The organism is Streptomyces chumphonensis, from assembly GCF_014779715.1.
GTDB classification, from domain to species: domain Bacteria; phylum Actinomycetota; class Actinomycetes; order Streptomycetales; family Streptomycetaceae; genus Streptomyces; species Streptomyces chumphonensis.
The window spans coordinates 342,614-398,469 of record NZ_JACXYU010000002.1 but is presented as its reverse complement, the minus strand read 5'-3'; the positions used below and the strand labels follow the sequence as shown (position 1 = coordinate 398,469).

Annotated in this window: 51 protein-coding genes, 2 pseudogenes and 2 riboswitches (2 of these 55 running past the window's edge); of the genes and pseudogenes, 28 read left to right on the top strand and 25 right to left on the bottom strand. The window is 73.7% G+C overall.

Annotation, left to right across the window (positions count from 1 at the left end):
* Positions 1 to 2,205: the 5' portion of a 5-methyltetrahydropteroyltriglutamate--homocysteine S-methyltransferase gene (metE, locus tag IF129_RS07055; RefSeq protein ID WP_191208607.1), read on the bottom strand. It extends 120 nt beyond the left edge of the window; only the first 2,205 of its 2,325 coding nucleotides appear in the window; it begins with the start codon at positions 2,203 to 2,205; its stop codon lies beyond the left edge, outside the window.
* 145 nt (positions 2,206 to 2,350) lie between these two features.
* Positions 2,351 to 2,577: riboswitch (cobalamin riboswitch) on the bottom strand.
* A gap of 113 nt (positions 2,578 to 2,690) precedes the next feature.
* A complete protein-coding gene (locus IF129_RS07050) occupies positions 2,691 to 3,125 on the bottom strand; it encodes an acyl-CoA thioesterase (protein ID WP_318153598.1) in 435 nt (144 codons plus the stop codon).
* A 75-nt stretch (positions 3,126 to 3,200) separates the two neighbouring features.
* A riboswitch (cobalamin riboswitch) is annotated at positions 3,201 to 3,426 on the bottom strand.
* Between the two features lie 209 nt (positions 3,427 to 3,635).
* Between IF129_RS07050 and IF129_RS07045 the strand changes: the two genes are divergently transcribed.
* Positions 3,636 to 3,995 (top strand): DUF5955 family protein, encoded by a 360-nt coding sequence (locus tag IF129_RS07045; protein ID WP_224754487.1) that lies wholly within the window; start codon positions 3,636 to 3,638, stop codon positions 3,993 to 3,995.
* Between the two features lie 47 nt (positions 3,996 to 4,042).
* On the opposite strand, the gene IF129_RS07040 is transcribed toward IF129_RS07045, so the two are convergent.
* Positions 4,043 to 4,849 carry an IclR family transcriptional regulator gene (locus IF129_RS07040; RefSeq protein ID WP_191208606.1) on the bottom strand — a complete coding sequence of 269 codons (807 nt, stop codon included), beginning with the start codon at positions 4,847 to 4,849 and terminating at the stop codon, positions 4,043 to 4,045.
* 316 nt (positions 4,850 to 5,165) lie between these two features.
* On the opposite strand from IF129_RS07040, the gene allB reads away from it, so the two are divergent.
* The 9 genes from allB to IF129_RS26170 all read left to right on the top strand — a co-directional run bounded on the left by allB (position 5,166) and on the right by IF129_RS26170 (position 13,999).
* Positions 5,166 to 6,521, top strand: coding sequence for an allantoinase AllB (gene allB, locus IF129_RS07035; RefSeq protein ID WP_191208605.1), 1,356 nt, complete (start codon positions 5,166 to 5,168; stop codon positions 6,519 to 6,521).
* A complete protein-coding gene (gene alc / locus IF129_RS07030) occupies positions 6,518 to 7,633 on the top strand; it encodes an allantoicase (protein ID WP_191208604.1) in 1,116 nt (371 codons plus the stop codon). Before allB ends, alc begins: the two co-directional genes overlap by 4 nt.
* 123 nt (positions 7,634 to 7,756) lie before the next feature.
* Entirely contained in the window at positions 7,757 to 8,776 is a 1,020-nt protein-coding gene (locus IF129_RS07025; RefSeq protein ID WP_381480657.1) for a sugar ABC transporter substrate-binding protein, read from the top strand.
* Positions 8,773 to 9,804 carry an ABC transporter permease gene (locus IF129_RS07020; protein ID WP_191208603.1) on the top strand — a complete coding sequence of 344 codons (1,032 nt, stop codon included), beginning with the start codon at positions 8,773 to 8,775 and terminating at the stop codon, positions 9,802 to 9,804. Before IF129_RS07025 ends, IF129_RS07020 begins: the two co-directional genes overlap by 4 nt.
* On the top strand, positions 9,801 to 10,640 hold the full coding sequence (locus IF129_RS07015; RefSeq protein WP_191208602.1) for an ATP-binding cassette domain-containing protein: 840 nt from the start codon (positions 9,801 to 9,803) through the stop codon (positions 10,638 to 10,640). Before IF129_RS07020 ends, IF129_RS07015 begins: the two co-directional genes overlap by 4 nt.
* Entirely contained in the window at positions 10,640 to 11,815 is a 1,176-nt protein-coding gene (locus IF129_RS07010; protein WP_191208601.1) for an ROK family glucokinase, read from the top strand. Before IF129_RS07015 ends, IF129_RS07010 begins: the two co-directional genes overlap by 1 nt.
* Positions 11,812 to 12,438 carry a hypothetical protein gene (locus IF129_RS07005; protein ID WP_191208600.1) on the top strand — a complete coding sequence of 209 codons (627 nt, stop codon included), beginning with the start codon at positions 11,812 to 11,814 and terminating at the stop codon, positions 12,436 to 12,438. Before IF129_RS07010 ends, IF129_RS07005 begins: the two co-directional genes overlap by 4 nt.
* A gap of 37 nt (positions 12,439 to 12,475) precedes the next feature.
* Positions 12,476 to 13,174 (top strand): MBL fold metallo-hydrolase, encoded by a 699-nt coding sequence (locus tag IF129_RS07000; RefSeq protein ID WP_191208599.1) that lies wholly within the window; start codon positions 12,476 to 12,478, stop codon positions 13,172 to 13,174.
* A gap of 33 nt (positions 13,175 to 13,207) precedes the next feature.
* Complete coding sequence (locus IF129_RS26170; protein ID WP_318153597.1) at positions 13,208 to 13,999, top strand: exodeoxyribonuclease III; 792 nt, start codon at positions 13,208 to 13,210, stop codon at positions 13,997 to 13,999.
* Positions 14,000 to 14,052: 53 nt separating this feature from the next.
* Here IF129_RS26170 and IF129_RS06995 read toward each other — a convergent pair.
* Positions 14,053 to 15,864, bottom strand: a pseudogene (locus IF129_RS06995) (SGNH/GDSL hydrolase family protein); the annotation flags it as partial.
* 28 nt (positions 15,865 to 15,892) lie between these two features.
* Between IF129_RS06995 and IF129_RS06990 the strand changes: the two are divergent.
* Positions 15,893 to 16,333, top strand: coding sequence for a DUF6278 family protein (locus IF129_RS06990; RefSeq protein WP_191208597.1), 441 nt, complete (start codon positions 15,893 to 15,895; stop codon positions 16,331 to 16,333).
* On the opposite strand, the gene IF129_RS06985 is transcribed toward IF129_RS06990, so the two are convergent.
* On the bottom strand, positions 16,309 to 17,100 hold the full coding sequence (locus IF129_RS06985; protein ID WP_191208596.1) for a hypothetical protein: 792 nt from the start codon (positions 17,098 to 17,100) through the stop codon (positions 16,309 to 16,311). The two genes, IF129_RS06990 and IF129_RS06985, sit on opposite strands and share 25 nt — an antisense overlap.
* An 11-nt stretch (positions 17,101 to 17,111) precedes the next feature.
* Positions 17,112 to 17,690 (bottom strand): DUF6328 family protein, encoded by a 579-nt coding sequence (locus tag IF129_RS06980; protein WP_224754486.1) that lies wholly within the window; start codon positions 17,688 to 17,690, stop codon positions 17,112 to 17,114.
* Positions 17,691 to 17,949: 259 nt separating this feature from the next.
* Here IF129_RS06980 and IF129_RS06975 point away from each other — a divergent pair, with 259 nt between their 5' ends.
* From IF129_RS06975 to IF129_RS06960, 4 genes are read left to right on the top strand one after another with little or no spacing between them, the layout of a single operon-like run.
* Positions 17,950 to 18,789 (top strand): nitrilase-related carbon-nitrogen hydrolase, encoded by an 840-nt coding sequence (locus IF129_RS06975; RefSeq protein ID WP_191208595.1) that lies wholly within the window; start codon positions 17,950 to 17,952, stop codon positions 18,787 to 18,789.
* On the top strand, positions 18,786 to 20,072 hold the full coding sequence (locus IF129_RS06970; RefSeq protein WP_191208594.1) for an aspartate aminotransferase family protein: 1,287 nt from the start codon (positions 18,786 to 18,788) through the stop codon (positions 20,070 to 20,072). Before IF129_RS06975 ends, IF129_RS06970 begins: the two co-directional genes overlap by 4 nt.
* A complete protein-coding gene (hydA, locus tag IF129_RS06965; RefSeq protein ID WP_191208593.1) occupies positions 20,069 to 21,469 on the top strand; it encodes a dihydropyrimidinase in 1,401 nt (466 codons plus the stop codon). The genes IF129_RS06970 and hydA overlap by 4 nt, the downstream gene beginning before the upstream one ends.
* A gap of 12 nt (positions 21,470 to 21,481) precedes the next feature.
* Positions 21,482 to 22,495, top strand: a complete 1,014-nt coding sequence (locus tag IF129_RS06960; protein ID WP_191208592.1) for a TIGR03842 family LLM class F420-dependent oxidoreductase — start codon at positions 21,482 to 21,484, stop codon at positions 22,493 to 22,495.
* Here IF129_RS06960 and IF129_RS06955 read toward each other — a convergent pair.
* A complete protein-coding gene (locus IF129_RS06955; RefSeq protein WP_191208591.1) occupies positions 22,459 to 23,196 on the bottom strand; it encodes a MerR family transcriptional regulator in 738 nt (245 codons plus the stop codon). The two genes, IF129_RS06960 and IF129_RS06955, sit on opposite strands and share 37 nt — an antisense overlap.
* 120 nt (positions 23,197 to 23,316) lie before the next feature.
* Between IF129_RS06955 and IF129_RS06950 the strand changes: the two genes are divergently transcribed.
* From IF129_RS06950 to IF129_RS06940, 3 genes are all read left to right on the top strand, one after another.
* Entirely contained in the window at positions 23,317 to 24,324 is a 1,008-nt protein-coding gene (locus IF129_RS06950; RefSeq protein WP_224754485.1) for a hypothetical protein, read from the top strand.
* Complete coding sequence (locus tag IF129_RS06945) at positions 24,321 to 24,797, top strand: ABA4-like family protein (RefSeq protein ID WP_191208590.1); 477 nt, start codon at positions 24,321 to 24,323, stop codon at positions 24,795 to 24,797. Before IF129_RS06950 ends, IF129_RS06945 begins: the two co-directional genes overlap by 4 nt.
* 106 nt (positions 24,798 to 24,903) lie before the next feature.
* Positions 24,904 to 26,178, top strand: a complete 1,275-nt coding sequence (locus IF129_RS06940; RefSeq protein WP_191208589.1) for an APC family permease — start codon at positions 24,904 to 24,906, stop codon at positions 26,176 to 26,178.
* 6 nt (positions 26,179 to 26,184) lie between these two features.
* Here the strand turns inward: IF129_RS06940 and IF129_RS06935 are convergent, their stop codons facing one another.
* On the bottom strand, positions 26,185 to 26,490 hold the full coding sequence (locus IF129_RS06935) for a PadR family transcriptional regulator (RefSeq protein WP_191208588.1): 306 nt from the start codon (positions 26,488 to 26,490) through the stop codon (positions 26,185 to 26,187).
* Between the two features lie 138 nt (positions 26,491 to 26,628).
* Between IF129_RS06935 and IF129_RS06930 the strand changes: the two genes are divergently transcribed.
* Positions 26,629 to 27,450: an inositol monophosphatase family protein gene (locus tag IF129_RS06930; RefSeq protein ID WP_191208587.1), complete on the top strand. Its 822-nt coding sequence runs from the start codon at positions 26,629 to 26,631 to the stop codon at positions 27,448 to 27,450.
* 62 nt (positions 27,451 to 27,512) lie between these two features.
* Positions 27,513 to 28,928 (top strand): phytoene desaturase family protein, encoded by a 1,416-nt coding sequence (locus IF129_RS06925; protein WP_318153596.1) that lies wholly within the window; start codon positions 27,513 to 27,515, stop codon positions 28,926 to 28,928.
* Positions 28,929 to 28,976: 48 nt separating this feature from the next.
* Here IF129_RS06925 and IF129_RS06920 read toward each other — a convergent pair whose 3' ends face one another.
* Positions 28,977 to 30,701 (bottom strand): BCCT family transporter, encoded by a 1,725-nt coding sequence (locus IF129_RS06920; protein ID WP_191208586.1) that lies wholly within the window; start codon positions 30,699 to 30,701, stop codon positions 28,977 to 28,979.
* A 130-nt stretch (positions 30,702 to 30,831) separates the two neighbouring features.
* On the opposite strand from IF129_RS06920, the gene IF129_RS06915 reads away from it, so the two are divergent.
* Complete coding sequence (locus tag IF129_RS06915; RefSeq protein WP_191208585.1) at positions 30,832 to 31,968, top strand: glycerate kinase; 1,137 nt, start codon at positions 30,832 to 30,834, stop codon at positions 31,966 to 31,968.
* 68 nt (positions 31,969 to 32,036) lie between these two features.
* Here the strand turns inward: IF129_RS06915 and pssA are convergent, their stop codons facing one another.
* The 9 genes from pssA to IF129_RS06870 form a co-directional block, all read right to left on the bottom strand.
* Positions 32,037 to 32,819, bottom strand: a complete 783-nt coding sequence (gene pssA / locus IF129_RS06910; RefSeq protein ID WP_191208747.1) for a CDP-diacylglycerol--serine O-phosphatidyltransferase — start codon at positions 32,817 to 32,819, stop codon at positions 32,037 to 32,039.
* A 58-nt stretch (positions 32,820 to 32,877) separates the two neighbouring features.
* Positions 32,878 to 33,525 carry a phosphatidylserine decarboxylase gene (locus IF129_RS06905; RefSeq protein WP_191208584.1) on the bottom strand — a complete coding sequence of 216 codons (648 nt, stop codon included), beginning with the start codon at positions 33,523 to 33,525 and terminating at the stop codon, positions 32,878 to 32,880.
* Positions 33,526 to 33,705: 180 nt separating this feature from the next.
* Complete coding sequence (locus tag IF129_RS06900) at positions 33,706 to 34,911, bottom strand: acyl-CoA dehydrogenase family protein (RefSeq protein WP_191208583.1); 1,206 nt, start codon at positions 34,909 to 34,911, stop codon at positions 33,706 to 33,708.
* Position 34,912: 1 nt separating this feature from the next.
* Entirely contained in the window at positions 34,913 to 35,434 is a 522-nt protein-coding gene (locus IF129_RS06895) for a MaoC family dehydratase (protein ID WP_191208582.1), read from the bottom strand.
* Between the two features lie 3 nt (positions 35,435 to 35,437).
* Complete coding sequence (locus tag IF129_RS06890) at positions 35,438 to 36,403, bottom strand: HpcH/HpaI aldolase/citrate lyase family protein (protein ID WP_191208581.1); 966 nt, start codon at positions 36,401 to 36,403, stop codon at positions 35,438 to 35,440.
* Positions 36,400 to 38,433 carry a protein meaA gene (locus tag IF129_RS06885; protein WP_191208580.1) on the bottom strand — a complete coding sequence of 678 codons (2,034 nt, stop codon included), beginning with the start codon at positions 38,431 to 38,433 and terminating at the stop codon, positions 36,400 to 36,402. The genes IF129_RS06890 and IF129_RS06885 overlap by 4 nt, the downstream gene beginning before the upstream one ends.
* A 17-nt stretch (positions 38,434 to 38,450) precedes the next feature.
* Positions 38,451 to 39,791, bottom strand: coding sequence for a crotonyl-CoA carboxylase/reductase (gene ccrA / locus IF129_RS06880; RefSeq protein ID WP_191208579.1), 1,341 nt, complete (start codon positions 39,789 to 39,791; stop codon positions 38,451 to 38,453).
* A gap of 314 nt (positions 39,792 to 40,105) precedes the next feature.
* A complete protein-coding gene (locus IF129_RS06875; RefSeq protein WP_191208578.1) occupies positions 40,106 to 40,900 on the bottom strand; it encodes a TetR family transcriptional regulator in 795 nt (264 codons plus the stop codon).
* Positions 40,901 to 40,986: 86 nt separating this feature from the next.
* The gene (locus tag IF129_RS06870; protein ID WP_191208577.1) at positions 40,987 to 42,771 is read right to left on the bottom strand and encodes a 3-hydroxyacyl-CoA dehydrogenase family protein; all 1,785 of its coding nucleotides are present in this window, start codon (positions 42,769 to 42,771) and stop codon (positions 40,987 to 40,989) included.
* A 394-nt stretch (positions 42,772 to 43,165) separates the two neighbouring features.
* On the opposite strand from IF129_RS06870, the gene IF129_RS06865 reads away from it, so the two are divergent.
* Complete coding sequence (locus IF129_RS06865; protein ID WP_318153595.1) at positions 43,166 to 43,789, top strand: hypothetical protein; 624 nt, start codon at positions 43,166 to 43,168, stop codon at positions 43,787 to 43,789.
* Here the strand turns inward: IF129_RS06865 and IF129_RS06860 are convergent.
* The 7 genes from IF129_RS06860 to IF129_RS06830 form a co-directional block, all read right to left on the bottom strand.
* Positions 43,786 to 44,274 (bottom strand): GNAT family N-acetyltransferase, encoded by a 489-nt coding sequence (locus IF129_RS06860; RefSeq protein WP_191208576.1) that lies wholly within the window; start codon positions 44,272 to 44,274, stop codon positions 43,786 to 43,788. The two genes, IF129_RS06865 and IF129_RS06860, sit on opposite strands and share 4 nt — an antisense overlap.
* A gap of 72 nt (positions 44,275 to 44,346) precedes the next feature.
* Complete coding sequence (locus IF129_RS06855; protein ID WP_191208575.1) at positions 44,347 to 45,795, bottom strand: glycoside hydrolase family 16 protein; 1,449 nt, start codon at positions 45,793 to 45,795, stop codon at positions 44,347 to 44,349.
* Positions 45,796 to 46,013: 218 nt separating this feature from the next.
* The gene (locus IF129_RS06850) at positions 46,014 to 46,388 is read right to left on the bottom strand and encodes a hypothetical protein (RefSeq protein WP_191208574.1); all 375 of its coding nucleotides are present in this window, start codon (positions 46,386 to 46,388) and stop codon (positions 46,014 to 46,016) included.
* 30 nt (positions 46,389 to 46,418) lie between these two features.
* Positions 46,419 to 46,763 carry a roadblock/LC7 domain-containing protein gene (locus IF129_RS06845; RefSeq protein ID WP_381480741.1) on the bottom strand — a complete coding sequence of 115 codons (345 nt, stop codon included), beginning with the start codon at positions 46,761 to 46,763 and terminating at the stop codon, positions 46,419 to 46,421.
* A gap of 154 nt (positions 46,764 to 46,917) precedes the next feature.
* Positions 46,918 to 47,706 carry a transcriptional regulator gene (locus IF129_RS06840; RefSeq protein WP_191208572.1) on the bottom strand — a complete coding sequence of 263 codons (789 nt, stop codon included), beginning with the start codon at positions 47,704 to 47,706 and terminating at the stop codon, positions 46,918 to 46,920.
* Positions 47,707 to 47,708: 2 nt separating this feature from the next.
* Positions 47,709 to 48,128, bottom strand: a complete 420-nt coding sequence (locus tag IF129_RS06835) for a hypothetical protein (RefSeq protein ID WP_191208571.1) — start codon at positions 48,126 to 48,128, stop codon at positions 47,709 to 47,711.
* Between the two features lie 176 nt (positions 48,129 to 48,304).
* The gene (locus IF129_RS06830) at positions 48,305 to 49,336 is read right to left on the bottom strand and encodes an Rv2578c family radical SAM protein (protein ID WP_191208570.1); all 1,032 of its coding nucleotides are present in this window, start codon (positions 49,334 to 49,336) and stop codon (positions 48,305 to 48,307) included.
* Between the two features lie 187 nt (positions 49,337 to 49,523).
* Between IF129_RS06830 and IF129_RS06825 the strand changes: the two genes are divergently transcribed.
* The 6 genes and pseudogenes from IF129_RS06825 to IF129_RS06800 form a co-directional block, all read left to right on the top strand.
* Positions 49,524 to 49,976: an SRPBCC family protein gene (locus IF129_RS06825; RefSeq protein WP_191208569.1), complete on the top strand. Its 453-nt coding sequence runs from the start codon at positions 49,524 to 49,526 to the stop codon at positions 49,974 to 49,976.
* 110 nt (positions 49,977 to 50,086) lie between these two features.
* On the top strand, positions 50,087 to 50,941 hold the full coding sequence (locus tag IF129_RS06820) for an SAM-dependent methyltransferase (protein WP_191208568.1): 855 nt from the start codon (positions 50,087 to 50,089) through the stop codon (positions 50,939 to 50,941).
* A 104-nt stretch (positions 50,942 to 51,045) separates the two neighbouring features.
* Positions 51,046 to 53,483 (top strand): annotated as a pseudogene (locus IF129_RS06815) (SpoIIE family protein phosphatase).
* A gap of 20 nt (positions 53,484 to 53,503) precedes the next feature.
* On the top strand, positions 53,504 to 54,238 hold the full coding sequence (locus tag IF129_RS06810) for a class I SAM-dependent methyltransferase (protein ID WP_191208567.1): 735 nt from the start codon (positions 53,504 to 53,506) through the stop codon (positions 54,236 to 54,238).
* 95 nt (positions 54,239 to 54,333) lie between these two features.
* Positions 54,334 to 55,164 carry a M55 family metallopeptidase gene (locus IF129_RS06805; protein WP_191208566.1) on the top strand — a complete coding sequence of 277 codons (831 nt, stop codon included), beginning with the start codon at positions 54,334 to 54,336 and terminating at the stop codon, positions 55,162 to 55,164.
* Positions 55,157 to 55,856, top strand: partial view of a M20/M25/M40 family metallo-hydrolase gene (locus IF129_RS06800; RefSeq protein WP_191208565.1) — the 5' portion only. Its footprint extends 653 nt past the window's final position; 700 of the gene's 1,353 nt are visible here — the first part of the coding sequence; it begins with the start codon at positions 55,157 to 55,159; its stop codon lies off the right edge, out of view. Before IF129_RS06805 ends, IF129_RS06800 begins: the two co-directional genes overlap by 8 nt.

Sequence of the window (55,856 nt, the reverse complement as noted above, 5' to 3'; positions counted from 1 at the left end):
CAGCCGCTCCGGCGGAAGGGCCGCCAGCCCTTCGTGCAGCAGCCCGGCCACCTCGTCGGTGCCGGGCACACGCGGGGAGTGGATGTCGTACACACCGGGTCCGGCCGCACGGGGATATCCGGCCGAGGCCAGCTCCCGGGCGACCTGCATGTGAGAGCGTGCGGCCTCCAGGCTGATCACATCGGCGTCGAGAGCGTCGATGGCGGCGAGGATGTCGCCGAACTCCGCGTAGCACATGTGGGTGTGGACCTGCGTGTCGGGACGCACGCCGCCGGTGGTGAGCCGGAACGCCTCGGTGGCCCAGGCCAGGTAGGCGGGGCGGTCGGCAGCACGGAGCGGCAGGGTCTCGCGCAGGGCGGGTTCGTCGACCTGGATGACCGAGGTCCCCGCGGCCTCCAGGTCGTTCACCTCGTCGCGCAGGGCGAGGGCGACCTGGCGGGCGGTCTCGCCGAGGGGCTGGTCATCGCGGACGAAGGACCAGGCGAGCATGGTGACGGGCCCCGTGAGCATGCCCTTGACCGGGCGGTCGGTCAGCGACTGGGCGAAGCGGGTCCAGCGGGTCGTCATGGGTTCGGGGCGCGAGACGTCGCCGACGAGGATCGGCGGGCGGACGTAGCGGGTGCCGTAGGACTGGACCCAGCCGTGCCGGGTGGCGAGGTAGCCGGTGAGCTGCTCGGCGAAGTACTGCACCATGTCGTTGCGCTCGGGCTCACCGTGGACCAGGACGTCGACGCCGGTCTCCTCCTGGAAGGAGACCACCTCCCGGATCTCCGCCTCGACGCGCTTCTCGTACTCGGGCACGTCGGTCCGCCCCGCCCGCAGATCGGCGCGGGCGGTGCGCAGTCCGGTCGTCTGCGGGAAGGAGCCGATGGTGGTGGTGGGCAGCAGCGGCAGGCCGAGGTGGGCCCGTTGGGCGGCGGCCCGTTCGGCGTACGGCTGCGAGCGGCGGGCGTCGGCGGGGGTGACCGCGGCGGCGCGTGCCCGCACGGCGCGGACGTGTGTCATGGGAGAGCCCGCGCGGGAGGCCAGGTCGGCCCGGTTGGCGGCGAGTTCTGCCGAGATCGCGTCCGTTCCGTGCGCGAGTCCCTTGGCGAGGGTGGCGATCTCCCCGGTCTTCTGCCGGGCGAAGGCGAGCCAGCGCAGGATCTGCGGCTCGATGTCGTGTTCGGCCGCCGCGTCGAGGGGGACGTGCAGGAGCGAGCAGGAGGCGGAGACGTCCACCCGGTCGGCCAGACCCAGCAGGGTGCCGAGGGTGGCGAGCGACCGCTCCAGGTCGTCGGTCCAGATGTTGCGCCCGTTCACCACCCCGGCGACCAGGCGCTTCCCGGGCAGGCCGCCCGCGGCGGCGAGGGTGTCCAGGTTGGTGGCGGCCCGCTCGGTGAAGTCCAGGGCGAGCCCGTCGACGGGGGTTCTGGCCAGGACCGTGAGTGCGTCACCGAGCTGGTCGAAGTACGAGGCCACGAGGAGTTTCGGGCGGTCGCCCAGCCCTCCCAGGTGGCCGTAGGCCCGCTCAGCGGCGCCCAGTTCGGCGGGTGTGCGGTCCTGGACGAGGGCGGGCTCGTCCAGCTGTACCCACTTCGCCCCCACGGCCCGGAGCCGGGCGAGGATCTCCGCGTACACCGGCAGCAGCCGGTCGAGCAGCGTCAGCGGGTCGAAGTCCGCGGCCGCTCCCGGCGCGGACTTGGCGAGCAGGAGGTAGGTGACCGGGCCGACCAGCACGGGGCGGGCCGCGTGGCCCAGGGCGAGCGCCTCCTCCAGTTCCGCCACCTGCTTCCGGGGGTCGGGGGCGAAGACCGTGTCGGGGCTCAACTCGGGGACCAGGTAGTGGTAGTTCGTGTCAAACCACTTGGTCATCTCCAGTGGTGCCACATCCTGCGTGCCCCGCGCCATGGCGAAGTAGCCGTCCAGGGGGTCGGCGGCGACGGCCGCCCGATGGCGCTCGGGGATCGCACCCACCATGACACTCGTGTCCAGCACATGGTCGTAGTAGGAGAAGTCGCCCGTCGGGACCTCGTCGATCCCGGCGTCGGCCAGGCTCCGCCAGCTGTTCCGGCGGAGATCGGACGCGGTCCGGTGCAGCTCGGCGGCGGTGGTCCGCCCCCTCCAGTAGCCCTCGATCGCCTTCTTGAGCTCACGGTTCGCCCCCTGGCGGGGGTAGCCGTACACGGTGGCCCTCACTGCCGCGGCTGCGGACTGGGTTGTCACGGGTCTCTCCTTCGCGAGAACTCGTCATGGGCTCGGGGACCGGACGAGGACACGAAGGAAACGGCGATCGCGGCGAGGCCCCCCGGGGGAGCCCGCCTCTTCCGCCGACCCGCCCTCGAGGTCACCGAGATGTCCGTGCGCGTGTCCACACACACGGGCAGTGGCAGGTCTTCGGACTCGCGGGCGCGCCGGGTCCGTGGGCACGGACGAGGCACCTACTGGCCGTCGCTTCCCGGAACCGTGCGGCTCCAGTGCGTGTGACGGCGGTCGTTCCCGCTCACCGCTGCGGGGCAGTCCCGGATTCCCACCGGGTTCCCTCTTGCGACGCGTCTGCCTGGCGGGCAGGGCGAACCAGCTGCGTCGGTCAGTCTAGGGCCTGGTCCCGGCAACGGACCGTCCGGGCCGCCCAGGCGGGCCGTCACCTCCGCACGAGATGACGGCCCGTCATCGGGAACGGCGGCCGCTTCCGCCGGCCCTCACCGGAGTCAGGAGTCCTGTGCGGGGACGAGGGCGGGGACCCGGCGGGGCCTGCCCCCGGCGTCGATCGCGACGAACGTCACACGCGCCGTGGCCACCTCGGCGGCCGGCCCGGAGGCGTTCCAGCGCTCGGCGGTCACCCGGACCGCCGCGGTCATCGACGTCCGCCCGGCCCGCTCCAGTTCGGCCCGTACGCTCAGCAGGTCACCGGCACGCACCGGAGCCAGGAACGACATCCGGTCCACCGAGACGGTCACCGCCGGTCCGTCGGCATGACGCCCGGCGGCTGCCGCGCCGGCGTCGTCGATCAGCTTCATCACCACGCCGCCGTGAATGGTGCCGTACAGGTTGGTGTCGTGCTCGCTCATGATGTGGGCGAGCGTCACCTGGGAATCGGCCGGTGACTTGGCCTCGGTGCCCAGGACGACGGATGTCTCGGTCACGTCAACTCTCCTTCGCGAGTCGAGGGAAGGCCGGGCGGCGCACGGGTTCGCGCTCCCCGGCTCACCGTGCGCACGGTGAGCGCACGGGTAGCGGCAGGTCTTCGGACTCGCGGGCCGGCCGGTCGGGCGGACCAGGCATCTACTGTCCGTCGCTTCCCGGGACCCTCTCCTGGTCCCAGTGCTCGATGACGGAGGTCGTTCCCGCTCACCGCTGCGGGGCAGTCCCGGATTCCCACCGGGTTCCCTCTTGCGACGCCTCCCACCTGGCCGGTGGGGCGAACCGGCTACCGGGCCAGGTTATCCGCCGCCGAGCGCGGCCCGGTATCCGGGCCGGGCCCCGGGGTGGCCCACCGGCGCGCTCCCGGGTCGCTGGCCGATTTTCGCTTTGCGTATGGACTGATGAGCGGAGAGTGGCGTTAACTGTGTCACCCGCTCCTCGCGACGGTCCGCCGTGAGGGCGCCGACCGAGGCTGTCCCCGGCCCGGGGGCCCAGACGTTGCGAGGCGATGGATGGAACCGACAGCGGTACGGCCCCGCGCATTCTCCTCGACGGGGGCGGCCCGAGCGCCCCGGCCGACACCGGTGGTCCCGGCGGCCGACCCCCGGAAGGCAGCCCTGCTCTCCGCCGTCGTGCGGGTCCGCCGGGCCCTGGCCATCCACCCGGGCTGGCTCGCCGACCGGGAGGTGGCGGACGAGGAGCTGGCCCGGCTGGAGGCGGTGGCCGGAGCGGGCACGGTCGAGGTGGCGGCCCTGCGGCACGGGCTGCTGCTGGTGGTCGGGGCCCTGGGTTCGGTCAGCGCGCTGACCGAACCGCTGCGGGAACTGCGCGGCGCCGTCGCCCTGTTCGGCGAGCCCCCGGAGCGCTGCTGAGCCGTGCCGGCGCTCGGGGGGGGCTCGCCGTCCACGGGGCTCGGCCGTCAGCCGCCGTTGCCGTTCACCGGGGTGGTGGTGGCGAGTGCGTCGGCGAGTTCCCGGGCCACCTGCTGGAGCAGCGGCACGATCGTGTCGGTGGCCGTGTCGGTGACCCGGCCCGCCGGGCCCGAGACGGAGATGGCGGCGGCCGTGGGGGAGTCGGGCACCGGCACCGCGATGCAGCGGACGCCCATCTCCTGCTCGTTGTCGTCCAGGGCGTAGCCGCGTCGCCGGGTCAGCTCCAGGGCCTCCAGGAAGCCGTCCGGTGTGGTGATCGTGCGGTCCGTGGCGGCCGGCATCCCGGTGCGGGCGAGTAGGGCGCGCACCTCCTCGGCCTCGTGCCCGGCCAGGAGGGCCTTGCCGACGCCGGTGGAGTGCGGCAGCACGCGCCGCCCGACCTCGGTGAACATCCGCATCGAGTGCCGGGAGGGCACCTGGGCCACGTACACCGCCTCGTCGCCGTCGAGCAGGGCCATGTTCGCCGTCTCGCCCGTCTCCTCGACGAGCCGGGCCAGGTAGGGACGGGCCCAGGTGCCCAGGAGCCGCGACGCGCTCTCGCCGAGGCGGATGAGCCGGGGGCCGAGCGCGTACCGCCGGTTGGGCTGCTGGCGGACGTACCCGCAGGCCACCAGGGTGCGCATCAGGCGGTGGATGGTCGGCAGCGGCAGTCCGCTGCTGCCGGACAGCTCGCTCAGCCCGACCTCGCCGCCGGCGTCGGCCATCCGCTCCAAGAGGTCGAAGGCGCGTTCGAGGGACTGGACGCCCCCGGTGGCCGTGGGGGCGGAAGGGGTCTTGTGCTCGGACGGCGGCACGTGGCGGTTCCTTTCGGCCGGATGTGCCGCATGCTACCGGGCCCGGTGGCGGTCGGGTCGAGTGGTGGCGGTGCCGTCCACGTGCGCTAATCGCCGGTAGGGGCGGGTTTGTGCGCCTGCCCGGCCGGGGTGGCGCCGTCCCCGCCGGGTCGGGTCCTGGGTGGAGCTACATTCCGTGATGCGACATCACTTATCCATTTAGTGGAAACCTCCAAGGCGTGTCCGCGGTGCGGGCGGGGTGCCCGGCGGCCTTGACTCCGCTGCCCCGGAGAGGGAATCTTTCAACAGATCGTTGAAATTCGCGAAGGAGGGCCGATTGACCGCCACCCCGTCCCACGCCGACCTCGTCCTGCGCTCACGACGCGTCGTCACCCCTGAGGGGACGCGCCCCGCCGCCGTGGCCGTCACCGACGGCCGCGTCACCGCCGTCCTGCCGCACGGCGCCGCGCTCCCGGCCGGGGCACGCCTCGTCGACGTCGGCGACGACGCGCTGCTCCCGGGCCTCGTGGACACCCACGTCCACGTCAACGACCCCGGGCGCACCGAGTGGGAGGGGTTCTGGACGGCGACGCGGGCGGCGGCGGCCGGCGGCATCACCACCCTCCTCGACATGCCGCTCAACAGCCTCCCGCCCACGACCACCGCCGCCCACCTCGCCGTCAAGCGCGCGGTGGCCCGGGACAAGGCGCACGTCGACACCGGCTTCTGGGGCGGCGCCGTCCCCGGCAACCTGGGCTACCTGCGCCCGCTGCACGAGGCCGGGGTGTTCGGCTTCAAGTGCTTCCTCTCGCCGTCCGGCGTCGAGGAGTTCCCCGAGCTGGACGCGGCCCGGCTCGAAGCCGCGCTCACCGAGATCGCCGCCTTCGACGGCCTCCTCATCGTGCACGCCGAGGACCCCGGCCACCTGAGCGGCGCGCCGCAGCCGCACGGCCCGCGCTACGCGGACTTCCTCGCCTCCCGACCCCGCGCGGCGGAGAACGACGCGATCGCCCTCCTGATCGACCTCGCCCGCAGGCTCGACGCCCGGGTGCACGTGCTGCACCTGTCCTCCTCCGACGCGCTGCCGATGATCGCCGCCGCCCGGCGCGAGGGCGTCCGGATCACCGTCGAGACCTGCCCCCACTTCCTCACCCTCACCGCCGAGGAGGTGCCGGACGGCGCCACCGAGTTCAAGTGCTGCCCGCCCATCCGCGAGCGGGGGAACCAGGACGCGCTGTGGGCCGGGCTGGCCGAGGGCACCATCGACTGCGTCGTCTCCGACCACTCGCCCTGCACCACCGACCTCAAGGTCCCCGACTTCGGCCGGGCGTGGGGCGGCATCTCCTCCCTCCAGCTCGGCCTGCCCGCCGTGTGGACGGCGGCCCGCGCACGCGGCCACGGGCTGGACGACGTCGTGCGCTGGATGTCCGCCGCCCCGGCGGCGCTGGCCCGCCTCGACGGGGACAAGGGCGGCATCGCCGTCGGACGCCACGCCGACTTCGCCGTCCTGGCCCCCGAGGAGACCTTCACCGTCGACCCGGCCGCACTCCACCACCGCAACCAGGTCACCGCCTACGCGGGCAGGACGCTGCACGGCGTCGTCCGGTCCACCTGGCTGCGCGGCGAGCAGATCACCGACCACGGCCGCACCACCGCCAAAGCCGGCCGACTCATCGAGAGGACCACCGCATGACCGCCCTGCCCCGCTTCACCGGCGACGCGAGCCCCTACGGCGGCGGTGACCCCTACGCGGACTACCGCACCGCGGACTTCCCCTTCACCACCTTCGCCGACCTCGCCGACCGTCGGCTGGGGGCCGGCGTCATCGCCGCCAACGACGAGTTCTTCGCCCAGCGCGAGAACCTGCTGATCCCCACGCCCGCCGTGTTCGACCCCGAGCACTTCGGCCACAAGGGCAAGATCATGGACGGCTGGGAGACCCGCCGCCGCCGCGGCTCCATCGCCGACGTCCCGCACCCGGCCGACGACGACCACGACTGGGCCCTCGTCCGCCTCGGCGCGCCCGGCGTGATCCGCGGCATCGTCGTGGACACCGCCCACTTCCGCGGCAACTACCCGCAGTCCGTCTCGATCGAGGCCACCTCCGCGCCGCTGTCCGCCGCGCCGGAGGACCTGCTGGCCGACGACGTGAAGTGGACGGTCCTCGTCCCGCGCACCCCCGTCGGCGGGCACGCGGCCAACGGCTTCGCCGTCGACGCCGAGCAGCGCTTCACCCACCTGCGGGTCAACCAGCACCCCGACGGGGGCATCGCCCGGCTCCGGGTGCACGGCGAGGTGCTCCCCGACCCGGCGTGGCTGGCCGCCCTCGGCACGTTCGACGTCGTCGCCCTGGAGAACGGCGGCGCGGTGCTGGACGCCTCCGACCGCTTCTACTCCCCGGCCACCCACACCATCAACCCGGGCCGCTCGCAGAAGATGGACGACGGCTGGGAGACCCGCCGCCGCCGCGACCAGGGCCACGACTGGATCAGCTACGCGCTGACGGGGCAGGCCCGCATCCGCGCCGTCGAGATCGACACCGCCTACCTCAAGGGCAACGCCGCCGGCTGGGCCGCCCTCGTCGGCAAGGACGGCGAGGACGGGGAGTGGGTCGAGCTGCTGCCGCGCACCCGCCTCCAGCCGGACACCGTCCACCGGTTCCTGCCGACGGACGCCCCGGCCGTCACCCACGTCCGCCTGGACATCTTCCCCGACGGCGGCATCTCCCGGCTGCGCCTCTTCGGCTCCCTGACGCGGGACGGCGCGGCGGCGCTCGACGCCCGCCACCGCCACCTGGGCGGCTGAGCCCCGGCGGGCCCCGCGCCCCGGCGCGGAGGCCCGCCCCGCCCCCTTCCGCCCGTGACCGTTGTCCGATACTTGTGCGGTTCGACCGTCATACGGGGATCGCGAGTGAAGGGCTGGGCTCAGGTGGCCAGGGAGACAGGGTTCCGCAGGCGCGCGGCGGGGGTGGTGGCCGCCGTGCTGACCCTCGCGGTGTCGCTCGCCGGGTGCAGCAGCACCGGCGGCAAGCGGGCCGAGGAGGAGCGCGCCCGGCAGGCGGCCGGGGGGAGCGCCGCCGTGGACACCCCGCGCTGGACGGTCGCGATGGTCACCCACTCCGGCGACGGCGACACGTTCTGGGACATCGTGCGCTCCGGCGCCGAGCAGGCCGCCGTCAAGGACAACATCGAGTTCCTGTACTCCCACGACGACGACGCGGGGCAGCAGGCCCAGCTCGTCCAGGCGCGCATCGACCAGCGCGTGGACGGGCTGATCGTCACCCTCGCCAAGCCCGACGCCCTGCGCGACGTCGTCCGCAAGGCCGCCGACGCCGGCATCCCCGTCGTCACGATCAACTCCGGTCAGGCCCACTCCGCCGACGTCGGCGCGCTCGCGCACATCGGCCAGGACGAGGTGACCGCCGGCGAGGCCGTCGGCACCGAACTGAACGAGCGGGGCCGCACGAAGGCCGTGTGCCTGCTGCACGAGCAGGGCAACGTCGGCCACGAGGAGCGCTGCGAGGGGGTCCGCAACACCTTCGACGGCACGCTGGAGAGCCTCTACGTCGACGGCACCTCCATGCCGTCCGTGCAGTCCTCGCTGGAGGCCAAGCTCCAGTCCGACCGCGCGGTGGACTCCGTCGTCGCACTCGGCGCCCCCTTCGCCGCCACCGCCGTGCGGGCGGCCGAGCAGGCCGGCAGCGACGCCGAGATCGCCACCTTCGACCTGAACTCCCAGGTCGTCGACGGCCTGCGGGACGGCGGCATCACCTTCGCCGTCGACCAGCAGCCCTACCTCCAGGGCTACGAGGCCGTCGACCTGCTGTGGCTGTACCGCTACAACGCCACCATGCTCGGCGGCGGCCTGCCGGTCCTCACCGGGCCGCAGATCCTCACCGGAGACGACGCCGAGGCGCTGGCCGCGTACACCGAGCGGGGCACCCGATGACGGCCGCCGCCACCGAGGCCGCCGTCCGCCGGAGGCCGGGGCACGCCCTGTTCGCCCGACCGGAGCTGGGTTCGGTCGTCGGCGCGGTCGCCGTCCTCGTCTTCTTCGCGGTGGTCGCCGACAGCTTCCTGCGCCCGGCCGGGCTCTCCACGGTCGTGTACGCGGCGTCCACGATCGGGATCATGGCCGTCCCGGTCGCGCTGCTCATGATCGGCGGCGAGTTCGACCTGTCCACCGGGGTGATGGTCACCACCTCGGCGCTGGTCTCCTCGATGGTCAGCTACCAGCTGACGGCCAACGTGTGGGTCGGCGTCGGGGTGTCCCTGCTGGCCACCCTCGGCGTCGGCCTCTTCAACGGCTGGATGCTGACCCGCACCGGCCTGCCCAGCTTCATCATCACGCTGGGCACCTTCCTCATGCTCACCGGGCTGAACCTGGGCGCCACGAAGCTGATCTCCGGGACCGTCTCCACCCCCTCGATCGCCGACATGGAGGGGTACGGGAGCGCCGGCGCCCTGTTCGCCTCGCAGCTCACCTTCGGCGACGACGTCCGCCTGCGCGTCACCGTCCTGTGGTGGCTCGGGCTGACGGCCCTGGCCACCTGGGTGCTGCTGCGCACCCGGGCCGGCAACTGGATCTTCGCGGTGGGGGGCGACGCCGAGGCCGCGCGCGCCGTCGGCGTCCCCGTCGCCCGCACGAAGATCGGCCTGTACCTCGGGGTGGCGCTGTGCGCCTGGATCCTGGGGCAGCACCTGCTGTTCACCTACGGCGTCGTCCAGTCCGGGGAGGGCGTCGGCAACGAGCTGATCTACATCGCCGCCGCCGTCATCGGGGGGTGCCTGCTCACCGGCGGCTACGGCTCGGCGGTCGGCGCCGCCGTCGGCGCGCTGATCTTCGGCATGACGAGCAAGGGCATCGTCTACGCGCAGTGGGATCCGAACTGGTTCACGTTCTTCCTCGGCGCGATGCTCCTGCTCGCCACGCTGCTCAACGCCTGGATCCGCCGCCGTTCGGAGGCCACCGCATGACGTCCGCCGAGACCGGGGCCGTCGCCGTGCCCTCCGCCGACGCACCGCTCCTCGCGCTGGAGGAGGTGGCCAAGTCCTACGGGAACGTCCGCGCCCTGCACGGCGTCTCCCTCACGGTGGAACCCGGTAGCGTGACGTGCGTCCTGGGCGACAACGGCGCCGGGAAGTCCACCCTCATCAAGATCGTCTCCGGGCTGCACCGGCACGACGGCGGTCGCTACCGCATCGACGGGCGGGAGGTGCGGCTCGGCTCGCCCCGCGAGGCGCTGGACGCCGGGATCGCCACCGTCTACCAGGACCTCGCCGTCGTGCCGCTCATGCCGGTGTGGCGCAACTTCTTCCTGGGCTCCGAGCCGCACACCGGCCGCGGCCCGTTCCGCCGCCTGGACGTGAGGGCCATGCGGGCCGCGACCCGCGACGCCCTGCGCCGCATGGGCATCGACCTGCGGGACGTCGACCAGCCGATCGGCACGCTCTCGGGCGGCGAGCGGCAGTGCGTCGCCATCGCCCGGGCCGTCCACTTCGGGGCCCGCGTCCTCGTGCTGGACGAGCCGACGGCCGCGCTCGGCGTCAAGCAGTCCGGCACCGTGCTGAAGTACGTCGCCGCGGCGCGGGACGAGGGCCTCGGTGTCATCCTGATCACGCACAACCCGCACCACGCGTACCTCGTCGGGGGCCGTTTCGTGCTCCTCCAGCGGGGAGCGATGGCCGGTTCGTACGCCGCCGACGAGATCGGCCTGGACGAGCTGACCCGGCAGATGGCCGGCGGCTCCGAGCTGGACGAGCTTCGCCACGAGCTCCGCCACGACCCCAGGGGTGAGGCACAATCGAGCTGATGAGTACGTACCGTGACCGCACCGCCCACGGCTCGACGCGGGCCACCGTCCTGCGCACCGTCGCCACGCGGGGCACGGCGGGGGTGCGGGAGCGGCGGTCGCACCTCTCCGCGCCCCGGGTGCCCACCGTCGGCATCGACATCGGCGGCACGAAGGTCATGGCGGGCGTGGTGGACGCCGAGGGCACCATCCTGGAGAAGGTCCGCACGGAGACGCCCGACAAGTCCAAGAGCCCCCAGGTCGTCGAGGACGTGATCACCGAGCTGGTGCTCGACCTCTCCGACCGGCACGACGTGCACGCCGTGGGCATCGGCGCCGCCGGCTGGGTGGACGCCGACCGCTCCCGGGTGCTCTTCGCCCCGCACCTGGCCTGGCGCGACGAGCCCCTGCGCGAGGCGCTCCAAGCCCGGCTGGCCGTGCCCGTCATGGTGGACAACGACGCCAACACCGCCGCCTGGGGCGAGTGGCGCTTCGGGGCGGGCCGGGACGAGGACCACCTCGTCATGATCACCCTCGGGACGGGGATCGGCGGCGCCATACTGGAGGACGGCCGCGTCAAGCGCGGCAAGTACGGGGTGGCGGGGGAGTTCGGGCACATGCAGGTCGTGCCCGCCGGGCACCGCTGCCCCTGCGGCAACCGCGGCTGCTGGGAGCAGTACAGCTCCGGCAACGCCCTGGTCCGCGAGGCCCGCGAGCTCGCGGCGGCCGACTCCCCGGTCGCCCACAACATCATCGACCGCGTCGGCGGGCAGATCGGCGACATCACCGGACCGCTCATCACCGACCTCGCCCGCGAGGGGGACGCGATGTGCGTGGAGCTGTTCCACGACATCGGCCGCTGGCTCGGCATCGGCCTCGCCAACCTCGCCGCCGCGCTCGACCCCTCCTGCTTCGTCATCGGCGGCGGCGTCAGCGCGGCCGACGACCTGCTGATCGATCCGGCGCGCGACGCGTTCCACCGTCACCTCACCGGGCGCGGCTACCGGCCCGAGGCACGGATCGTCCGGGCCGAGCTCGGGCCGGAGGCGGGGCTGGTCGGCGCCGCCGACCTCGCCCGGCTGGTGGCCCGCCGCTTCCGGCGGGCCACCCGCCGCCGGCTGGAGCGCTACGAGCGGTACGAGCGGGCCGCCGCCCAGCTGGGGCTCACCCCGCGCAACCGGGAGGTGAGCCGGTGAGCCCCGCGAACCGGTCCGAGGACCGCCCGGAGGAGCCGGACGCACACGACCCGGCCGCCGCCGACCCGCCCGCGGCCGGCCCGGCCGGAGCGGGCCCCGGCGCGCCGGTCCGTCCGCACCGCCGCTGGCGGGTCGCCGTCGTGGTGGCGCTGCTCATCGCCGTCCCGGCGGGCTACCTCACCCTTTCGGCCTACCAGAGCCGGGACAGTGGCAAGGACAAGCAGGCGGTGGCCTCCGCCACCGGGCTGGAGTGGCGCTGGCCGCGCAAGGTGACCCGGCGCGTCTTCGAGGTGCGCATCCCCCGGGGGTCGACCTACGTGGGCTACTACGAGAAGAACGCCTGGGAGACCAGCAGCCTCTACGTGCAGTTCCGCACCTCTCCCGAGGATCTGGAGTGGTTCCTCGGCGAGCTGGGCACGACGCCCGCCGCGCTCCGGCCGGGCGCCGACGCCGTCTCGCGGGAGCAGGCCGAGGAGGTCGGCTGGCGGCTGGACGAGCCGGGGCGCGACTACGCGGGCCTCACCGTGGACCTGCCCGGCACCCGCCCGGCGGTCGCCGTCACCGTCGACCGGACCCGCCCCGAGCGCCCGCAAGTCCACGTGGTCTCCACCGCCACGTTCTGACGGCCCGTCCGGTCCGCCGGTAGCACAATGGCGAACCATGAAGCTGACCAAACAAGGACACGCCTCGGTACGGCTGGAACGCGACGGGCGGACGCTCGTCATCGACCCGGGCGGCTTCAGCGAGCCCGAGGCCGCACGCGGCGCGGACGCCGTCCTCGTCACCCACGAGCACCCCGACCACTTCGACGAGGGCCGGCTGCGGACGGCGCTGGAGGCCAACCCGGCGGCCCGGATCTGGACGCTCGCCGCCGTCGCGGAGCGGCTCTCGGCGGCCTTCCCCGGCCGCGTGCACACCGTCGGGCACGGGGACACCTTCGAGGCCGCCGGTTTCGAGGTCGAGGTGCACGGCCGGCTGCACGCCGTCATCCACCCCGACATCCCGCGCGTCACGAACGTCGGCTACCTGGTGCACGGCGCCTCGGGGGCGGCGGAGGGCACCGCCCGGGAGGAAGCCACCGCCGGAGAGGAGACCGTCTTCCACCCCGGGGACGCGTTGACCGTGCCCGGCCGTCCCGTCGGGACCCTGCTGCTGCCGCTGCACGCGCCGTGGAGCAAGTTCTCCGAGATCGTCGACTACGTCCGGGAGGTCGCCCCGCACCGCGCGTTCGACGTGCACGACGGGCTGCTGGCCGATCCGGGCCTCGCCGTGTACGGGCGCATGCTCGGCCCGGCCGGGCCCGGTCTCGGCGGGGCCGAGCACGTCCGGCTGGCGCCGGGGGAGGCCGCGCGGGTGTGAGCGCTGTCGGTGGCGGCGGGTAGGTTGAGCACCATGGCTACGCGCATCGCCACCTGGAACATCAACGGGATCAACACCCGCATCGAGCGGCTCTCGGCCTGGCTGGAGGCCACCGCGCCCGACGTCCTGTGCCTGCAGGAGCTCAAGTGCACGGCGGAGCAGTTCCCCGCCGAGGCGCTGCGCGATCTGGGCTACGAGGCGGCCGTCCACGCGGACGGGCGGTGGAACGGCGTGGCGGTCCTCTCCCGCGTCGGCGTCGAGGAGCCGGTGATCGGGCTGCCGGGCGGCCCGGAGTTCGAGGGCAAGCAGGAGCCGCGCGCGGTGTCCGCCCTGTGCGGCGGGGTGCGGGTGTGGTCGGTCTACGTGCCCAACGGCCGCGAGGTCTCCCACCCGCACTACGCCTACAAGCTGCGCTGGCTGGAGGCGCTGCGGGAGGCCGCCGGGCAGGAGGCGGGCGGCGAGCGGCCGTTCGCGGTCCTGGGCGACTTCAACATCGCCCCGACCGACGAGGACGTATGGGACATCGCCCAGTTCGAGGGCGCCACCCACGTCACCGAGGCCGAGCGGGCCGCGCTCGCCGCCCTGCGCGCCACCGGGCTCGACGACGTCCACCCGCGCCCGCTGAAGTACGACGTGCCGTTCACGTACTGGGACTACCGGCAGCTCTGCTTCCCCAAGAACCGCGGCATGCGGATCGACCTCGTCTACGGCAACGCGCCCTTCCGGTCGGCCGTGACGGACGCCTGGGTGGACCGCGAGGCGCGCAAGGGCAAGGGCCCCTCCGACCACGCCCCCGTCGTCGTCGACCTGGACCCCGCCGCGTAGTCCGCCGCGTCCGGGGGAGCCGTCCGCGAGGGCGCCCGGCGGTCGGCCGCGCGCGGTGGCAGCAGGGACAGGTCGACCGACTCGCCGAGGGCGCGCAGGCCCGCGTCGCCGGGGTGGAGGTGGTCGCCGCTGTCGTAGGCGGGCAGCAGCCGCTCGGGCGCGTCCGGGTCGCGCAGGACGGCGTCGAAGTCCAGCACGGCGTCGAACGTGCCGCGATCCGCGCGCAGTGCGGCGTTGACCTCCTGGCGGGCCCGTTCCACGGCCGGTGTGCAGTCCGGCCAGCCGCCACAGGGCGTGAGGGTGGCGACCAGCACCCGCAGCCCCCGGGCCCGCGCCCGGTCGGCGACGGCGCGCAGCCCGGTCAGGAGGTCCGCCGCCGACGTCCCGTGGCGCAGGTCGTTGATGCCCTCGAAGACGACGACCGTGCGCACGCCCGGCTGGTGCAGCACGTCGCGGTCCAGCCGGTGCTGGGCGCTGACCCCGCCGGTGTCGGAGCTGATCCCGTCCCCGTCGTAGCGGTCGGTGACGACGCGGTTGGCGGAGATGCCGTGGTTGAGCACGCCGTACGCGGGCACGTCGCGGGCCGCCGCCAGCCGCCGGGCCAGCACGTTCGGCCAGCGCCGGTCGGTACCGGGGGTGGAGCCGGTGCCGTCGGTGATGGAGTCCCCGAGGGTGACCACCGCGCCGGGCCCGCCGCGCACGTCCACCCCGGTGAGGAACGGCCAGGTGGTGGGCCCGGTCCGGAACCCCGTGCCGTCCGCCCCGAGCGTGAGGTCGCCGGCGCCGTCGGCGGAGGTGTAGGAGCGTTGCAGGGCCTTGGCGTGCACGGGTGCCGCTGCGACGGTGCCCGGCAGGTGGAGGCTGACGAGCAGGGACGACGTCGGGGGTACCGGCAGGTCCACCGGGTCGCTGACGGCCTGTCCGCCGGCGGGCAGGCGCACGCCGGCACGGCCGCCGAACCGCAGCGGCACCGGGCGCTCGCGCGGTGCCGCCCCCGCTCCGCGTACCGCGACGGAGACCGCCCCGACGTCCACCGGGAGCGCGCCGAAGGTGTTGGCGAGCCGGACGCGCACCCGTGTGCCGCCCGTGCTGGCGGGGACGACGAGCCGCAGGGTCCGGTCCGTCCAGGGGCCCACCGCCGTGTAGCCGGACGTGCTCGCCGCCCAGGTGCCCGTCCAGCCCCGCGCCGCCCGCTGGAGGGCCAGGTCGAAGACGTGCAGGTCCGCGTCGGGCCCGGGGTCGTCGGGCAGCCGCACGGCGACGGCCGGGCGATCGCCGCGCAGTGGGACCGTGACGGCGTACAGCCGCACGGTCTCGGCGCGGGAGCCGGTGGCCGTGTTGCGGTGCGGCAGCGCGACCGCCGCGACGGAGGCCGGGCCGCCGCGCCAGTCACCGGCGGACAGGACGTGGTCCGAACGGGAGCCGTCGGCGTACCGGACGGTGCCGGGGAGGCGCAGCTCCGCGCCGGGGCCGTGCGGTGAGGTGGCCGCCACGAGGAGGGACAGGGCGTCCCCCGCCCCGTCCAGCCGCACCCACTGGCCGTCGGCCACGACATTGTCGGGGGTGCCGGGGGTGCCGGGACGGGGCGCCGTCAGCCGGGCGCCGCCGAGGTCGAGCGGGGCGCCGGGCGTCCACCCGGCGGCGGAGAGGTCCTGCGCCGAGAAGGAGTTGCCCGCCCCGTCGAGGTCGGCGGCTCCCGGAGCGCGGTCGTCGCTGATGCCCCGGTTGTCGAAGTGCTCCCGCAGTTCACGCGCCGGGGGCGGCTCGGCGCCCGCCGTCGCGGTGGTGAGGCCCGAGCCGGTCAACGTCAGGCAGCAGACGAGGGCGGCGACCACCCCGGGGCCGCCGCGTGCCGGTGGTGTCATGGCGACGCCGGGTGCGACCCTTAAGCGCATGAACATCCCCTTCCTGGACAGCTGGCGCAAGCGGCACGGCATGGCGCGCGGCGTCGCCGTGTTCGGAGGCGGCGAACGCGATCCCGAGGGAATGGCCGAACTGCTGGCCGAGGCCGACCTGCTGCGCGGCCAGGCGGCGGACAGCGGCGTCCGCCTGGACGACAGCCCGGCGTCCCTGGAAGCGCTCGACCAACTGCTCCCGCGCTGGCGTGACGACCCGGAAACCATGACCTGGCTGGGTAACGACGCGGGGCTCTATCTGGGTACGGTCATCGTCCGCCGGGTGACCGGTGCGCGGTGGCGGGTGTGGCCGAACGGCCAGCCGGTCGTGCGGCTCGACTCGGGGCGGGAGGTCGACGTCGTCGGCATCGGGCACGCCTGGGCCAGCGGCGGCACCCCCGAGCTCTCCCAGGTCTACGCCGAGGCGGCCGAGTCCTGAGCCGAGCCCTCGGCCACGTCGCCGTCCTCCGTGCCGTCCTGCCCGGCGGGCGCGGGGGCGGGCGTCAGGGCCGCCCGGGTGACGTCGCCGACGACCTCGACGACGTCGGGCCCGTACGCGGCGGAGCTGACGACCTTCAGCAGCAGGCAGAACGTTCCCGTGCCGCCGTGCTTGCGGGCCAACCGCTTGTGGTGCCGGGCGAGATGACGTGCGGCGGCCTGGTTGGAGACCGAGGTCTGCCCGCAGATGAGGAAGACCGGGCGCATGTCCGCCTCGGGGGCCAGCCGGGCCAGCAGGACGTACTCCACGGCCCCCTTGCGCGGCCGGTGGCTCTCGCCGCCGATGGTGTAGGTGCCGTGGCCCGGCTCCCGGTGGGGGCCCGCCTGGATGTGCACGCCCGGCAGCAGGGCTTCCAGATGCGCGGCCGTGCGCGGGTTGGAGACGGGCCCGCCGATGCAGAACTCCGTGCGCTCGCCGAAGCCCTGCCGCGCGTCGTGGGCGGTCAGCACCCGCAGCTGCGCGCCGCAGTCCTTGATCAGCGACGTCACCTCCAGCAGCGCGAAGACGTCGCCGCGTGCGACGGCGCCCTCCGCAGCGGGGTCGCGGTTGACCACCAGAACGCTCTCGGAGTGGTCGGGCAGGCCGAAGAACCGCTGCTTGCGGCGCAGCGCCCGACGCCACAGGAAGGCGCGGAAGGACCAGCCGATCGCGGCGCCGAGTCCCGTGGCGGCCACACCGAGTACGAGTTCGCGCAGGGAGTCGTCCATGGCCGCGCAGCCTAGCGCCGTCGGGGCGTTTGTTCGACGGCCGGGGGTGCGGCGCCGGCGCCCTCGCTCCGCCGGCGGCTGCGGGCCCACGCGGGGAGCACGAACCAGCACAGGACGAACCAGCTGAAGACGGCCGCGACGATGCCGACCGCCCACGGGCCGCCGAGGACCACCCGCAGGATCAGCAGCAGCGCGCAGGTCACCGTGCACAGCAGCAGGAACAGTCCGGTGACGGTGAGTCGCGCCGCCCACTCCACGGTCTGCGGCTTCATCCGGTGCCCGGTCACGAAGCGGTGCAGGGAGACGGGGGCGATCAGCGCCCCGGTGGCCGAGGCGCCCAGCACGACGGTGACGACGAAGATCGCCACGTCCACGTCGCCCAACTCCGTGAAGCGCTGGGTGAAGACGATGCTCAGCAGGAAGGCCAGCAGGATCTGCACGCCCGTCTGCGCGACCCGCACCTCCTGGAGCAGTTCGACCCAGCGCCGGTCGGCGCGCTCCTCCTCCGTCTCGCTGCGGCCGCGCGGCAGGACCGGGCCGTCCTCCCCTCTGTCGGCCCGTATGCTCCGCTCGCTTCCGCTGACGGCCATGGAAGCCCCTCCTGACATCCGGTGAACACGGTTGGCTGCTTCCGGGTCTGTTCGCTCCGCCCCGCTCCAAACCTGCCGCTACCCCGTGCTCCGCATCGCTGACGCACCGTCACCGGTCGCGCCGTCGCCCGCCCGTGCCCTCCGATCGGGCCAAGGGGGCGCAGATGCCCTTGCCAGTGCGCGGAACGGGATCTACGGTCGCATCCTCGCGAAACCCCCGGAAGCAGGACGGACCCACGCCCGGACGAAGGAGTCGTTCATGCCCGATGTCGTACGTGCCGCGGTGGTACAGGCGACCTGGACCGGCGACACCGCGTCCATGGTGGCCAAGCACGAGGAGCACGCCCGGGAGGCCGCCCGGCGGGGAGCCGCCGTCATCGGCTTCCAGGAGGTCTTCAACGCCCCCTACTTCTGCCAGGTGCAGGACGCCGAGCACTTCCGCTGGGCCGAGCCCGTGCCCGGCGGGCCGACGACGGAGCGGATGTGCGCGCTCGCGCGGGAGACGGGCCTGGTGATCGTGGCCCCGCTCTTCGAAACCGAGCAGTCCGGATTCCACTACAACACCGCCGTCGTGATCGACGCCGACGGCACGGTGCTCGGCACCTACCGCAAGCACCACATCCCGCAGCTGAAGGGATTCTGGGAGAAGTTCTACTTCCGGCCCGGCAACCGGGGCTGGCCCGTGTTCGACACGGCGGCCGGCCGCATCGGCGTCACCATCTGCTACGACCGCCACTTCCCCGAGGGGTGGCGCGCCCTCGGCCTGGCCGGGGCCCAGCTCGTCTTCAACCCCTCCGCCACCTCCCGCGGCCTCTCCTCCCACCTGTGGCAGCTCGAACAGCCCGCGGCGGCCGTCGCCAACGGCTACTTCGTCGCCGCGATCAACCGCGTCGGCACGGAGAGCTACGGGGACAACGACTTCTACGGGACGAGCTACTTCGCCGACCCACGCGGCCAGATCGTCGGCGCCGCCGCAGGCGACAAGGAGGAACTCCTCGTCCAGGACCTGGACTTCGGCCTCATCGACGAGGTCCGCCGCACCTGGGCGTTCTACCGCGACCGCCGCCCCGACGCCTACGGGGAGCTGGTGCGCCCGTGACCGACCACGCCACGCCCTCCCTGCACGACCGCCACCGCGCCGTCCTGCCGGACTGGCTCTCGCTCTACTACGAGCGCCCCCTCGAACTCACCCACGGCGAGGGGCGCCATGTGTGGGACGCCGACGGCAACCGCTACCTGGACTTCTTCGGCGGCATCCTCACCACCATGACGGCCCACGCCCTGCCGGAGGTCACCAAGGCCGTCGCCGAGCAGGCCGGGCGGCTCATCCACAGCTCCACGCTCTACCTCAACCGGCCCATGGTGGAGCTCGCCGAGCGCATCGCCGCCCTCTCCGGCATCCCCGACGCCCGGGTCTTCTTCACGACCTCCGGCACCGAGGCCAACGACGCGGCCCTGCTCCTGGCCACCACCTACCGGCGCTCCAACCAGATCCTCGCCCTGCGCAACAGCTACCACGGCCGCTCCTTCTCCACGGTCGGCGTCACCGGGAGCCGCGCCTGGTCGCCCACCAGCCTCTCGCCGCTCCAGACGCTCTACGTCCACGGCGCGGTCCGCGGCGGCCCCTACGCACGGCTGACCGACGCCGAGTTCACCGACGCCTGCGTGCAGGACCTGACCGACCTGCTCGGCCAGACGTCCCGGGGCGTCGCGGCCCTCATCGCCGAACCCGTGCAGGGTGTCGGCGGTTTCACCGCGCCGCCCGACGGCCTCCTGGCCGCCTTCCGCGAGGTGCTGGACGAGCACGGCATCCTGTGGATCAGCGACGAGGTGCAGACCGGCTGGGGGCGTACCGGCGACCACTTCTGGGGCTGGCAGGCCCACGCCGGGCGCGGCGCCCCCGACATGATCACCTTCGCCAAGGGCATCGGGAACGGCATGTCCGTCGGCGGGGTCGTCGCCCGCGCGGAGATCATGAACGTCCTGGACGCGAACTCCATCTCCACCTTCGGCGGCAGCCCCGTGACCATGGCCGCCGCCCAGGCCAACCTCGCCTACCTGCTCGAACACGATCTCCAGGGCAACGCCCGGCGCGTGGGCGGTCTGCTCATCGAGCGGGTCCGGGCGGCGGGCGCCGGGCTCGGCACGGTGCGCGACGTCCGGGGCCGCGGCCTCATGATCGGCGTCGAGCTCGACAGCGCCGCCACGGCCGCCCGCGTGCTGGAGGCCGCCCGCGACGGCGGCCTGCTGATCGGCAAGGGCGGGCCGGACGGCGCCGTCCTGCGCGTCGCACCGCCCCTGACCGTCACCGTCGCGGAGGCCGAGGAGGGCGCGGCGATCCTGGAGAAGGCCCTGCACGAGGCTTCGGGAGGCCGGGCATGAGCCGGACCGTCATCCGGGGCGGACTCGTGATCACCGCCACCGAGGAACTGCACGCCGACGTCCTCATCGAGGGGGAGCGCGTCGCGGCGCTGGCCGCCCGGGGCACGGAGGCCGCCGCGAGCTGGCGGGCCGACCACACCATCGACGCCACCGGACGGTACGTCGTCCCCGGCGGCGTCGACGCCCACACCCACCTCGACTTCCCCTTCGGCGGGACGTTCTCCGCCGACACCTTCGAGACCGGCACCCGCGCCGCCGCCTGGGGCGGCACCACGACCGTCGTCGACTTCGCCGTGCAGAGCCGGGGCCGCAGCCTGCGCGAGGGCCTGGACGCCTGGCACGCCAAGGCCGAGGGGCAGTGCGCCGTGGACTACGCGTTCCACATGATCCTCGCCGAGGTGAACGAGGGCACCCTGAAGGAGATGGACGCCCTCGTCGCCGAGGGCGTCACCTCGTTCAAGCTCTTCATGGCCTACCCCGGGGTCTTCTACAGCGACGACGGACAGATCCTGCGCGCCATGCAGCGGGCCGCCGGCAACGGGGGCCTGATCATGATGCACGCCGAGAACGGCATCGCCATCGACGTCCTCGTCGAGCAGGCGCTGGCCGCCGGGCGGACCGACCCCCGGTACCACGGCGAGGTCCGCCGGGCGCTCCTGGAGGCCGAGGCCACCCACCGCGCGGTGCAGCTCGCCCGGGTGGCCGAGGCCCCCCTGTACGTGGTCCACGTCTCCGCCCGCGAGGCCGTCGCCGAGCTGGCCCGCGCCCGTGACCTGGGGCTGCCCGTGTTCGGCGAGACCTGCCCCCAGTACCTCTTCCTCACGGTCGACGACCTCGCCCGGCCGGGGTTCGAGGGCGCCAAGTACGTCTGCTCCACGCCGCTGCGCCCCGCCGACCACCAGGACGACCTGTGGCGCGCGCTGCGCACCGGCGACCTCCAGGTCGTCTCCACGGACCACTGCCCCTTCTGCTTCGCGGGCCAGAAGGAGCTGGGGCGCGGCGACTTCTCCCGCATCCCCAACGGCCTGCCCGGCATCGAGCACCGCATGGACCTGCTGCACCAGGCCGTGCTGGACGGCCGCATCTCCCGCCGCCGCTGGATCGAGCTGGCCTGCGCGGCCCCCGCGCGCATGTTCGGCCTCGCCGGGCGCAAGGGCACGCTCGCCCCCGGTGCCGACGCCGACGTCGTCGTCTACGACCCCGGAGCGCGGCAGACGCTGTCGGCCCGGACGCACCACATGAACGTCGACCACTCCGTGTACGAGGGCCGTGAGGTCACCGGGCAGGCGGAGACGGTCCTCAGCCGGGGCCGCACCGTCCTCGACCGCCGTACCTGGACCGGGCGCGCCGGCCACGGCCGCTACCTCCCCCGCGCCACCTGCCAGCACCTGGACTAGGAGACCCCTTCCGTGGACTTCGGACTCGTCCTCCAGACCGATCCGCCCGGTGCCGCCACCGTCGGACTGATGCGTCGCGCCGAGCGCAACGGGTTCCGCCACGGCTGGACCTTCGACTCCGCCGTGCTGTGGCAGGAGCCGTTCGTCATCCACAGCCGCATCCTCGACCACACCGAACGGCTCGTCGTGGGCCCCATGGTGACCAACCCCGCCACCCGGTCCTGGGAGGTGACGGCCTCCACGTTCGCCACCCTCAACGAGATGTACGGCAACCGGACCGTGTGCGGCATCGGCCGGGGCGACTCCGCGATGCGGGTGGCGGGCCGCCGGCCGTGCACGCTGGCCCGGCTCGGGGAGGCGATCACCGCCATCCGCGATCTCGCGGAGGGCCGCGAGGCGACGGTGGACGGCACGCCGCTGCGGCTGCCGTGGGTGGGGGAGAGCCGGCTGCCCGTGTGGATGGCCGCCTACGGCCCGAAGGCCCTCGCGCTGGCCGGCGAGGTGGCCGACGGGGTCATCCTGCAACTCGCCGACCCCTACCTGACGTCCTGGATGGCCGGCGAGGTGCGGACGGCGGCCGCCGCGGCCGGACGGGACCCGGCGGCCCTGACCGTGTGCGTGGCCGCGCCCGCCTACGTCACCGACGGCACGGCGGCCGGGCTGGCCCACGCACGCGAGCAGTGCCGGTGGTTCGGCGGCATGGTCGGCAACCACGTGGCCGACCTGGTCGGCCGGTACGGTGCCCACTCCGACGTGGTGCCGGAGGAACTCACCGCGTACATCTCCGGGCGGCGGGGCTACGACTACCGCCACCACGGCCGGGCCGGGAACCCCTCCACCGACTTCGTGCCCGACGAGATCGTCGACCGCTTCTGCCTCCTGGGCCCGGCCGAGGACCACCGGGCCAAACTCCGCGTCCTGCGGGACGCTGGGGTGGACCAGTTCGCCCTGTACTGCATGCACGACGCCCGCGAGGAGGTCATCGACGCCTACGGCGCGGACGTCGTGCCGGCGCTCGGCGGCTGAGCGCCGGGCGTCCCGGCCCGGTCGCCGAACCGGCGGGCGGAGGCGTCCACCTGGGCGATGCGGCGCAGCGCGGTGAGCACGGCGTCACCGAGCACGGTACCGACGACGGCACGCTCGACGAGGTCCTCGCGCCGCTCCTGCCCCGCCACGTAGTCCAGGTCGGCCTCCGCGACGAGCTGGGCGGCGTCGGCGTAGGGCTCCAGCGCGTGGGTGAGGAAATCGCCATGGCCCACGCGGGTCAGCGCCGTGGCGGCGGCCACCAGGGCGGCCATCTTGCCGCTGTGCGCTGAGACGTGCCAGCCCCGCCGGGCGAGGAGGTCCTCCACGGCGGCCCGCGCGGCGTCCGTCTCGGCGTCACCGTCCGGGTCCGCGGTCTGCTCGGCGGCCGTGCCGTCGGGCCGGCCCGCGCGCGCCTCCGCGTCGTCGGGCGCCGCGATGCCGTGGGAGGCCGCGCCGAGCGCCTTGTGCAGGGGGAGGGCGGGGTCGTCGATGGCCGCGAGCACCTCCGCCGCGGCGGCCACGGAGAGCCCGCCCACACCGATGAGCGCGCGGATCAGCCGCAGCCGCCGTTCGTGCTCCTCGCCGTAGTGGGCCTGGTTCGGGCTCGTCAACCGGCCCGGCGGCAGGAGCCCCTCGCGGACGTAGAACTTGACGGTCGGCACCGGAACCCCGGTCCTGCGACTCAACTCTCCGATGCGCACGGCGTGCTCTCCCCTCACGGTTCCCTGCGGGGACCTCTTGCCAATCCGTCCCCCGTCGTCGATAGTCTCACTATCAGCAATCGATAGTGTCACTTGCTACTATCCATTCGGGGGTTTCCCATGCTCACCTGGCGTGCCGCCATGGCCTGGCACCGGCCGCTCATGGCCTTCGCCCTCTCCATGGCCCTGCTCGCGCCGGTCGCCGCAGCCGGCACCGTGCTCGACGACCGCGTGCTGGCCGGCGCCGCGATCTGGCTCAAGCCGCTCAAGTTCTCCCTCTCGTTCGCCGTGTACGCCCTCACGCTCGCCTGGATGCTCTCGCTGCTCACCCGGCACCGACGCGCCGGCTGGTGGGCCGGAACGGTGGTGGCGGTGGCGGGCGCGGTCGAGATGGTGCTCATCACGACCCAGGTCGTGCGCGGGCGGGGCAGCCACTTCAACATCGCGACACCCCTGGACGCGCGGCTGTTCGCGCTCATGGGGCTCACGATCGTCCTGCTGTGGACCGGCACCCTGGTCGTCGCCCTGCTGCTCTTCCGCACCCGCACCCTCGACGCGGCCACCGCCTGGGCGGTGCGCCTGGGCGCCGTCGTCTCGCTCCTCGGGCTGGCCGTCGGCGGGCTGATGCTCCTCCCCACCCCGGAGCAGCGGGCCGCCGACCCGCGGGGCGTCGCCGAGGCGATCGGCGCCCACAGCGTCGGCGTCCCGGACGGCGGCCCGGCCATGCCGTTCACCGGCTGGTCCACGACGGGCGGGGACCTGCGCATCCCGCACTTCGTCGGCATGCACGCCCTGCAGGCGCTGCCGCTGCTGCTCGTGCTGCTGCTCGCACTGGCGCCCCGGGCCGCGCGGCTGCGGGACGCACGCGTGCGCCTGCGCCTCGTCCTCGTCGGGGCCGGCGTCCACACAGCCGTGCTCGCCCTCCTGACCTGGCAGGCCCTGCGCGGGCAGCCGCTGACGAGCCCCGACGGCCCGACGCTCGGCGCCGCCGCGGCCCTGGCCGCCCTCGGCGTCGGTGCCACCTGGGCGGCACTGCGGGTGCCGGGGCCCCAGCCGTCCCCGGCCGCGCCTCCGTCGACGGTTCCGACGGCTCCGGCTCCGCCCGTCCGCAAGGAGCCGGTGGCATGACGGATCTCCTCTTCGACCTCGCCTTCTGGCTGGCGGCCCCGGTCTGGCTGCTGATGATCGTCGCCCCCGGCCGCCGCGTGACGGACCGGGTGGCCGCGTCCCCTGTGACGGTCGTTCCGGTGCTGGCCGTCTACCTCGCCCTCGCCCTGCCCGTCCTGCCGGAGCTGTGGGCCGCCGTCACCGACCCCTCGCGCGCGGGTTTCCAGGACCTGATGGCCCTCGACGCGGGCGCCGGTGCGATCTGGGCCCAGGTCATCGCCTGGGACCTCCTCGTCGGCCAGTGGATGTACCGGGAGGCGCGCAGGCTCCGCGTTCACCCTCTCGTCATGAGCCCGCTACTCGTGGCCACCATCCTGCTCGCACCGGTGGGCGTGCTGCTCTTCCTCGCCCTGCGGGCGCTGCGGATCAGCCGGGACCGGGCCGCCGTAGACGCTCCGGTGGCCCGGTCCGCGGCGCCGCGCGGGACGCCGTAGGGGTCGGTGGGACGGGGGCGTGGCCCGCCCCCGGCGATCCGCTATCGTTCACCGATATCGGGTCCCGTCAAGGCAGGCCGTCCCCGTCTCGCCGAGGAGTGTGTCCATGAGCACGTCACCGACGGCGGGCGGCGTCCCCGGGGAGCTGCGGCGGACGCTCGGCGTGCCCGACGCCGTCCTGATCGGCCTGGGGTCGATGATCGGCGCGGGGATCTTCGCCGCGCTCGGCCCGGCCGCACGCGCCGCCGGTTCCGGGCTGCTGTTCGGCCTCGGCCTGGCCGCCGTCGTCGCCTACTGCAACGCCACCTCCTCCGCGCGGCTCGCCGCCCGCTACCCGGCCTCGGGCGGGACGTACGTGTACGGGCGCGAGCGGCTCGGCGTCTTCTGGGGCCACCTCGCCGGGTGGGCCTTCGTGGTGGGCAAGACCGCCTCCTGCGCCGCGATGGCGCTCACGGTCGGGGCGTACGTGTGGCCCGGGCAGGCGCACGCGGTCGCCGTGGCGGCGGTGGTGGCGCTGACGGCCGTCAACTACGCGGGGGTGCGGAAGTCCGCGCTGCTCACCCGGGCGATCGTGGCCGTCGTCCTGGCGGTGCTCGCCGCCGTGGTCGTCACGGCCCTGACCTCGGACGCGGCGGACGCGAGCCGGCTGGACGTCGGCTCCGACGCCACGGCCGGCGGGGTGCTCCAGGCGGCCGGCCTGCTCTTCTTCGCCTTCGCCGGCTACGCGCGCATCGCCACGCTGGGGGAGGAGGTCCGCGACCCGGCCCGGACGATCCCGCGCGCGATCCCGCTCGCCCTGGGGGTCACGCTCGTCGTCTACGCGCTCGTCGCCGTCTCCGTCCTGGCGGTGCTGGGCCCGGACGGGGTGGCCGGGGCCGCCGCGCCGCTGTCGGAGGCCGCGCGGGCGGCGGGAGCCGGGTGGCTCGTCCCCCTCGTCCGCGCCGGTGCCGCCGTGGCCGCGCTCGGCACGCTGCTCGCCCTGGTCCTCGGCGTCTCCCGCACCACGCTGGCCATGGCCCGTGACCGGCACCTGCCGCACGCCCTGGCCGCCGTCCACCCGCGCTTCCAGGTACCGCACCGCGCCGAGCTGGTCGTCGGCGCGGTCGTGGCGGTGCTCGCGGCGACGGCGGACCTCCAGGCGGCGATCGGCTTCTCCTCCTTCGGCGTCCTCGTCTACTACGCCGTCGCCAACGCCTCCGCCTGGACGCTCGGGCCGCACGAGGGCCGGCCCGCACGGGTCGTGCCGGTGGTCGGGCTGACCGGCTGCCTGCTGCTGGCCTTCTCGCTGCCGCTGTCCTCCGTCGTCTCCGGAGCCGCAGTGCTGGGCGCGGGAGCCGCCGTCTACGCGGTCCGCCGCACGCTCACCGCCCGCACGCCGTGAGCCCCCTCAGGGGGTTTCGTCGCCCAGGACCTCGCGGGCCAGCGCGGCGAGCGCCCTGCGGTCCTCGGCCAGCGCCCGCCGCCCCGCGTCGGTCGCCCGGTAGACGCGCCGGGTTCGGCCGTCGACGACGCGCTGCTCGGAGACCAGCAGCCCGTCGCCCTCCAGGCGGTGCAGCGTCGGGTACAGCGTCCCGGGACTGATCCGGTAGCCGTGGCGGGCCAGTTCCCCGGTCATCCACGCGCCGTGGATCTCCTCCTCGGCCGCGTGGTGGAGGATGTGCAGCCGCACCGCACCGCGCTGGAACTCCCGCACCCTGGCCACCTCCGGCAGTGACGCAACCGATATCGCCTCCCGATCCTAATCGCCGGAGCCGGTGCGGTGGCCCGGTGCGGACCCCTGCTCCGGCGGAAGGGGGGCCGGGTGTCGTGGGGGCGTGGTTGTATAGGACACATGATCGACGACGTGCTCACAGCCGGGGTAGAGGCCGCCGTCCGCAAGGCGGCGGCGGAGGAGATCATGCCGCGCTGGCGGCAGCTCGCCGACCACGAGGTGACGTCGAAGACCGGGCCGCACGACCTGGTGACCGTCGCCGACCGCCGGGCCGAGGCGCACCTGGAGGAGGCCCTGCGTCCGCTGCTGCCCGGGGCGGCCTTCGTCGGCGAGGAGGGCGTCCACGCGGACCCGGGGCGGCTCACCGCCCTGCACGGGGACGCGCCCGTGTGGATCGTGGACCCGGTCGACGGCACCCGGCAGTTCGTGCGCGGCGAGGACGGCTTCTGCACCCTCGTCGCCCTCGCCCACCGGGGGCGACTGCTCGCCTCCTGGACGTACGTACCCGCCCGGGACCAGCTGGCCGTCGCGGTGCGCGGCGGCGGCGCCCGACTGGACGGCACGCTCCTGCGGGCCGGTTCACCCGACCCCGGGGCCGACCTCACGGTGGCCACCGACCACCCCGACTTCGTGGACGCCGAGCGCAGGCGCGTCCTCCTGCGGCTGCGGACCGAGGGCGTGGCCCCCCGCCCCTGCGGCTCGGCGGGCCTGGAGTACCTGCACGTGGCGACGGGCGCGTTGGACGGTCTCGCCTTCTCCTGGGAGAACGCCTGGGACCACGCCGCCGGCCTGCTGCTCGTCAACGAGGCGGGCGGCGCCCACGCCACCGCCGACGGCCGACCGTTCGCGGTCGGCGGCGGGAACGCGCTCCCGTTCGCCGTCGCCCGGGACGAGGCGGCCCTGCGGCGTATCCTCTCCCTGTTGGCGGGGACGGGGGAGTGAGACGACCCCCAGGGACGACATGGCCCCGGAAAGCGACGCCTCAAGGGTGAGGGAGAGCCGACGTGCCGTCCATGTGTGACGCGGTGGTGGTGGGGGCGGGTCCGAACGGCCTGACGGCGGCCGTCGAGCTGGCCCGCCGGGGGTTCTCCGTGGAGGTCTTCGAGGCCGAAGCGACGGTGGGCGGCGGCGCCCGCACCGAGGAGCTGACCCTCCCCGGCTTCCGGCACGACCCGTGCTCGGCCGTGCACCCCATGGGCGCCGGATCGCCCGCCTTCCTCGACCTGCCGCTCGCCCGGCACGGGCTGGAGTGGGTGCACCCGGAGCTGGCCCTGGCGCACCCGTTCCCCGACGGAACGGCCGCCGTCCTGGCCCGCTCGGTCGGGCGGACGGCGATGTCCCTCGGCCCGCGCGACGCCGGGACCTACCGCCGGCTGATGGCCCCCTACGTCGGCCGCTGGGACACCCTCGCCACGGACTTCCTGAGCGTGCCCTGGAGCCGCTTCCCCTCCGACCCGCTCACCCTCGCCCGGTTCGGGACGCTCGGCATCCAGCCCGCCTCCCTGCTCACCCGCCGCTTCCGCGACGACCGGGCGCGGGCGCTCTTCGCCGGGCTCGCCGCCCACGTGATGGCCCCGCTCACGACGAACGCCACCTCCGGCATCGCCATGGTCTTCGCGCTCGCCGCCCACGCGTACGGCTGGCCCGTCGCACGCGGCGGCTCCCAGTCCGTCTCCGACGCGCTCACCGGCCTGCTGCGGGAACTCGGCGGCGCCGTGCACACCGGGTTCGAGGTCAAGCGGCTGGACGACCTCCCCCCGGCCCGCGCCTACCTCTTCGACACCTCACCCACCGCGCTGGCCCGCATCGCGGGCCTCGGCCGGGCGTTCCAGGGGTTCCGCTACGGTGCCGCCGCGTTCAAGGTGGACTACGCCCTGGACGGGCCGGTGCCGTGGACGGCGCCGGAGGCGCACCGGGCCGGCACCGTGCACCTCGGCCCCCACCGGCGGGACATCGCGGCCGCCCTGAAGGCGCCGGTGCGCGGTCGCGCGCCGGAGCGGCCGTTCCTCATCACCTCCCAGCCCACCGCGGTGGACGCCACCCGGGCGCCGGAGGGCAAGCACGTGCTGTGGGCCTACGGCCACGTGCCCAACGGCTGGGACGGCGACCTCACCGACGCCGTCGAGCGCCAGATCGAGCGCTTCGCCCCCGGCTTCCGCGACCTCGTCCTGGCGCGGGCGGTGAGCGGGCCCGCGGAGCTGGCCGCCCGCAACGCCAACTACGTCGGGGGCGACATCGCGTGCGGCGCCTTCACCGGCCTGCAGACCCTGCTGCGCCCCCGGCTCGCCCGTGTGCCCTACGCGACGCCGCACCCGGCCGTCTACCTCTGCTCCTCGGCGACGTGGCCGGGGCCGGGCGTCCACGGCATGTCCGGGCACAACGCCGCCCGCGCCGTCTGGCGCCGCCTCCGCTCCTCCTGACGCCCGGGGGCGCCGGAGCCGCGGAGTGCGGCGCCGGACGGCACCCGCTCAGAGGCGGTCCGGCTCCTGGTCGCCGGACTCCGCGTCCTCGGTGACGCGTGAGGCCGCGCGGCGCAGCCGCCAGTGCCGGGACCGGTGGTGCTCGCTGACGGCCTCACCGACCATGACCCGCATCGCGTCCCGCAGGCCGTGCAGCGCGTGGTGCCGGGTGGGTCCGGCCCCCGGATCCTCCCGCATCTCCCGCAGCAGCGCCCAGCACATCGCCATGAGGACCACCACGAAGGGCAGGGCCACCAGGATCGTCCCGGACTTCAGGGCCTCCAGACCGCCGGCGACCAGCAGGACGGCGGCGACCGAGGCCATCAGCACACCCCAGGTGACCACGAGCCACCGCTGGGGATGCAGCGCGCCCCGACTGGTGAGCGAGCCCATGACCAGGGAGGCGGAGTCGGCGCTGGTCACGAAGTACGTCATCACCAGCAGCATGGCCACGACCGAGGTCAGCGCGGTCAGCGGAAGCGCGTCCAGCAGGGCGAAGAGCGAGGACTCCACGCCTTCGTCCAGCGGGCCGGACAGGTCCGCCTGCCCGGTCGAGTCCAGGCGCAGCGCGCTTCCGCCCATGACGGAGAACCACGCGATGCTCGCTCCCGAGGGCACCAGCAGGACGCCGATCAGGAACTCCCGCACCGTCCGGCCGTGCGAGATGCGGGCCAGGAAGGTGCCGACGAAGGGCGCCCACGACATCCACCACGCCCAGTAGAAGATCGTCCAGATGCCCAGCCAGTCCTGCTCGCCGAACGCGCCGGTGCGCGAGGAGGTGATGAGGAGTTCCTGGAGGTAGGGGCCGACACCGGCCGGGATGGCGTTGAGCACGTACACGGTCGGGCCGGCGAGGAAGATGAACACCATCAGCAGCGCCGCCGCCACGATGTTGATGCTGCTCAGCCACTTGATGCCCTTGTGCAGCCCGGAGAAGGCGGACAGCACGAACGCGGCGCCGAGGACCGTGATGATCGCCAGGTGCAGGCCCCGGCCGTCCTCGATGCCCGTGGTGATGTTCAGCCCCCTGGCGACCTGGAGGGCACCGAGCCCCAGGCTGGTCGCCGTGCCGAAGACCGTCGCGAACACCGCGAGGAGGTCGATCGTGCGGCCGGGCCAGCCCGCCGCCCGCCGCTTGCCGAGGAGCGGGACGAACACGGAGCTGAGCTGGTTGCCGCGCCCCTTGCGGAAGGTCGCGTAGCCCAGTGCGAGGCCGGTGACGCCGTAGATCGCCCACGGGTGCAGTGCCCAGTGGAAGAACGAGTACTCCAGCGCGGCCCGCTCGGCCTCACCGCTGCGCGGCTCGGCGGAGCCGAAGGGGGGCGGGTCGAAGTAGTGCGTGAGCGGTTCGCCGACGCCGTAGAACATCAGGCCGATCCCCATGCCGGCGCTGAACATCATCGCGATCCAGGCCAGGTTGTTGAACTCCGGTCTGGAGTCGTCCTTGCCGAGGCGGATGCGGCCGAAGCGGCTCAGCGCGATGTAGACGCACAGGACCAGGAAGGCGTTGGCCCCGATCGTGAAGAGCCAGCCGAAGTTCCTGAGGACCCAGTCCAGGGAGCCGGAGGCGGCGGTCGAGAACGAGTCCTGCCCCAGTGCCGCCCAGCCCACCACGAGCAGGACCGTCACCACTCCGATCCCGACGACGGTCGGGTCGGGGCCGGGGGTCTTGCGGTGGGGGCCCTTTCCGAGGGACTCCGGGGGCGGTGGGGAAGACGTCGTGTCCGTTGTCATGTCGTCTCACTATCAGTGCTCGGTTGCGCTGCGTCCCCCGGCACGCCGGACGTCGATGGCCGCCGGGACAGCGCGCCGGATAAGGTCGTCCTTGGCGCGACTGCCCGTTCGAAAGCAAGGGACACCCCACATGAGCCAAACAGGGCGCGTGCTGATCGCCGCCGACAAGTTCAAGGGCTCGCTGACGGCCGTCGAGGTCGCCGCCCACGTGACCGAGGGCCTGCGCCGGGCCCGGCCCGGCCTGGACGTCGAGGCCCTCCCCGTGGCCGACGGCGGTGACGGCACCGTCGCGGCGGCCGTGGCCGGCGGGTTCGAACGCCGCGAGGTCGAGGTGACCGGGCCGCTCGGGGCTCCGGTGACGGCGGCCTACGCGTTGTCCGGCTCGACGGCGATCGTCGAGATGGCCGAGGCCTCCGGGCTCCAGCTGCTGCCCGAGGGGGTCTTCGCACCGCTCACCGCGACCACCTACGGCAGCGGCGAGCTGCTGCTGGCGGCCGTCGCGGCCGGGGCCACGACGATCGTGCTCGGCGTCGGCGGATCGGCCACCACGGACGGAGGCGCCGGCATGCTGGCGGCCCTGGGCGCACGCTTCCTCGACGCCGACGGGCAGCCGCTGGCTCCCGGCGGCGGCCCGCTGCGCGAGCTGGCCGAGGCCGACCTGACGGGCCTGGACCCGCGCCTGAAGGACGTGGACGTGGTGCTCGCCAGCGACGTCGACAACCCGCTGACCGGGCCGACGGGGGCCCCGGCCGTCTACGGGCCGCAGAAGGGCGCCTCCGAGGAGGACGTCGCCACGCTGGACGCCGCCCTCGCCCACTACGCCCGCGTACTGGAGAGCACCGTGGGCCCGCGTGCGGCGCGGTGCGCCGACGCGCCCGGCGCCGGAGCGGCCGGCGGCATCGGGTACGGAGCCCTGGTGGGCCTGGGCGCCGCCTTCCGGCCCGGCATCGAGGTGCTGCTGGAGGTGCTGGGCTTCGCCCCGGCGCTGGAGCGGGCCGCCCTCGTCATCACCGGTGAGGGGTCCATGGATGCGCAGACCCTCCACGGCAAGGCCCCGGCCGGCGTCGCGGCGGCGGCGCGGGCGGCCGGGAAGCCCGTGGTGGCCGTCTGCGGCCGACTGGCGATCGACGAGGCCGCCGTGCGGGAGGCCGGCATCGGGGCCGTCTACCCGCTGACGTCCGTCGAGCCGGACCCCGAGCGGTGCATGGCGAACGCGGGACCGCTCCTGGAGCGCGTGGCGGAGCGGCTCGCGCACGAGCACCTGTAGGAACGGCGGAACGCCGGGCGGGCCGCGTCGGCGGCCCGCCCGGCGTTCCGTGCGCCGCGCCCCGGTGCTCAGCCCTGGGCCGCGGCCCGGGCCTCGCGTCGGTTGTCGCGGAAGGTGTTCACCCGGCGTGCCGTCGCGAACAGCGGGATGACGGCGCCCAGCACCAGCTGGAGGGCGCAGCCGGTCTGGAGCAGCAGCTCCCCGCCGGGGGAGTCCAGCGCCCAGGCGGCCAGCATGCCCATCGCCAGGACGATCCAGCTCAGCATGCCCACGGCCAGCTTGCCGCGCGGCTTGGGGTACTCCACGCGGCTGACCATCAGCCAGGCCGTACCGATGATCGCCAGCAGTGTCGGGATGAACGGCAGTTCCAGCAGCACGATGGAGACCACCGTCAGGGCTCCGAAGGGACTCGGCATCCCCTGGAAGATGCCGTCGCGCAGGGTCACGCAGGAGAACCGCGCGAGCCGCAGCACCACCGCGAGCAGGACGACGATCGCGGCCAGTGCCGAGACGTGCTGGTTCGCGTCGGTGGCGACCATGCCCCACACCAGGACGAAGTACGCCGGGGCCAGCCCGAAGCTGATGAGGTCGGAGAGGTTGTCCAGCTCGGCGCCCATCGCCGAGGCCCGCAGCTTGCGGGCCACGATCCCGTCGAAGAGGTCGAAGACCGAGGCCATGAGCATCAGCATCACGGCGGTGGCGGCGCTGGAGCGCGCCATGCCCCCGTCGCCGCTGTCGGTCAGATGGGGGATCAGCACCCCGGTGGTGGTGAAGTACACCGCCATGAAGCCGCAGGTGGCGTTGCCGAGGGTGAGGGTGTCGGCTATCGAGAGCCGCGTGGACAGCGGCATCTCGTCGTCGTCCGCCTCGTCGAGCCCCCAGCCGGAGCCGGCGTGGGCGCTGTCGGGGTCAGTCGCGGTCAAGGCGTGTCACTCCCGCCGTCGTCTTCTGGCCGACCTCGACGCCGGCCTCCACACCTTCGGGCAGGTACACGTCGACGCGCGAGCCGAACCGGATCAGGCCGATCCGCTCGCCCTGCTCGACCTTGGTGCCCTCGGGCAGGTAGGGGACGATGCGCCGTGCCACCGTGCCGGCGATCTGCACCATCTCGATGTCGCCGAGCTCGGTGTCGAAGTGCCAGACGACGCGCTCGTTGTGTTCGCTCTCCTTGTTGAACGCCGGGACGAACCCGCCGGGCACGTGCTCCACGGACGTCACCGTCCCCGCCAGCGGGGCGCGGTTCACGTGGACGTTCAGCGGGCTCATGAAGATCGCCACCCGCGTGCGACCGTCCTTCCACGGCATGACGCTCTGCACCACGCCGTCGGCCGGGGAGATGACCCGGCCCCGGGCGACCTCCCGCTCCGGGTCCCGGAAGAACCAGAGCATGCCGGCGGCGAGCGCGGTGACCGGCACGGCCACGGCCCGCGCCTTCCCGGAGCGGCGCGCCCCGGCGAGACTGACGGCGGCCGTGGCCACCGTCGGGAGGAGCCATGGTGACGCGCCGCGAGCGATGCGGACACGACCACGGGGAGAGGGGGATGAGCGGTGGGGCATGGAAGACCTTCGTAGCGGGAGGGTGCCGCGCAGATACGGTGGACCACGGCTGTCCTCCGCATGGTATCGGCACAGGACGGCAACTGGGAAAGCCCGAGCCTCCGTCAGGACGCCGAACCCCGGCCCGGGTGTGTGACCTCGCTCACGGAGGAAACCGCCCGAACCGGGGTGAAGCGGCGCTCAGCCCTGCAGCCGGTACTCCTCCAGCAGGCGACGGCCGACGATCATTTTCTGGATCTCTGCCGTACCTTCACCGATCAGCAGCATGGGCGCCTCGCGGTAGAGGCGCTCGATCTCGTACTCCTTGGAGAACCCGTAGCCGCCGTGGATGCGGAACGCGTCCTCGACGACCTCCTTGCAGTACTCCGAGGCCAGGTACTTGGCCATGCCCGCTTCGAGGTCGTTGCGCTGCCCGGAGTCCTTCTTGCGGGCGGCGCCGACCATGAGCGCGTGCGCGGCCTCCACCTTCGTGGCCATCTCGGCCAGCTTGAACTGGATGGCCTGGTGCTGGGCGATCGGCTTGCCGAAGGTGCTGCGCTGCTGGGCGTAGGAGACGCCCAACTCGAACGCGCGCTGCGCGACTCCGCAGCCGCGCGCGGCCACGTTGACGCGGCCGACCTCGACGCCGTCCATCATCTGGTAGAAGCCCCGGCCGGTCTCCCCGCCGAGGACCCGGTCCGCCGGTACCCGCAGGCCGTCCATGATGAGCTCGGTCGTGTCGACGCCCTTGTAGCCCATCTTGTCGATCTTTCCGGGAATGGTGAGGCCGGGCATGACGTCGCCGAACCCGGGCTCCTTCTCGACCAGGAAGGTCGTCATCGACTTGTGCGGGGCGGTGCCCTCGGCGTGCCCCTCGTCCGTCCGGCAGAGCACCGCCACCAGCGAGGACGAACCGCCGTTGGTCAGCCACATCTTCTGGCCGGTGAGGACGAACCCGTCCCCCTCGCGCACTCCCTTGGAGGAGATGGCCGAGACGTCCGAGCCGAGCGCCGGCTCCGACATCGAGAAGGCGCCCCGGGTCTCGCCGGCCGCCATCCTCGGCAGGAAGTAGTCCTTCTGCTCCTGTGTGCCGTGCTGCTTGAGCATGTAGGCGACGATGAAGTGCGTGTTGATGATGCCCGAGACGCTCATCCAGCCGCGCGCGATCTCCTCCACGCACAGCGCGTACGTCAGCAGCGACTCGCCGAGGCCGCCGTACTCCTCGGGGATCATCAGGCCGAAGATGCCGAGTTCCTTGAGGCCCTCGACGATCTCGGTGGGGTACTCGTCCTTGTGCTCCAGCTCCGTGGCGACCGGGATGATCTCCTTGTCGACGAACCCGCGGACGGTGGAGAGGATCTCCCGCTGGATGTCGGTCAGGCCGTCGGTCTGTGCGAGGCGTCCCATGTCACTTACCGCCCTTCGGGCGCTCGACGAGTTCCGGGCGGCCGGGCTGTTCGCCACCGCGTGCCTCGATGTACTCGGCGGTGGGCACCATCACCTTGCGGCGGAAGACGCACACGAGGGTGCCGTCCTGCTTGTAGCCCTTGGTCTCGACGTACACGATCCCCCGGTCCGACTTCGACTTCGACGGCGTCTTGTCCAGCACCGTCGTCTCGCCGTAGAGGGTGTCGCCGTGGAAGGTCGGGGCGACGTGCCGCAGCGACTCGATCTCCAGGTTGGCGATCGCCTTGCCCGACACGTCCGGCACGGACATGCCCAGCAGCAGCGAGTAGATGTAGTTGCCCACCACGACGTTCTTGCCGAAGTCCGTCGTCTTCTCGGCGTAGTTGACGTCCATGTGCAGCGGGTGGTGGTTCATGGTCAGGAGACAGAACAGGTGGTCGTCGTACTCCGTGACCGTCTTGCCGGGCCAGTGCTTGTAGACGGCACCGACCTCGAACTCCTCGTAGGTACGGCCGAACTGCATCGCTTACGCCTCCGGTGCCTCGAACTTGCTGGTGCGGGTCATCCCGGCGGCGCGGCCCTTGCCCGCGACGACGAGCGCCATCTTGCGGCTGGCCTCGTCGATCATCTCGTCGCCGAGCATCGCCGAGCCCTTCCTGCCGCCCGCTTCGGAGGTGTGGAACGCGTAGGCGTCCAGGATCAGCTCGGCGTGGTCGTAGTCGTCCTGGGAGGGCGAGTAGATCTCGTTGGCCGCCTCGACCTGGCCGGGGTGCAGCACCCACTTGCCGTCGAAGCCCAGCGCCGCCGAGCGTCCGGCCACCTCGCGGTAGCCCTCCACGTTCTTGATCTGGAGGTACGGGCCGTCGATGGCCTGCAGGTCGTGCTGGCGGGCGGCCATGAGGATGCGCATGAGGATGTAGTGGTAGGCGTCGGCCGGGTAGCCGGGCGGCTGCTCGCCGACGACCAGCGACTTCATGTTGATGGACGCCATGAAGTCGGCCGGGCCGAAGATGATCGTCTCCAGCCGGTCCGAGGCGGCGGCGATCTCGTCGACGTTCACCAGCCCCTTGGCGTTCTCGATCTGCGCCTCGATGCCGATCCTGCCGACCTCGAAGCCCATCGTCTTCTCGATCTGCGTCAGCAGCAGGTCCAGCGCCTTCACCTGGGTGGCGTCCTGCACCTTCGGCAGCATGATGCAGTCGAGGTTGGGGCCCGCGCCCTCCACGACCGTCACCACGTCGCGGTAGGTCCAGTGCGTCGTCCAGTCGTTGACGCGCACGACGCGCGTCTTGCCGTTCCAGTCGCCGTTGTTGAGGACGTCGACGATGGTGTGCCGGGCGCCCTCCTTGGCGAGCGGCGCGCAGGCGTCCTCCAGGTCCAGGAACACCTGGTCAGCCGGGAGACCCTGCGCCTTCTCCAGGAAGCGCGGGTTGCTGCCGGGCACGGCCAGGCAGGAACGGCGCGGGCGCAGACGGTTGACGGGGGTGCTCATGCGGGGACCTCCAGGGGGTCGAGCCGGTTCGCGGTGCGGATCTCGTCGACGATACGACCGATGATCTCCGTGATGCCGAAGTCCTTCGGCGTGAAGACCGCCGCCACACCGGCGGCCTTCAGGGCGGCGGCGTCGGCGGAGGGGATGATCCCGCCGACGATGACGGGCAGGTCCTCCGCGCCCGCCCGGCGCAGCCGGTCCAGCACGTCGGGCACCAGCTCCGCGTGGGAGCCGGAGAGGATGGACAGGCCCACGCAGTGCACGTCCTCGGCCACGGCCGCCGAGACGATCTGCTCGGGCGTGAGCCGGATGCCCTGGTAGACCACCTCGAACCCGGCGTCGCGGGCCCGGACGGCGATCTGCTCGGCGCCGTTGGAGTGGCCGTCCAGGCCGGGCTTGCCGACGAGCAGCCGCAGCCGTCCGCTGCCCAGCTCATCGGCGGTGGCGGCGACCTTGCGCCGCACCTGGGCGAGCGTGGACCCGGTTTCGGCCGCCACGGCGACCGGGGCGCTGCTCACGCCCGTGGGTGCGCGGAACTCCCCGAAGACGTCCCGCAGGGCCCAGGCCCACTCACCGGTCGTGACGCCCGCACGGGCGCACTCGACGGTGGCCGGCATCAGGTTGACATCCCCGGCGGCGGCCTTCTTCAGCGCCGCCAGCGCCTCCTGGGCACGCGGCTCGTCCCGGCGGTCGCGCCAGGCGCCCAGCGCCTCGATGACCCGGGCCTCGTTCGCCGGGTCCACGGTCATGATCGCCGTGTCCAGGTCGGCCGTCAGCGGGCTGGGCTCCGTGGCCTCGTAGCAGTTGACGCCGACGATCTTCTCCTCGCCGGACTCGATGCGGGCCCGGCGCTCCGCGTGCGAGGAGACGAGCCGGGACTTCAGGTACCCGGACTCCACGGCCGCCATCGCGCCGCCCATCTCCTGGATCCGCTCGATCTCGGCCAGGCACTCCTCGACCAGCCCGTCGACCTTCGCCTCGATGACGTGCGACCCGGCGAAGATGTCGTCGTACTCCAGCAGGTCGCTCTCCAGGGCGAGCACCTGCTGGATGCGCAGCGACCACTGCTGGTCCCAGGGCCGGGGGAGCCCCAGCGCCTCGTTCCAGGCGGGCAGCTGCACGGCGCGGGCGCGGGCGTCCTTGGAGAGGGTGACGGCCAGCATCTCCAGGACGATGCGCTGGACGTTGTTCTCCGGCTGGGCCTCGGTGAGCCCCAGGGAGTTGACCTGCACGCCGTAGCGGAAGCGGCGCTGCTTGGCGTTCTCGACGCCGTACCGCTCGCGGGTGACCTGGTCCCAGATCCGGGTGAACGCCCGCATCTTGCACATCTCCTCGACGAACCGCACACCGGCGTTGACGAAGAAGGAGATGCGGGCGACCACGTCGCCCATCCGCTCCCGCGGCACCTGGCCGGAGTCGCGGACGGCGTCCAGGACGGCGATGGCGGTGGACATCGCGTAGGCGATCTCCTGCACCGGCGTGGCCCCGGCCTCCTGCAGGTGGTAGCTGCAGATGTTGATCGGGTTCCACTTGGGGATGTGGGCCACCGTGTAGGTGATCATGTCGGTGGTCAGCCGCAGGGAGGGTCCGGGCGGGAAGACGTGCGTCCCGCGCGAGAGGTACTCCTTGACGATGTCGTTCTGCGTCGTCCCCTGGAGCTTGCCGGGGTCCGCCCCCTGCTCCTCGGCGACCACCTGGTAGAGCGCCAGCAGCCACATGGCGGTGGCGTTGATGGTCATCGAGGTGTTCATCTGCTCCAGGGGGATGTCCTGGAACAGCCGCCGCATGTCGCCCAGGTGCGAGACGGGCACACCCACCCGGCCGACCTCGCCGCGGGCCAGGACGTGGTCCGGGTCGTATCCGGTCTGCGTCGGCAGGTCGAACGCGACCGAGAGCCCCGTCTGGCCCTTGGCGAGGTTGCGCCGGTACAGCTCGTTGGACGCCTCCGCGGTGGAGTGCCCGGCGTAGGTGCGCATCAGCCAGGGTCGGTCCCGCTGCGGGCGCGCGCTGGTGTTCTGACGCTCAGTCATGGTGGTGGCGTCTCTTCTCAGACGTTCCGGAAGCGGTTGATGGCGTCGAGGTGCTTCGCCCGCGTCTCCGGGTCGCTGACGCCCATGCCCTCCTCGGGCGCCAGGCACAGCACGCCCACCTTGCCCTGGTGGAGGTTCTTGTGCACGTCGAACGCGGCCTGGCCGGTGTCCTCCAGGGAGTACGTCTTCGACAGCGTCGGGTGGATCTTGCCCTTGGCGATCAGCCGGTTGGCCTCCCACGCCTCGCGGTAGTTGGCGAAGTGCGAGCCGATGATGCGCTTGAGGGACATCCACAGGTACCGGTTGTCGTACTGGTGCATGTAGCCCGAGGTCGAGGCGCAGGTGGTGATGGTGCCGCCCTTGCGGGTGACGTAGACGGAGGCGCCGAAGGTCTCGCGGCCGGGGTGCTCGAAGACGATGTCGATGTCCTCGCCGCCGGTGAGCTCGCGGATGCGCTTGCCGAAGCGCTTCCACTCGCGCGGGTCCTGGGTGTTCTCGTCCTTCCAGAACCGGTAGCCCTCGGCCTTGCGGTCGATGATCGCCTCGGCGCCCATGCGCCGGCAGATCTCGGCCTTGTCCTCACTGGAGACGACGCAGATCGGGTTGGCGCCGCCGGCCAGTGCGAACTGGGTCGCGTAGGAGCCGAGGCCGCCGCTGGCGCCCCAGATCAGGACGTTGTCGCCCTGCTTCATCCCGGCGCCGTTCTGCGAGACGAGCTGGCGGTAGGCGGTGGAGTTCACCAGGCCCGGCGCCGCCGCCTCCTCCCAGCTGAGGTGCTTGGGCTTCGGCATGAGCTGGTTGGACTTCACGAGCGCGATCTCGGCGAGGCCGCCGAAGTTGGTCTCGAAGCCCCAGATGCGCTGCTCGGGGTCGAGCATCGTGTCGTTGTGGCCGTCGGCGGACTCCAGCTCGACGGAGAGGCAGTGCGCGACGACCTCGTCGCCGGGCGTCCAGGCGTTGACGCCCGGGCCGGTGCGCAGGACGACACCGGCCAGGTCGGAGCCGATGGCGTGGTACGGCAGGTCGTGGCGCTTGGTCAGCGGGGACAGACGGCCGTAGCGCTCCAGGAAGCCGAAGGTGGAGACCGGCTCGAAGATCGAGGTCCAGACCGAGTTGTAGTTGACCGAGCTCGCCATGACGGCGACCAGGGCCTCGCCCGGGCCGAGCTCCGGCACCGGCACGTCGTCCAGGTGCAGGGACTTGCGCGGGTCCTTGTCGCGGCTCTCCAGGCCCTGGAACATCTCCTGCTCGTCCTTGTGCACGGTGATCGCGCGGTAGGACTCGGGCAGCTCCAGTGCGGCGAAGTCGTCCGCGGTGCTCTCCGGCGAGACGATCGCGTCGAGGATGGGGTTGGTCACGGTATGCCTCCGGCGAAGCGTGTGGTGCGAGGGACGCGGGGGACGCCGTCGGTTCAGCGTGGTGCCTGGTGACGCAGGCGGACCGGGCGCGCGGCCGTGGGTGGGCCGCGGGGACAGTGCCCGGCGTGGTGGCCACCGTATGACACGCAGTGCCACCTCGCAAGACACCCCGTGCCATTTCTTTGCGCCGCAGGTCACACCGGTACGCGGCCGGCGGTCACCGCCCCCGCGCGGGCACGCCGAAACGCCCCGGGGGCCGTCCGATGCGGGCCCGCCGGGGCGGTGTCGAGGAGTCGGGGGAGGGGGGAGCGGCGTCAGCCCGGCCGCAGGGCCGCCTCGATGGTGCGCATGATCTCGGGCAGCGGGGTGTCCGTGCGGGCCACGGTGACGAGCACGTCGCGGTCCGTCCGGGCCGTGACGGCGGCCGGCTCGGGCGCGCCACCGCCCAGGGCCGTGGCCCGGCTCGCGCCGAAGCCGGTGCCGAACGTCTCACGGACGATCGCGAAGGCCCGGTCCAGCTGGGCCTCCACGTCACCCCGGCCGCCCGAGCGCAGCCAGCGGCGCAGGACGTGGTTGTGGGCGGTGACCACCGCCGAGGCCGCCACCTCGGCCAGCAGCGGGTCGTCGTCGCCGTCCCGGTGCGCGGCCTCGTCGAAGTGGCCCAGCAGGTACCGGGTGAAGAGCCGCTCGTAACGGGCCACGGAGGCGATCTCGCGCTCCCGGAGCGCCGGTACCTCACGGGTCAGCTTGTAGCGCTCGACGCTCCCCGCCGGGGAGGCCGCGTACATGCGCATGACCTCCTTGATCCCCCGGCACACGGTGTCGAGCGGGTTCTCGTGCGGCGGCGCCGCCTCCAGGACGGCCCGCGCGCGCTCCAGCGTCTCGTCGTGGTCGGGGAAAATCGCCTCTTCCTTGGACCGGAAGTGGCGGAAGAAGGTCCGCCGGGCCACTCCGGCGGCGGCGGCGATCTCGTCCACCGTCGTCTCCTGGTAGCCCTTGGTGGCGAAGAGCTCCATCGCCGCGGCAGCCAGCTCCCGGCGCAGCTTCAGGCGCTGTGACGACGCGGTGGTACGAGTGCTCGTTCGAGCGGGCTTGGCTGGCTGCGACATGTGGGGAACGTTACACGGGCCGCTGGACGGGACGGACGGGCCGCCGGAAGAGGGTTCCAGCAGCCCGCCCCACCCGGTCGGAACGCTCACCGACGGGCGTACTCGCGGAAGCCGCGGCCGGACTTGCGGCCCAGGCACCCGGCCGCCACCAGATGCTCCAGCAGCGGTGCCGGAGCGAGGCCCGGCTCGCGGAACTCCTCGTGCAGCACCCGCTCGATGGCGAGCGAGACGTCGAGCCCGACGACGTCCAGCAGTTCGAACGGGCCCATCGGGTAGCCGCCGCCGAGCTTCATGGCGGCGTCGATGTCGTCCAGTGTCGCGTAGTGCTCGTCCAGCATCTTCACCGCGTTGTTCAGGTACGGGAAGAGCAGGGCGTTGACGATGAAGCCGGCCCGGTCCCCGCAGTCGACGGGGTGCTTGCGGATGCGGGTGGTCACCTCGCGCACCGTCGCGTGGACGTCGTCCCCGGTCAGGACCGTGCGGACGACCTCCACGAGCTTCATCGCCGGGGCGGGGTTGAAGAAGTGCATCCCGATCACGTCCTGCGGGCGATCGGTGGCCCGCGCGCAGGCGACGACGGGGAGCGAGGACGTCGTCGTGGCGAGGACGGCGCCGGGCCGGCAGACCCGGTCCAGGGTCGCGAACAGCTCCTGCTTGATCCCCAGGTCCTCGGCGACGGCCTCCACGGCCAGGTCGACGCCGGCCATGGCGTCCGGCGAACCGGCGGGGGTGACGCGGGCGAGCGCCGCGTCGCGGTCCTCCCCGCTCATCCGGCCCTTCTTCACCGAGCGGTCCAGCGAGGAGGCGACGCGGGCCTTGGCCTTCTCCGCCTTCTCCTCGCTGCGGGCGACCAGGACGACGTCGTAGCCGGCCTTCGCGAACACTTCGGCGATGCCGCTGGCCATCGTCCCGGAACCGGCGACGCCGACGGTGCCGACCTCGCGCGCGGTGCCGCGCCGCGCCCCGGCGTCGGGGGTGAGCGCGTCGGGGACGACGACGGCGCTCCCGGCGGCCTCGTAGGTGTAGAAGCCGCGACCCGCCTTGCGGCCGGTGAGCCCCGCCCGGCTCAGCTGGCCCAGGATCGGCGCGGGGGCGTGCAGCCGGTCGCGCGACGCGGCGTACATGGCGTCCAGGACGGTGCGCGCGGTGTCGATCCCGATGAGGTCCAGCAGCTCCAGCGGGCCCATCGGCAGGCCGCAGCCGAGCTTCATCGCGGCGTCGATGTCCTCGCGGGTCGCGTACTGCGACTCGTACATCGCCGCGGCCTGGTTGAGGTAGCCGAAGAGGAGGCCGTCGGCGACGAAGCCGGGGCGGTCGCCGACGCGGATCGGCTCCTTGCCCAGCTCCTGGGCCAGTTCGGTCACGGCGTCGACGGCCGCCGGCGCCGTCAGGACGGAGGAGACGACCTCCACGAGCTTCATCGCCGGGGCGGGGTTGAAGAAGTGCAGCCCGAGGACGCGCTCGGGGTGCGCGGAGTCGGCGGCCAGGCGGGTCACGGACAGGGCGTTGGTGCCGGTGGCCAGGACGGCGGTCGGCTTGACCACCTCGTCCAACGCCCGGAACACCGCGTGCTTGAGCGCGTACTCCTCCGGGACCACCTCGATGACGAGGTCGGCCTCGGCGGCGGCCCCGACGTCCCGGTGCGTGCGGAAGCGGCCCAGGACGTCCTGCCGCTCCTCCTCGGTGATCCGCTCGCGGGCCACCGAGCGGGCGGTGGACGCCTCCAGCGCGGCCACGGCCCGGCGGGCCGCCTCGTCGCTGGTGTCGATTCCGATGACCTCACGGCCCGCGCGGGCGAGGACCTCGGCGATGCCGGTGCCCATCGTGCCGAGGCCGACGACGGCGACTGTGCTCAGGGAAGGACGGTCCATCACGGGACTCCAGGGGTGACGACGAGAGAAGGGTGCCGGCCTGCCGCGTGGACCGGTGCGCGGCGCACGCCCGTCGGGGCGGCGCGGGGGCGCTGGGTGAGGACCGCGGCGGGCGGTTGAGTCGGCACGGCCCTGTCCCGGGCCGACGCCGTAACGTGCGTACGCGGACGTACGGATGCTGAACCGACTGACACTCTCGGCGGCTGCGTCACCAGACCGCCTGAGCGGTTGTCCCGCTCTGATGAGCAGGCTAACCGGCCGGTAACAAGAACGCCAGAGGGGCGGTCGCACGATGTCGTGTGGTCCCCGCCACGTGAGCGGTGTGGCCGGCCGCGCTGCCGGGGAAGCACCGGGGGAGAGTGCCGGGCACGGGGCGGCCGGAAGGGGCGGAGCGGTGGACGACACCTTGCGGGCGATGGCGGAACACGTCGCGGAGGAGGACGGCCCGACGCGTGACCGTCTGCTCGCGCTGGCCGGGGCGGCACCGGCCCGCGCCGACGCCCGGGACGCCCTCACGGAGTGGCTCACCGCCGTCGGACGCCCGCTGTGGCAGCAGGAGATGGCCGCCTACGCGCTCGCCCTCGCGGGGGACCCCCGCGCCTTCGAGACGCTGGTGTTCCTGCTGAACCACCGCGATCCCGTGCGGGGCGAGCGCGCGGCCGAGGGGCTGTTCGCGCTGGCCGACCCCCGCACCGGCCGGGCCGCGGCGGCGCTGGCCGGCAACGCCCTGCGCACGGCCTACGCCCTCCACCCGGTGCGCCTCCTCACCCGGCTCCGGGCGCCGGAGGCCGCACCGACGCTCTCGGCGCTGCTGCGGCGGCTGCTGGCCGGGCCGGAGCACCACTGGCCCGTCGCGCGGGCCTGCGTCGAGGGACTGGCCGCGCTGGCCGACCCGGGGTGCCGGCCCCTGCTGACGGACGCCCTGGCCCACCCCCCGCTGCGCCCCGCCGCCGAGGTGGCCCTGTGCGCGCTCCCGTCCCCGGAGCCCGCCGCGTCCCCGGAGCTCCCCGGAGCCTAGAGGTCGCGGTACATCAGGTGGAGGTCCACGGAGCCCTGGTCGGGGTGGTCGAACCCGCCGGGGACCGTGCCGATGACCGTGAAGCCGATCGACTGCCACAGCGTGACGGCCCGGGTGTTGGTGGCGACGACCGCGTTGAACTGCATGCCCCGGAAGCCCGCCGCGCGGGCCCACTCCAGCGAGTGCTCGCCCAGGGCCCGACCGACGCCGCGCCCGCTGCGGGCCGGATCGACCATGTAGCTCCCGTTGGCCACGTGGGAACCGCCCCCGGCCTGGTTGCGCGCGACCTTGGAGGTGCCGAGCACCGTCCCGTCGTCGTCCACGGCGACGAACGCCCGGCCGGGCGGCGGCACGAACCACAGGGCGCGAGCGGCCTCCTCCGGGGTGTCGGGGTCGTAGGTGTAGGTGTCACCCGCCGCGATGATGCCGCGCATGAAGGCCCAGATCGCGGGCCAGTCCTCTTCGGTCGCTTCTCTGATCAGCACGGGGTCAGCATGACGCGCCCCGCCGCCCGTGCCAAACCGTCGAGCGGTCGGCACTGCCGGCGGGGCCCGGGCTCAGCCGAAGGGCAGGTGCAGCACGGAGCGGTCGCCGGTGCCGAGCGTGCTCGGACCGGTGCCGATGGCGTTCCACACCTCCACCCGGACCGTGCCGTTCACCATGTCGCCCAGGGAGCCGGTGGCCGAGTGCAGCCCGCTCTCGGCCGTGTAGTGCTCGACGCCGGGCACGGGATCGGTGGCGAAGTAGCGGTAGGTCTCCGAGCGCTCCCAACTGCCGTCACCGGTCCGGTCGTAGGAGATCCGCACCTGCTGGCCGTTGCCCACGGTGGTGCCCGCGTCCACGAAGAGGTCGAACGCCGTGGTGCCGCCGGAGTAGTCGCCCGTCACCCCTCGGGCCGTGAAGGTCTGCACCGCGTGGGGTGTGCCGTCGTGGTTGCGGCCGTCGGCGGAGGCGAGCGTCGCCGTCCCGGCGGCGGGCCCGGCCTCGCCGAGCCCGCCGCCGTCCCGCAGGTACAGGGTGCTCGGCGTCGGCTCGCCGGGGTCACCGGGGTCCTGGCCGCCGTCGCCGCCGCGCGTCCACACGCCCACGTAGTCGACGAGCATGGAGTGGCCCGGCTCGGTGGCGGCGGTGGGCGTGGCGTGCCCGGCGACGCCGTCGGGGAACCCGCCGCCCATCGCCACGTTGAGCAGGATGAAGTATCCGGCGTGGCCGGTCATGTTCTGCCAGGTCGTGGCGTCGAACCGGTCCTGGGTGAGCCGGTGGTAGAGCTGGTCGTCGACGTACCAGCGCAGTTCGTTCGGGGAGACGCCGCGGTCCCACTCGAACCGGTAGGTGTGGAAGGCGGCCTGGCAGGACGTCCCGGGGCAGGGACGGCTGGCGCCCAGCCCGTTGTTCTCGTCGCACGGCCCGCCGGGGGCGACGCCGCAGTGCAGGACGCCCCAGACGCGGTTCATCCCGTTGACGTTCTCCATCACGTCGAACTCGCCGACGCCCGGCCAGTTCCAGTAGTTGCCCCGGTAGGGCGAGCCGAGGGCCCAGAAGGCCGACCAGTAGCCGAGAGCCTGCTCACCGGCGACGTCCGGCATCCGCAGCCGGCTCTCGATGCGCAGGGTTCCGCCCTCGGGCGCCTTGAAGTCGCTCCTGCGGGTCTCGATCCGTCCGGAGGTCCAGTTCCCGGCGCCGTCGCGCAGCGGGGTGATGCGCAGGTTGCCGTTGCCGTCGAGGCTCAGGTTGTCGGTGGAGTCGGTGTAGCGCTGGATCTCCCCGGTGCCCCAGTTCGCGGGGCCGCCGGGGTAGGAGTGGCCGAGGTCGGTGATCCACTTCTCGCCGGAGGGCGGGGTCCGGTCGGGCCCGGTGAAGTCGTCGCCCCACTGAAGCTCCCAGCCGTCGGCGGGCGGCGGGATGTCCCCGCGGGCGGAGGACGTCCCGAGGCCGGAGGCCAGGACGGCGAGGAGCAGGGCGACGACGCCGAGCACGGCGTGTCGTCTGCGGACGTGTGCGGACATGAAGGAGAGCACCTCCTGGGTGGGGGGAAGCACAGGGCTGAGAGCGCTCTCGTGGTTTTATAGATGGACGCGTGGGGGCCGTCAACGCCCCTGCCGCGTCGACTTCTTGAAGGCACGGCGCATGCGGTGCGCCGGTGACGGCGCGAGGACCCCCGCACCGCCGGTGCGGGGGTCCTCGCGCCGTGCGACGGCCGTGTGGCCGTCTGGTCCACGGGCCGTCAGATCTCCAGCAGCGCCTCGACGGTGCGGAGCTGGTGCCGGGCCATGGCGAGGTTCGCCCGGCCCCGGTCGAGGGCGAGGTAGAGGAACAGCCCGCCCGCGTCCCGCCGCTTGAGCAGGCGGATCAGGTGGTACTGCGTGCCGAGCGTGATGAGGATGTCCTCGATCTCGTCGTTGAGCCCCAGGTGCTCCATCGTGCGCAGCTTCGCCCGCACGACGTCGGTGTTCCCGGCGGCGGCGACGCCGAGGTCGAGGTCCTTGCCGCCGCCGAGGGTGCCCAGCGCCATGCCGCTCTCGTAGTCGACCAGTGCGACGCCGACGACGCCGTCGATGGTCGTCATCGCCTCTTTGAGAGTGGTCTCGGTGTTCGCCATGGGATGTCCTTTCTGTGGTGTGACGGAGGGTCAGGAAGCGGCGTCTTCGAGAAGAGCGCCGATGCGGGCGCCCGCGCGGCGGGCCTCCAGGTGGACGCGGCCGACGTTGCTGCGCGGCTCGGCCAGCACGGTCAGGACGGCGGTGGTGCCGGCCGCGTAGGTCGCGACGTAGCCGCCCTCGGCGCGGACGACGAGTTCGTGGAAGCCGCCCTGCCCGGTGACGTCGGCGAGCCGTACCGCGACGCCGAGGGAGGCGGCGGTCACGGCGGCCAGCGGCTCCGGATCGACCCGCGCGGTGTCCGAGGCCAGCACGAGTCCGTCGACGCTCGCCGCCAGGGCGCCGGTGACCTGCGGCAGCCGGGCACGCAGCCGCAGGAGTTCGTCGAAGACGTCCGCGCGGGGCGGCCGGGGCGGCGCCGGCGGCGGGGGCGGGGGCGGAGGCGTCCGCTCGCCCACCGGGCGCTGGCGCAGGGCACGCCTCATGACGCGGTGGGGGTGGACGACGACGGGGTACGGGCGGGTGGTGGGCTCAACGGAGGGCCTCCAGGGCGTCACGTATGCGGCGCAGGGTCGCGATGTCCGGGCAGTCGGTCGGCGTGGGTGCCGGGGGCGGCGGGGCGTCCGCCCGGCGCCGGGGGAGCGGCGTGGGGAAGGTGTGCGGCGTCTCGACGAGCCCGGCCGCGGCCAGCCGCCGGACGTCGAGCAGCGTGCGGTACGCGGGACGGGCCAGCGCGGTGGCGATGTCGGCGGGCGTGCGACGGCCGTCGGCGAGCCGCAGGACGTCGAGCTGGCGGGGGGTGACGGCGCATCGCCCCGCCGGGCCCCGCCCGGCCGGTCCGCGCTCCCCCGCCCGCCGCGGACGGACCGGAGCGGAGTCCACCTCGTCGTGCGGCCAGATCCGCCGCAACAGCCGGCTGCGCCGTCGCATCTCCCGGTCCAGCGCCGCCACCGGCGCCGAGCGCACCGGGCCGAGCCAGTGTCGGACCCCGTGGTCGAAGCGGACGGGCCCCTCGGGGCGGGACCGCAGGAGGTAGGCGGCGTCGTGGAGCGCTCCCAGATGGCAGATCTCCAACTCGCCCCGGGTCAGGTGGCCGTGTTCCAGGAGCGATCGGGCGCCGCCGTCGTGCGCGTCCCGCCAGACGGCGGCGTCCAGGCGGCCGGCCCGCACGAGGAGGGTGCCCACGTCGGGGGAGCCCGCGCACTCGGCGTGGGCCACGGCGCCGTCGAGGAGGTACAGGGTGCCGGCGGGCCCGACGAGCGCGCCGGTGGCGGCCTCGTCGGCGAGGTGCGTCAGGAGGTGGTCGAGGGCGGTCGCCATGGTCAGCTCAGCACCAGCTCGCGGGCCAGCTCGGCCAACCGGATGCGGGCCAGGGCGAGGTTTCCGTCCCGTCGGTCCAGCCACAGGTGCAGGAAGACGCTGCTGTCGAAGGCCGTCTCCACGAAGCGCAGCAGGTGGTAGCCGTCGCGGGTGGTGATGATGAGGTCCTCGACGGCCGGCTCGGGAGGGCCGGGCGCGTCGGTCGCCGCCGGTGCGCCCGGGCGGGCCGTCTCGGCGAGCGTCACCTGCTCGGCGGCCGTCCGGGCCAGTTCGGCGGTGTCGGCCGCCGTCACCTCGTGGTCGCCGGACACGGCGGAGCCGATCGTGCCCAGGGCGAGCCCGCTGGTCCAGTCGACCACGGCCGCCCCACGCGCACCGGACAGTCCCATCGCCGCGAGCAGGCACTCGTCGATTCCGGACACGCCAGCATTCCTCCCCGGATTCCGGCACCGGGATTGGCACCGGACGTGAGGGCGAAGTTACGCTTCGTGCCATCCGTTCGGGCGGTTTCGGCGGTACTGCTCCGCAATCGCCGTGGACGGGATATAGTCCGCGCCGCATATCCGGATGGCATGTGCCCCGGTCGCGCCCGGCCGCCTCACGGCAGCGTCAGTTGAACGCCCTGGTCCTCCCGCGCGGGCCCCGGGGGCGGCTCGGCGGCGGGCGGCAGCCGCCGGGCCGCCCCCGCCCGGGCGGGGCCGATGCCGTACTCGGCGGCCAGCTCGTGCACCTGGCCGGTGATCCGGCGCTGGTACCAGGTGGGCGCGTACGGCCCGTCCGCGTACAGGTTCTCGTAGGGGCGCACGAGGTGCGGATGGTGGCGGGCGAGCCAGGCGGTGAACCACTCCCGCGCCCCCGGGCGCAGGTGCAGGGTGAGCGGCGTGACGGACGTGGCCCCGGCGGCGGCGACGGCCCGCACGGTCGCCCGCAGCTGGGCGGGGGAGTCGCCCAGGAACGGGATCACCGGGGCCATCAGGACCCCCACCCCGATGCCGTGCCCGCTGAGCGCGCGGACGACGTCGAGTCGGCGCTCGGGGGCGGGGGCGCCCGGCTCGACCGTGCGCCACAGCTCCTCGTCGGTGAAGCCCACCGACACCGCGACGCCGACCTCCGTCACGGCCGCCGCCGAACGCAGCAGGTCCAGGTCGCGCAGGATGAGGGTGCCCTTGGTGAGGAGGGAGAACGGGTTGGCGAAGTCCCGCAGGGCGGTGAGGATGCCCGGCATGAGCCGGTAGCGGCCCTCCGCCCGCTGGTAGCAGTCGACGTTGGTGCCCATCGCGATGTGCTCGCCGCGCCACCGGGCGGAGGCCAGCTCGCGCCGCAGGAGTTGGGGGGCGTTCGTCTTGACGACGATCTGGGAGTCGAAGTCCCGGCCGGTGTCCAGGTCGAGGTAGCTGTGCGTCCTGCGGGCGAAGCAGTAGACGCAGGCGTGGGTGCACCCCCGGTAGGGGTTCACCGTCCAGTCGAACGGCATCCGGGAGGCGCCCGGCACCCGGTTGAGGATCGACCGGGCGCGGACCTCGTGGAAGGTCACGCCCCGGAACTCGGGGGTGTCGACGGTGCGGGTGACGACGGCGTCGGTGTCGAACAGGGCGGCCGAGCCGTCCCCGCCCAGGTGCTCCCAGCGCATGGCTGCCTCCTCGTGCTCGCCCCCGGCGTCGGTCGCCCCCCCCGCTTCGAGAATAGAACATCTGTTCGGAGCCGTGGTGTCAACCGCGATTTGGCCCGCCCGGCCCGGGGTGGTGGGATGGCCGCTGGTGCCCCGGGTCCACCGGACCCGCCGGGCGCACCCCACCGTGCGACACTCAGGAGGAGCCATGGCCCAGGTCGAGGTCAGCAGGGAGCGCGAGATCGCGGCGGACCCGAACGCGGTGTTCGAGGCCCTCGCCGACTACGCCGGCACCCGTGAGCGCGTCCTGACCGACCACTTCAGCGAGTACGAGGTGCGCGAGGGCGGCACCGGTGCGGGCACGCTCGTGCACTGGAAGCTCCAGGCGACCAGCAAGCGGGTCCGGGACTGCCTGCTGGAGGTCGACGAGCCCTCCGCCGGGCGGCTCACCGAACGCGACCGCAACTCGTCCATGGTCACCACCTGGACCGTCACCCCGGGCGCGACCGAGGGCAGCAGCCGCGTCACCGTCGAGACGACCTGGCAGGGGGCCGGCGGCATCGGCGGGTTCTTCGAGAGGACCTTCGCCCCCAAGGGCCTCGGCCGTATCTACGACGAGCTCCTCGCCCGCATGGACGGCGTCGTCCGCGCCCGGGCCTGACCGCGCCGCCGGGCGGGAGCGGCGGCGGAATCCCCCCGGGGCTCGTGCGACGAGCCCCGGGCCCCTAGATTTGGGTCCCGCCATCTCCCCACCCCGGACACGGAGTTCCCATGACCCACGACGCGACCGCAGCCCCGACCGGGGCGCCGCGGATCGACAGCAACGTGCCCCACTCGGCGCGGATGTGGAACTACTGGCTGGGCGGCAAGGACAACTACGAGGTCGACCGGTCCGCCGGGGACGAGATCCACCGCCTGCACCCCGGGATCCTGGAGTACGCCAGGGCGGACCGGGCGCTGCTCGGCCGTGCCGTGCGGCACCTGACCGGTGAGGTGGGCATCCGGCAGTTCCTGGACATCGGCACCGGGCTGCCCACGGCCGACAACACCCACGAGGTCGCCCAGCTCGTCGCGCCGGACGCCCGCATCGTCTACGTCGACAACGACCCGCTCGTCCTCACACACGCGCGCGCCCTGCTCACCAGCACCCCCGAGGGTGTCACCGACTACATCGACGCCGACCTGCACGAGCCCGACGCCATCCTCGAACAGGCGGCGAAGACCCTCGACTTCTCCCGGCCGGTGGCGGTGATCCTGCTGGGGGTGGCCATGTTCGTCGACGACACCGAGGAGGCGTACCGCATCGTGCGCCGGCTCATGGACGCCGTGCCCTCCGGCAGCCACCTCCTGCTGTCGCACACGATCACCGCGCCGGGCTTCGAGGACGTCGACGAGGCCGTCAGGTTCTGGAACTCGGTGGGGACCCCGAAGCTCAAGCAGCGCACGCCCGAGCAGATCACCGGCTTCTTCGAGGGCCTGGACCTGCTGGAGCCGGGCGTCGTCTCGTGCTCCCGGTGGCGGCCGGCGCCCGCCGTGGGCCCCGCGCCCGGCGGCACCGGGGGGCCCGAACAGCCCGAGCCCCCCGAGGAGGTCGCGTTCTACTGCGGGGTCGCGCGCAAGCCGTAGCCGCCCTCCCGCCAGGTTTCAGCAGGTCTTTGCCCGGATCTCCGGCGCGCGGCGGCGCCCCGCCTCTACCGTGGTGGAGTCCGCTGGAAGGAGACTGGCAGCCCATGGAGCACGAGCAGCCGGGCACCGCGGCCCCCTCGGGCGTCCCCGCCCAAGGGGGGTCCGGTGCCTCGACGGCGTCGCACCCGTCGGCGACCCCCGAAGGTCCCGACGCCCAGGGGCGCATCCCGCTGGCCGTGGTGGTCGTGGACCGGCAGGGCGCCATCACGCACGCCGGCTCTTCGGGCCGTCCCGGGAGGAGGCGGTGGGCCGCCCGGCGGCCGAACTCATGCCGGTCTCGGGCGCGTTCGGCGACCCGGGCTGGGAGGCCGGGCTGCGCGGCGACGCCGTCGGGTACGCGACGACCGGCCGGGCCGGCGGCGCCGGGGCGGGCGATCCCGGCGACGTCCTGTGGTGGGCCTACCCCCTCGTCGGCCCCGGGCCGGAACGGCTGCTGGTACTGGCCTCGGGCACCGAGGGGCTGACCGCCTCCGACGAGGAGGAGCGGCGCATCGCTCCCGGGCTCGCCCTGCACACCGACTTCCCCGGAGCCGACCGGCTCGCCGCCCGGCTGCCCGAGATCCTGCCGAGCATGAGCCCGCAGGAGAGCGCCCGGGTGGTCTCCCAGGTCCTTGAACTCGGCTACCCGGTGCTGGAGGTCAGCCGGCACGAGCGCGTGCCCGTCACGCCCGACTGGGGCGTGGCACGACGCGTCGCCCGCCGTGCCCGGCTGATCCGCGCGGCCGCGGCGGCCGACATCGACCCGAGGGCCGCCGAGGCGGCCGCCGCCGAACTGGAGTCGGACCTCGAGCACGCCGCCGTCCGCGAGCGCCTGGAGTTCCTCAACGAGGTCAGCGGCCGCATCGGCACCTCACTGGACCTCGCGCGGACCATCCAGGAGGTGAGCGCCGCCGTCGTCCCGCGCTTCACCGACGTCGCCGGAACCTACCTGCGGGAGCAGGTGGTGGCCGGTGAGGGCTTCCCCGACGGCGTCCCGGACACCACGACGCTGTGGCACCGCGTCGCGCTGGAGCACACCGACGAGCCGGGGCGCTGGGACGACGTCGTGCCCGTCGGCGAGTCCATGCCCTTCCCCGCGCACACGCCGTTCTTCCAGTGCATGACCACCGGGGAGCCGGTCCTGGTGCCGCGTATCACCGAGGAGATGGGCCACGCCATCGCCTCGCAGTTCGAGAAGCGGGACATCCGTCCGCTCATCACCCACCGTTCGATGCTCGTCGTGCCGCTGAAGGCGCGCAACGTCGTCCTCGGCTTCATGATCCTGCTGCGCCACCGCGAGCGCCCGGAGTTCAACGACATGGACCGCGTGACCGGCGCCGAACTCGCCGCCCGCGCCGGGCTCGTCCTGGACAACGCCCGCATGTACACCTACCAGGAGAACGTCGCCGACACCCTCCAGGACAGCATGCTGCCGCGGATCGCCGCCCGCATGCCCGGCTGCGACACGGCCACGCGCTACCTGCCCGGCACCCGCCTCGGCCGGGTCGGGGGCGACTGGTTCGACACGATCCAGCTGCCCGGCTCCCGTACCGCCCTGGTGGTCGGCGACGTCATGGGCCACGGGCTGAACTCGGCGGCGATGATGGGCCAGTTGCGTACCGCCGTGCAGACCATGGCGGGCCTGGACCTGGAGCCGGCCCAGCTCCTGCGCAGCCTCGACGACCTCGCCCAGCGGCTCGGCGACAGCTACCTCGCCACCTGCCTGTACGCCGTGTACGACCCGATCGGCTCCCGGCTGCTCATCGCCAACGCCGGGCACATCCCGCCCGTGTTGGTGCGCGCGGCCGACGGCCGCAGCGAACTCCTGGAGCTGCCGACCGGCGCGCCCATCGGCGTCGGCGGCGTGGCCTTCGAGACGGCCGAGGTCCCCGTCGCACCCGGTGACCGGCTGGTGATGTGCACTGACGGACTGGTCGAGGTGCGCGGCCAGGACATCGGCACCGGGCTGGCCGCGCTGTGCGAGTCGGCGGCCCACCCGGCCGCGTCCATGGACGACGCCTGCGACACGATCATCCGCACGCTGGCCGCCGCGGCGGCGGCCGAGCGCGACGGGCGCAAGGACGACGTGGCCCTCCTCATGGCGCGGCTCAACGGCATAGACGGCGAGGACACGGCGGCCCACACCCTGGCCGCCGACGTCCGCGCACCCGGCCGGGCCCGCGCCCTGGTCCGCGCCCGGCTCGACGGGTGGGGACACGGAGACCTCGGTGCGACCGCCGAGCTGCTCGTGAGCGAGCTGGTGACCAACGCGGTGCGGCACGCGGGCACCGCCGGGGTCGAGGTCCGCCTGGTACGCGGTGACGCCCTGCTGTGCGAGGTGACCGACGAGGACCCCGCACTGCCCCAACTCCTGAGCGCCCGCCCGGACTCCGCCGCCGGCCGGGGCCTGAGGGTCGTGAGCCGGCTCGCCACCCGGTGGGGTACGAGCCGCACCGGACGGGGTAAGACGGTGTGGTTCGAGTTGGCGCTCCGGCGCCGCTGACAACCGGCCCAGGGGGCGAGATGACGGCAGTCGAGGACATCCACGGCGGTTCCGGCACACGGTGGGAGGGATACTGGCAGCAGGCCCCGGAGGAACCGGGGCGGGTCTTCTGGGACGCGGCCCCCGAGGTCACCGTCGAGCGGCACCGCCCGTTGTTCGCCCCGCACTTCACCGACGACCTCCCCCTGCTGGACCTCGGCTGCGGCACCGGGCGGCAGACGGTGGTCCTGGCCGGGCACCACACACCGGTCCTGGGCCTGGACATATCCCCGGCCGCCGTCGCGCTCGCCCGGCGGCGAACCGGCGCCGCCGGGGTGGACTTCCGCGCCGCCGACGTCACCGACCCCGACGTCGCCGCCCGGCTCCACGCCGAGCTGGGCGACAGCCACGTCTACGTGCGCGGCGTCCTGCACCAGTGCGCGCCGCCGGAGCGGGCTCGCTTCGCCGAGGCCGTCGCCGTCCTGGTGGGCACCCGCGGTCGGGCGTTCGTCTGCGAGCCCGCCGCGGCCGCCAAGGAGTCCCTGCGCGGGTTGATGGGCCGCCCCGGCGGGCCGCCGCCCACGCTCGCCGCGGTGTTCGAGCACGGCATAGCGCCCACGGAGATGCCCGACGAGGAGGTCCCCGCCGCCTTCGCCGGTGCCGGGCTCGCGGTGCTGGCCTCCGGGCGGGAGCCACTGGTGACGACCGAACCCGGCCCGGACGGCGCCGCGGTGCGGCTGCCCGCGCAGTGGCTCGTGGTGGGGCGGAACGGCTGACCTGCGCGCCCCGCCCGCCCGGCCGGTGGAAAGCGCGCCCGCCCCGGCCGGGGCACGCTTCCACCGGCCGGGCGGGGCGCGTAACGTGTCCCGCCATGAAGATCCTTGTCAGCGCCGACATGGAGGGGGCCACCGGCGTCACCTGGCCGGACGACGTCCTGCCGGGCCACGCCCAGTGGGCGCGGCACCGGCCGATGTTCACCGGTGACGTCAACGCGGCGATCGCCGGGTTCTTCGACGGGGGTGCCGACGAGGTCCTGGTCAACGAGGCGCACTGGTCCATGCGGAACCTCCTGCTGGAACAGCTCGACGAGCGGGCCCGGCTGCTCACCGGCCGGCACAAGGCGCTGTCCATGGTCGAGGGCGTGCAGCACGGCGACGTGGACGGCGTCGCGTTCGTCGGCTACCACGCCGCGGCCGGGGCCGAGGGCGTGCTGGCCCACACCTACCTGGCGAACTCCCTGACCGGGGTGTGGGTGGACGGCAGACGGGCCAGCGAGGGCCTCCTCAACGCCCTGGTGTGCGCCGAGTACGGCGTGCCCGTCGTCCTGGTGACCGGTGACGACAGGGCCTGCGAGGACGCCGGCGGGTACGCGCCCGAAGCGCGCACGGCCGCCGTCAAGGAGTACGTGTCGCGCTACGCGGCGGTGTGCCTGCCGCCCGCCCGCAGTGGTGCCGCCATCCGGGCGGCGGCCCGAGCGGCGGCACCCCTCGCGGTGCGGCACGCGCCGGTCGTCACCGAGCACGAGGTGACGCTGGAGTTCGACGCCGAGCACCTGGCCGGTGCGGCCACCGTGGTGCCCGGCGTCCGGCAGACGGGGGAGCGGCGGGTCGGTTACGCCTCCCCGACCATGTACGAGGGCATCCGCTGCTTCAAGGCCGTCACGACGGTCGTGTCGGCGGCGGTGGAGGAGCAGTATGGCTGAGCGAGCGGCGTCCGGCGCGCACATTGACGAGCGGGCGCTGGAGGAGGTGGTGGCCGCCACCGCCGACCTGATCCGCATGGACACCACCAACCGGGGCGGCGGCGAGGGGTGCGAACGCCCGGCGGCCGAGTACGTCGCCGAGCGGCTGGCCGACGCGGGCGTCGAACCCCGGCTGCTGGAGAAGGCCCCCGGCCGCACCAACGTCGTCGCCCGCGTCCCCGGTACCGACCCCACGGCCGACGCCGTGCTCGTCCACGGCCACCTCGACGTCGTCCCCGCCGACGCCGCCGAGTGGTCGGTGCACCCGTTCTCCGGGGAGCTGCGCGATGGCTGCGTCTGGGGCCGCGGGGCCATCGACATGAAGAACATGGACGCCATGGCCCTGACCGTGGTCCGCGCCTGGGCCCGCGCGGGCGTCCGGCCGCGCCGGGACGTCGTCCTGGCCTTCACGGCGGATGAGGAGGACACCGCCGAGTACGGCGCCGGATACCTCGTCGAGCAGCACGCCGAGCTGTTCGAGGGCTGCACCGAGGGGCTCAGCGAGTCGGGCGCGTTCACCTTCCACACCGACACCGGGCTGCGGCTCTACCCCGTCGGCGCGGGGGAGCGCGGCACGGCGTGGCTGCGGCTGACCGCCCACGGACGCGCCGGCCACGGCTCCAAGATCCACCCCGACAACGCCGTGACGCGGC

What these genes read in the sequence shown, in the direction of transcription:
- hydA (WP_191208593.1), top strand. Translation starts at nt 20,069, where the DNA reads ATGAGCCGGACCGTCATCCGGGGCGGACTCGTGATCACCGCCACCGAG.
- IF129_RS06825 (WP_191208569.1), top strand. Translation starts at nt 49,524, where the DNA reads ATGGCCCAGGTCGAGGTCAGCAGGGAGCGCGAGATCGCGGCGGACCCG.
- IF129_RS06805 (WP_191208566.1), top strand. Translation starts at nt 54,334, where the DNA reads ATGAAGATCCTTGTCAGCGCCGACATGGAGGGGGCCACCGGCGTCACC.
- IF129_RS06840 (WP_191208572.1), bottom strand. Translation starts at nt 47,706, where the DNA reads ATGGCGACCGCCCTCGACCACCTCCTGACGCACCTCGCCGACGAGGCC.
- IF129_RS06850 (WP_191208574.1), bottom strand. Translation starts at nt 46,388, where the DNA reads ATGGCGAACACCGAGACCACTCTCAAAGAGGCGATGACGACCATCGAC.
- IF129_RS06990 (WP_191208597.1), top strand. Translation starts at nt 15,893, where the DNA reads ATGAACATCCCCTTCCTGGACAGCTGGCGCAAGCGGCACGGCATGGCG.
- IF129_RS06980 (WP_224754486.1), bottom strand. Translation starts at nt 17,690, where the DNA reads ATGGCCGTCAGCGGAAGCGAGCGGAGCATACGGGCCGACAGAGGGGAG.
- IF129_RS06885 (WP_191208580.1), bottom strand. Translation starts at nt 38,433, where the DNA reads ATGACTGAGCGTCAGAACACCAGCGCGCGCCCGCAGCGGGACCGACCC.
- IF129_RS06920 (WP_191208586.1), bottom strand. Translation starts at nt 30,701, where the DNA reads ATGACAACGGACACGACGTCTTCCCCACCGCCCCCGGAGTCCCTCGGA.
- IF129_RS06890 (WP_191208581.1), bottom strand. Translation starts at nt 36,403, where the DNA reads ATGAGCACCCCCGTCAACCGTCTGCGCCCGCGCCGTTCCTGCCTGGCC.
- IF129_RS06940 (WP_191208589.1), top strand. Translation starts at nt 24,904, where the DNA reads ATGAGCACGTCACCGACGGCGGGCGGCGTCCCCGGGGAGCTGCGGCGG.
- IF129_RS07015 (WP_191208602.1), top strand. Translation starts at nt 9,801, where the DNA reads ATGACGTCCGCCGAGACCGGGGCCGTCGCCGTGCCCTCCGCCGACGCA.
- IF129_RS07000 (WP_191208599.1), top strand. Translation starts at nt 12,476, where the DNA reads ATGAAGCTGACCAAACAAGGACACGCCTCGGTACGGCTGGAACGCGAC.
- IF129_RS06870 (WP_191208577.1), bottom strand. Translation starts at nt 42,771, where the DNA reads ATGGACCGTCCTTCCCTGAGCACAGTCGCCGTCGTCGGCCTCGGCACG.
- IF129_RS06985 (WP_191208596.1), bottom strand. Translation starts at nt 17,100, where the DNA reads ATGGACGACTCCCTGCGCGAACTCGTACTCGGTGTGGCCGCCACGGGA.
- IF129_RS06915 (WP_191208585.1), top strand. Translation starts at nt 30,832, where the DNA reads ATGAGCCAAACAGGGCGCGTGCTGATCGCCGCCGACAAGTTCAAGGGC.
- IF129_RS06930 (WP_191208587.1), top strand. Translation starts at nt 26,629, where the DNA reads ATGATCGACGACGTGCTCACAGCCGGGGTAGAGGCCGCCGTCCGCAAG.
- IF129_RS06830 (WP_191208570.1), bottom strand. Translation starts at nt 49,336, where the DNA reads ATGCGCTGGGAGCACCTGGGCGGGGACGGCTCGGCCGCCCTGTTCGAC.
- IF129_RS06875 (WP_191208578.1), bottom strand. Translation starts at nt 40,900, where the DNA reads ATGTCGCAGCCAGCCAAGCCCGCTCGAACGAGCACTCGTACCACCGCG.
- IF129_RS07010 (WP_191208601.1), top strand. Translation starts at nt 10,640, where the DNA reads ATGAGTACGTACCGTGACCGCACCGCCCACGGCTCGACGCGGGCCACC.
- IF129_RS26170 (WP_318153597.1), top strand. Translation starts at nt 13,208, where the DNA reads ATGGCTACGCGCATCGCCACCTGGAACATCAACGGGATCAACACCCGC.
- alc (WP_191208604.1), top strand. Translation starts at nt 6,518, where the DNA reads ATGACCGCCCTGCCCCGCTTCACCGGCGACGCGAGCCCCTACGGCGGC.
- IF129_RS06810 (WP_191208567.1), top strand. Translation starts at nt 53,504, where the DNA reads ATGACGGCAGTCGAGGACATCCACGGCGGTTCCGGCACACGGTGGGAG.
- IF129_RS07045 (WP_224754487.1), top strand. Translation starts at nt 3,636, where the DNA reads ATGGAACCGACAGCGGTACGGCCCCGCGCATTCTCCTCGACGGGGGCG.
- IF129_RS07020 (WP_191208603.1), top strand. Translation starts at nt 8,773, where the DNA reads ATGACGGCCGCCGCCACCGAGGCCGCCGTCCGCCGGAGGCCGGGGCAC.
- IF129_RS06895 (WP_191208582.1), bottom strand. Translation starts at nt 35,434, where the DNA reads ATGCAGTTCGGCCGTACCTACGAGGAGTTCGAGGTCGGTGCCGTCTAC.
- IF129_RS06900 (WP_191208583.1), bottom strand. Translation starts at nt 34,911, where the DNA reads ATGGGACGCCTCGCACAGACCGACGGCCTGACCGACATCCAGCGGGAG.
- pssA (WP_191208747.1), bottom strand. Translation starts at nt 32,819, where the DNA reads ATGCCGCTGTCCACGCGGCTCTCGATAGCCGACACCCTCACCCTCGGC.
- IF129_RS06855 (WP_191208575.1), bottom strand. Translation starts at nt 45,795, where the DNA reads ATGTCCGCACACGTCCGCAGACGACACGCCGTGCTCGGCGTCGTCGCC.
- IF129_RS06905 (WP_191208584.1), bottom strand. Translation starts at nt 33,525, where the DNA reads ATGCCCCACCGCTCATCCCCCTCTCCCCGTGGTCGTGTCCGCATCGCT.
- IF129_RS06975 (WP_191208595.1), top strand. Translation starts at nt 17,950, where the DNA reads ATGCCCGATGTCGTACGTGCCGCGGTGGTACAGGCGACCTGGACCGGC.
- IF129_RS06945 (WP_191208590.1), top strand. Translation starts at nt 24,321, where the DNA reads ATGACGGATCTCCTCTTCGACCTCGCCTTCTGGCTGGCGGCCCCGGTC.
- IF129_RS06820 (WP_191208568.1), top strand. Translation starts at nt 50,087, where the DNA reads ATGACCCACGACGCGACCGCAGCCCCGACCGGGGCGCCGCGGATCGAC.
- IF129_RS06950 (WP_224754485.1), top strand. Translation starts at nt 23,317, where the DNA reads ATGCTCACCTGGCGTGCCGCCATGGCCTGGCACCGGCCGCTCATGGCC.